Raw genomic sequence first — 57,671 nt, 5'->3', positions numbered from 1 at the left:
ATAATCGTCGGCGTAACCGCGCAACAGTGACATCGCCGCGTGGCCATGGCAGTTGACCAGCCCGGGGAGGAGCGCCTGCCCATCGAGCGCGACATGCTCCGTCGCGGGTAGCACCAGAGCCTCGGGGGTGGGCAGAATAGCGTCGACCCGACCATTACGCAGCACGACACTGTGTCCAGTCATTACCTCGCCGCGAGGAACAACGGGCACTATGAATTGCGGGTGAATGACAGTATCGGCGGCGGTCATGAAACCTCCTGAAAACGGCCGCGCAGTATAACGCGTTGCTCATCGAATTCGCCGAATTGAACTCCAAGTTGGTCCGGGATCTTCGCCGATCCGGGTTCCCCGGGCATGCTGGGCTGAACCCTGCGGAGTGGCGACGAATGACACGGCGGTACCGAGGCTTCACCCTGATCGAGCTCATGGTGGTTCTGGCTATAGTGAGTATTCTCTGCGCGGTCGCCTTGCCCGCTTATCAGCACTATCGGCTGCGCGGGATTGAGACTCAGGGGATGACGACGCTGCTCAGCCTGGCGACGGTCCAGGATCGCGCGAAGCTCTCCGGCGGCCGTTACCTGTCGGCCAGCGAACTGTCCCAATTGCGTCAGTTACCGGCGTCGATTGCCGATTATTATCGATTGTCGGTCTCGCTCAGCGATGGCGCGCATCGATTCCTGCTGATGCTGGAGCCCACGGACGCGGGTCAAGGTCTGCAGACCTTGAGTCTTGACAATATCGGACGTGCCGCTCCGGTGGGTGTCTGGTAACTGGAATGTTGCTCGATTTTGTATTTGCACTCGCGCTCAGTGTGATTGCCTTGCTGGGCTTGATTGAGCTGAATCGAGAGACCCTGCATCTCAATGCCGAATCGAGGTCGTTGAGCGTTGCCGGCATTACCCTCGACAGTGTCGTGGCCGAACATCGTCGCGGCAATCCCGAGGGGCGATTCGACGTCAATACGTTCCAGGCATTTCAATGCGAAGAGGGGGCTCCCGCCTCTTCGCCCGTTCGTGAGTGGTGCGACCACCTGATTACTCCGGTGCTTAGCCCACCGGTTCGGGTCTGCGCGGATACCTCAATCGCGCGCTCACGGGTGATTCTGGCGTGGAATGGTCAGCCATGCTCGGTAGACGGCCCCCACCGTGTTGTCAGGGACCTGCAGCCTTGGCTTTGACAGGCGGCCAGCAACCGCGCCGGCCTGCGACGGTGGCGAGAGCGGCGAGTGCGGCGGATGAGGCGAGAGCGCTGGGTGGCTTTACCCTGATCGAACTGCTTGTGGCGTCGGCGCTGACATTGGTATTGCTTGGATTTCTGGTCGAGATCGTCACCCAACTGATTGACGATGCGCAGGTATCATCGGACCATGCCGAAGTCATTGAGCGCGGTCAGTTTGTGGTTGCAGCGCTGCGCGGCGCGATGGCGCAGGTTCCGGTAGGCGGGCTGCGGGAGCCGGATGCCGGGGACCCACAGCAGGTTTCGGCGTTTGATGTGTGCCGTTCACCATTGGAGCGCTTGCCCGGCAGTGGTGAAGACTATGTGCGGGTGGGCAGTGCCGCCGATTTCCCTTGTCTGCCTCTTGGCAGTGTTCGGTCGCAATCCAGCGTTGTGGTGCTCGAAACCCGGATGGATTGTTTGCCATTGTGCGACACGCTGCCCAATCCGTCGTTTCTGGTTTTATCTCCGGGATGCGATCCGCTCTTTTCGGATGTGCCCCCGGAGATCAGGCTGGGCGACCCCTCGGCGCTCCCCGGTGACTGTGGCTCCGATACTCGAATACAGGTGCTGCAACGGGTGGTGTTCTATCTGCGTGACTACGCGTGGCGGCCCGGTGACGGCATTGGTGCACTGATGCAGAAGCGCCTCAAACCCACCGGGGGCATGGACTGGGCAGCAGCGGAGATGCTGGCTCCAGGTGTTGGAGCCTTTGTGGTCGAGCCCTTGTCGGGTGTTATTGCCGAGCCGTGCACCGAGGAGGATGACCCTTGTGACCCGGTGGAGGTCCCTGTGGGTTTGAGCGTTGATTTCCTGGTTCGGGGTTGGCGTCGCGATAGCACCATCAGTCCTGGCGGTGCCTATGCTGTGGGCGATGTGGTGCTGGGGCCATTTGATGATCAGCTTCCACGACAGCCATTAGCGGCGCTGATGTTAGGTGACTACCAAAGTGACCCTGACGGATAAAAGGTATTCGATGGAGATAAAGCGTCAATCCTCAAAACGCTTTCGGGCGGATAATCGGGATCTGCCCTCACGGACTATCAGGAGTGGTTGGCAGCACAAGCAATCCAAGGGGTTTATAGCCCTGGTTATGACCCTGATTCTCCTGCTACTGGCGGGTCTGACTCTTCTGCAGAGCCATACGATGGCGGCTGTGATGTGGAAGGCGCTGGTCGATTATGAGCGCCGGGAAGCGTCGCGCGATCAAGCTCAGGTAATTGAATAGACACTGAAAACCCGCAGACCTCGCGCGCGTCTAAGTTCAAGCCTCTGTCGGCGGCTCTGATCGCATTCTCCAGATCGCGCCGATCCATAGGCGTATTCGGGCCTCCCGCCACAATGTTGGGATGGCAGGTTTGAAGAATCCTCATCCGACAATGCTTGACGAAAAGCCGCCGGCTCTGGCACATTGCGCGCGTCACGCGAACGGCAACGGCTATCGGTGAGTACCCTCATCCACTGGCCTACCCCCATAACGGGATAGTTATGAGGGCTGTTTGCGGGTTCCGTCAGGTGCGCCGCTCAGGCGTTACTCGGGCTCGACACTGCGTTACCTCGCAGGGCGACCGATACACGGGTTTCGTGATCGATGTTCCGGTGTGGTTACCCCGGCGCGATCCGGCCAGTGTTTCGTGGGACGCAATGCGGTGGTCGTGCGGATCCAATCCCCACTTCTACTTGAATGATTGTTGACACCTAACGGTGGGAGTGAGCTATGGACATGTTGTCCGGCGGAGACATGCTGGTCAGGGCGCTTGAAGACGAGGGGGTCGAGTTTGTTTTCGGGTATCCCGGCGGTGCCGCCCTACATATTTACGATGCGATTTTTAAAGCGGAAAAAGTGCCGCATGTACTGGTGCGCCACGAACAGGCCGCCACCCATGCCGCGGACGGCTATGCCCGCGCGACGGGCAAAACCGGCGTCTGCCTGGTCACCTCTGGTCCGGGAGCAACCAATGCGATAACCGGTATTGCGACGGCGTATATGGATTCCATCCCGATGGTGATCCTGTCGGGCCAGGTGGCAAGCCACCTGATTGGTGAAGATGCGTTCCAGGAAACCGATATGGTCGGTATCTCGCGCCCGATTGTTAAGCACAGCTTCATGGTGCAGCGGCCCGAAGATATTCCCTCCATCGTTAAGAAGGCGTTTTACATCGCCCGGTCGGGGCGGCCGGGTCCGGTGGTGATTGATATCCCTAAAGATATGACCAACCCCGAGCACAAATTTGAATACCACTACCCGGAAACGGTGAGCATGCGCTCCTACCAACCCGCGCAGCGGGGCCATACGGGTCAGATTCGCAAGGCGGCCCGGCTATTGCTGAGCGCCAAACGCCCGGTGATTTATGCCGGTGGTGGCGTCATTCAGGGTAACGGCTCGGAGCTGTTAACCCGGCTTGCGCGGCGGTTGAATTACCCCGTGACCAACACCCTGATGGGGCTTGGTGGCTATCCGGGCACGGACCGTCAGTTCATCGGTATGCTGGGTATGCACGGCTTTTATGAAGCCAACATGTCGATGCACCACAGCGATGTGATCCTCGCGGTCGGTGCGCGCTTTGACGATCGCGTCACCAATACCGTCGATAAATTCTGTCCCGGCGCGAAGATTATTCACATCGACGTGGATCCGGCGTCTATCGCCAAGATTGTTCCCGTCGATGTACCTATCGTCGGCCCCGTCGATTCGGTACTGGCGGAGCTGGAGCAGCAGATCGAAGCACAGATCGAGGCGAGTTCGCGGCCGCTGCCCGATACGACCGCCCTCGATGCCTGGTGGGAGCAGATCGACCAGTGGCGACAGGCCCACGGCTTGTGGCACGGCAAGCGTTACCCGGACAGCGACCTGATCATGCCCCAGGAGGCGATACAGACCCTCTACGACGTCACTAACGGGGATGCCTACATTACCTCTGATGTTGGCCAGCATCAGATGTTCGCCGCCCAGTATTACCGTTACGATCTGCCGCGGCGCTGGATCAATTCGGGAGGCCTTGGCACCATGGGCTTCGGCCTGCCTTCGGCGATGGGTATCAAGCTCGCACTGCCCGACGCAGAGGTGGCCTGTGTCACAGGCGAGGGCAGTATCCAGATGAACATCCAGGAGCTCTCTACCTGCAGCCAGTACAATTTGCCGATCAAGATCATCAACCTGCGTAACAATTACCTGGGAATGGTCAAGCAGTGGCAAGACATGCAGTACGAGGGTCGCTACTCCGAGAGTCACTATGCCGCGTCCTTGCCGGACTTCGTCAAGTTGGCAGAGGCCTACGGCCATGTGGGCATTCAGGTTAAGGAGAAGAAAGATCTCGAGGGTGCCATGCGTGAGGCGTTTGCCCTGAAGGACCGCCTCGTCTTCCTCGATATTTTTATCGACCCTCACGAGCACGTGTATCCGATGTTGGTGGCGCCCAACGGTGCCATGAAGGATATGTGGCTCAGTAAGACGGAGCGAACCTGATATGCGACGTATACTTTCAGTACTGATGGAAAACGAGCCCGGTGCGCTCTCGAGGGTGGTGGGTTTGTTTTCCCAGCGTGGCTACAACATCGAGACCTTGAACGTTGCCCCGACCGATGATTATTCGCTGTCGCGGTTGACGGTCACCACCTTCAGCGACGACTTCAAGGTGGAGCAGATTACCAAGCACCTGAACAAGCTGGTCGATGTGGTCAAGGTTATCGATCTGACCGAAGGCGCACACATCGAGCGCGACCTGCTCCTGGTCAAGGTCAAGGCGGTGGGCGCCGCCCGCGATGAGGTCAAGCGAACCACTGATATTTATCGCGGATCCATTGTTGACGTGGGTCCTTCGACCTATGTCATCCAACTCACCGGTCCGACCGAGAAGCTCGATTCCTTTATGCGGGCGCTCGGTGATGCGGTCGTGATCGAAGTGGTTCGGTCCGGCGTGGCCGGCATGGCCCGGGGAGAAAAAGTGCTCTCGCCCTGAAAAAACTGCGATAAACCATAAAAAAAGGGAGCCACAGGCTCCCTTTTTTTATGGTTCTTGAAGGATGGCGCTGGCGCCGTCCTTGCTTCAGGCTTTGAGCCTGCGCATTAGTCGGCGCTGGTAATCGCCTGCATACCCGTCATGTAACCGCGCAGTGTGCGACCGACCACTTCAACGGGGTGATTGCGAATCGCGTCATTCACTTCGATCAGACGCTTGTTGTCGACACCATTGCCACCGTCGAGACCCTTGCCGATCACATCGCTACCCTGGCGCTGCATGAAGTCTTTCAGCATGGGACGTGCCGCCTGGTCAAAGAGGTAGCAGCCGTATTCCGCCGTGTCCGAGATCACGATATTCATCTCGTAAAGCTTTTTGCGTGCAATGGTATTGGCAATCAGTGGTGTCTCGTGCAGCGACTCATAATAGGCGGATTCATCAATGATGCCCGCCTCGACCATGACTTCGAACGCCAGTTCGACGCCAGCTTTGACCATGGCGACCATGAGTATGCCCTGGTCGTAGTAGGTCTGTTCGTCAATCGGCTGGTCCGTCAGTGGCTGCTTCTCGAACGGAGTTTCGTTGGTCTCGGCGCGCCACTTGAGCAGATTGGCATCGTCATTGGCCCAGTCTTCCATCATGGTGCGCGAAAAGTCGCCCGTCATGATGTCGTCCTGATGCTTCTCAAACAGCGGGCGAAGAATGGTCTTCATCTCATCGGCCAGATCGAAGGCGCGAATTTTGGCGGGGTTGCTGAGCCGGTCCATCATATTGGTCACGCCACCTTGCTTAAGACCTTCGGTGACGGTTTCCCAGCCGTACTGCACGAGCTTGGCGGCATAAGCAGGATCAATACCTTCCTCGACCATGCGGTCGAAACACAGCAGCGCACCGGACTGCAGCATGCCGCAGAGAATGGTCTGCTCGCCCATCAGGTCTGATTTCACTTCGGCGATAAAGGATGATTCCAGAACCCCGGCGCGATGTCCGCCGGTACCGGCGGCGTAGGCTTTGGCCAATTCCAGGCCATTACCATTCGGGTCGTTCTCCCGGTGCACAGCAATGAGCGTTGGTACACCAAAGCCGCGCAGGTACTCTTCCCGCACCTCGGTACCCGGACACTTTGGGGCCACCATGATCACGGTGAGGTCGTCGCGGACCTGGGTGCCTTCCTCAACAATGTTGAATCCGTGCGAATAAGACAGGCAAGCACCTTGCTTCATTAGGGGAACCACCGCCTTGACGACGCTGGTGTGCTGCTTGTCTGGCGTGAGATTAAGTACCATGTCCGCGACGGGGATGAGCTCCTCGTAAGTGCCTACCGTAAAGCCGTTCTCAGTGGCGCGCTTCCACGAGTCGCGCTGCTCGGAAATCGCTGCAGCACGCAGCGCAAACGAGACATCGAGTCCGCTATCGCGGAGGTTCAGTCCCTGGTTCAGTCCTTGAGCACCACAGCCGACGATGACAATCTTCTTGTCCTTGATCGGTTCTACACCTTCACTGAATTCTGACGGGGCCATAAAGCGACATTTGCCAAGTTCCTGAAGCTGAATGCGCAGTGGCAGAGAATTAAAATAGTTACTCACGGGAGCTCCTTGCGGTTGCAGGGGTGATAAAAATGGGTGCGTAGAGTAGTGGCAAATGGCTGCGGCGACAATCCCTGCTGGTACACTGGTGCCTAATTATTCACGGAGGCCGTCATGGCAACCACCCCGGACAACGATGATTTGGACGATGATTTCGAGCGCGCGGCGGGTCAGATAGAAGCCCCGCTGGCTTCGCTCGTGGGCGATTATGAGGAAGTAGATCCCTCAGATGCCTCGGCGCCCCGGGCGCGGGGCGTCTACCTGTTACCCAATCTGTTTACGACCGGCGCACTGTTTGCTGGCTTTTATGGTGTCGTTGCCAGCATGCAGGGGGATTTCTATTCGGGTGCGGTGGCGATTTTTGTGGCGATGGTATTCGACGGGCTAGATGGCCGGATTGCACGCATGACCAACACCACCAGTGCCTTCGGCGCCGAATACGACAGCATGGCCGATATGGTGTCTTTCGGTGTGGCGCCGGGGCTGCTGGTGTTCAACTGGGCGCTCTATGACCTGGGCAAGCTCGGCTGGGTGGCGGCCTTCATCTACACTGCCTGCGCTGCATTGAGGCTGGCACGCTTCAATACCGAGATCGGCACGAATGACGGCAGCTATTTCAGCGGCCTCGCCAGCCCGGCAGCGGCGGCACTCGCCGCGGGTAGCGTCTGGGTGGGGCAGAACGAGGGCTTGGATGCCGCGTCACAGCCACTGTCGGTGATCTACGCGGTACTGCTGATACTGCTGGGCTTTCTTATGATTGCCAACCTTCGGTATTACAGCTTCAAGAAGATGAATCTGGAGGGGCGGGTGCCCTTCGTGCGTATATTGCTGCTGCTGGCGCTGGTGGGCCTGGTGGCGCTGGATCCTCCAATCATGCTTTGGCTATTGTTCCTCGCCTATGCCTTGTCGGGGCCCGCGCAGCATTTTCGCTATCGTAGGGCTGAACGTCAGGCCAGGGAAGCGCAGGATAATGAGCAATAAAGTGAAGAAAAAGGTGCCGGCAATTGCCAGCTCCGAGATTACCCCGGAATCGGATTATCTGAACCGGCGCCAGCTAATACGCCGCGCCGGGATTGGCGCCGCCGGGCTGATGTTACCCGGCGCATCCTCAGTGATGGCCAACGATGGGCTTCGCACGCTGGATTTTGTTCCCGGTAGCCGCCAGTCGGCCCCCTTTACCACCGATGAGCCGATGACCCCTTTTGAGGCGGTCACCGGCTACAACAACTTTTATGAGTTTGGCACTGACAAGACCGATCCCGCCCGGTACGCCCGTGAAATGACGGTTGACCCCTGGTCGATAGAGGTCGGCGGGTTGGTGCAAAAGCCCGGGAAGTTAAATCTGGAAGACGTACTCGGCAGTTTCGATCTGGAAGAGCGCATCTATCGGCTCCGCTGTGTCGAAGCCTGGTCTATGGTGATCCCGTGGATAGGGTTCCCGCTGTCGGACCTGCTGGCGAGGTTTGAGCCCAAATCCGAAGGGCGATACGTGGAATTCAAGACGCTGCATCGGCGCGGTGAGATGCGTGGTACGCGCTCTTTCACGGCAGTAATCGACTGGCCCTATCGCGAGGGTCTGCGTATGGATGAGGCGATGCATCCGTTGACCCTGATGGCGGTGGGTTTGTACGGCAAGACCCTGCCGAACCAGAACGGTGCACCGCTGCGCCTGGTGGTGCCCTGGAAATACGATTCAAGAGTATTAAGTCGATTGTTTCCATCAAGGTGGTAGACCGGCAGCCGCGCACATCGTGGCAGACGCTGGCACCCGATGAGTATGGCTTTTACAGCAACGTTAATCCCGAGGTCGACCACCCGCGCTGGTCCCAGCGCTACGAGCGGCGGCTGCCTTCACCGCTACTCAGACCCAATCGGATCAAGACCCAGCCATTCAACGGTTACGCCGAGCAGGTGGCGTCGCTATACAAGGGGATGGACCTGAGTAAGTTCTACTGAGATGCCCGTTCTGCTGAATGCCGGCGCGCCGTGGGTTCGGGTCGGCGTGTTTGCCCTCTGCCTGGTGCCACTGGGCTTGCTGGTGAGCCGTGTGATAGCCGGGGATCTGGGTCCAGACCCCGCCCAGGTACTCAGTCACGCTACCGGGGAGTGGGGGCTCAACTTTCTGCTGCTGGCGCTCGCCGCTACCCCCGCCCAGCGTTTAGGCTTTCCCGTGCTGCTGCGCTTCAGGCGAATGATCGGATTGTTCGCTTTCTTTTATCTCTGCGTGCATTTGCTTGTCTTTGGCCAGGTCTACATCGGATGGTCGGGGGATATTCTCAGGGAGGAATTGCTGGAACGCCCTTACGTGGCCGTGGGCTTTGCCGCCTGGCTCTTGTTGCTGCCGTTGGCGCTGACCTCAACCAGCGGTTGGCGCCGCCGCCTGAAGCAGCGCTGGCGCCAGCTCCATCGCCTGGTTTATCCGGCGGTGATATTGGGTTGGCTGCACCTGATGTGGCTGCAACGATCCGATTATTCCGAGGCCCTGTTTTATGCACTGCCGCTGGTGGCTTTACTGGGCTGGCGAGTGCTGAGAGTGCGCCGCCGGCTATTGCGTTAAAAGCACTGCTTTGCTAGTGTTTACGGCCGGTTTTGAGAAGGGCCTCGAGGGCTATTTTGAAAGCTGGTAATCTTTCCGAAAATTCTTTTAGCGAAAAGTGTTGACGGCAAGGCAGGTCTGCGTAGAATGCGCGACCTCGCAGTGGCATTGCCCTGGCAATTCACCGCGAGTCGGCAAGAAAATCTTTCAAAAAAAGATTGACGCGCTGTAAGCGCCACGTATAATGCGCGGCCTTGGTTGGGGGAAGCCCCGGCCATCGAGTCGGCCCGAGCGGCCAGACTGCTGATTAACAATACAGATGAAGACAGATGTGTGGGCACTTGTTGGAGTAGTTGACATCAACTATTCAGACACAACAAGTGACTCATTGATTCAATGATTTCGAATTGTGTCTGAGCTGAGATTTGGATAGTAAAGCAAGCTTTGCGTAACTATCCCCTCTTACAGAGATGTAGAGGTTAAAGATTCTTCAACTGAAGAGTTTGATCATGGCTCAGATTGAACGCTGGCGGCAGGCCTAACACATGCAAGTCGAGCGAGAAAGATCTTCGGATCGAGTACAGCGGCGGACGGGTGAGTAACGCGTAGGAATCTACCTAGTAGTGGGGGACAACTCGGGGAAACTCGAGCTAATACCGCATACGCCCTACGGGGGAAAGCGGGGGACCTTCGGGCCTCGTGCTATTAGATGAGCCTGCGTTGGATTAGCTTGTTGGTGAGGTAAAGGCTCACCAAGGCGACGATCCATAGCTGGTCTGAGAGGATGATCAGCCACACCGGGACTGAGACACGGCCCGGACTCCTACGGGAGGCAGCAGTGGGGAATATTGCGCAATGGGCGAAAGCCTGACGCAGCCATGCCGCGTGTGTGAAGAAGGCCTTCGGGTTGTAAAGCACTTTCAATTGGGAGGAAAGGTTTGCAGTTAATAACTGTAAGCTGTGACGTTACCTTTAGAAGAAGCACCGGCTAACTCCGTGCCAGCAGCCGCGGTAATACGGAGGGTGCAAGCGTTAATCGGAATTACTGGGCGTAAAGCGCGCGTAGGCGGTTTGTTAAGTCGGATGTGAAAGCCCTGGGCTCAACCTGGGAACTGCACCCGATACTGGCTAACTAGAGTGCGAGAGAGGGAGGTAGAATTCCATGTGTAGCGGTGAAATGCGTAGATATATGGAGGAATACCAGTGGCGAAGGCGGCCTCCTGGCTCGACACTGACGCTGAGGTGCGAAAGCGTGGGGAGCAAACAGGATTAGATACCCTGGTAGTCCACGCCGTAAACGATGTCTACTAGCTGTTGGGGTACTTGAGACCTTGGTAGCGCAGCTAACGCACTAAGTAGACCGCCTGGGGAGTACGGCCGCAAGGTTAAAACTCAAATGAATTGACGGGGGCCCGCACAAGCGGTGGAGCATGTGGTTTAATTCGATGCAACGCGAAGAACCTTACCAGGCCTTGACATCCTAGAAACTTAGCAGAAATGCTTTGGTGCCTTCGGGAATCTAGTGACAGGTGCTGCATGGCTGTCGTCAGCTCGTGTCGTGAGATGTTGGGTTAAGTCCCGTAACGAGCGCAACCCTTGTCCTTAGTTGCCAGCACATAATGGTGGGAACTCTAAGGAGACTGCCGGTGACAAACCGGAGGAAGGTGGGGACGACGTCAAGTCATCATGGCCCTTACGGTCTGGGCTACACACGTGCTACAATGGCAGGTACAGACGGTCGCTAACCCGCGAGGGGGAGCCAATCCGAGAAAACTTGTCGTAGTCCGGATTGGAGTCTGCAACTCGACTCCATGAAGTCGGAATCGCTAGTAATCGCGAATCAGAATGTCGCGGTGAATACGTTCCCGGGCCTTGTACACACCGCCCGTCACACCATGGGAGTGGGTTGCTCCAGAAGTGGTTAGTCTAACCTTCGGGAGGACGATCACCACGGAGTGATTCATGACTGGGGTGAAGTCGTAACAAGGTAGCCCTAGGGGAACCTGGGGCTGGATCACCTCCTTAAACGATAGTGCAACTCTCCTTCAAGTGTTCACACATTTGTCTTCGTCTGATTGGTTGATGCGACGGTATCCATGGGGTTCGTACTCATAGGCCTGTAGCTCAGTTGGTTAGAGCGCACCCCTGATAAGGGTGAGGTCGGCAGTTCAAATCTGCCCAGGCCTACCACTAAAAGGGGCTATAGCTCAGCTGGGAGAGCGCCTGATTTGCATTCAGGAGGTCTGCGGTTCGATCCCGCATAGCTCCACCACCTTTTACACCATCGCATCGAACTCAGACGGCAGTGCATACCGTGCACTGCCGTCTGGTTTTGACAACCAGATTGTTCTTTAACAAGGTAAATTAAGCTGAGTCTTTGGATTGCAGCGTCGTACTTGAAATTTGAGTAGGGCGAGCGATCCATAGATATAGTTCCCATTGCGTCTTCAATTCGGCGCAATGGAACGAGTTGTACACACTGTGACTTAAGCGTCACAAACATCCGGCGGGCACCGCGGTTAAACGTGGTGTCTAAGTACCCGACCTAATGCTAAAGGGGGTCGGGGAATTGTCTTCTTGGACAGATAACTTCGGTTATATGGTCAAGCGACTAAGCGCATACGGTGGATGCCTTGGCAGTCAGAGGCGATGAAGGACGTTGTAGCCTGCGTTAAGCTTCGGGGAGTCGGCAAACAGACTTTGATCCGGAGATTTCCGAATGGGGAAACCCACCCGCAAGGGTATCCTTAACTGAATACATAGGTTAAGGAGGCGAACCCGGGGAACTGAAACATCTAAGTACCCGGAGGAAAAGAAATCAATTGAGATTCCCACAGTAGCGGCGAGCGACCTGGGATCAGCCCTAAAGTGTTTGGTGTGATAGTGGAACGGTCTGGAAAGTCCGGCGATACAGGGTGATAGCCCCGTACACGAAATCTATCCTTGCATTATTCGAGTAGGTCGGGACACGTGTTATCTTGACTGAACATGGGGGGACCATCCTCCAAGGCTAAATACTACTGACTGACCGATAGTGAACCAGTACCGTGAGGGAAAGGCGAAAAGAACCCCGGAGAGGGGAGTGAAATAGAACCTGAAACCGTATGCGTACAAGCAGTGGGAGCCCTTCGGGGTGACTGCGTACCTTTTGTATAATGGGTCAGCGACTTATTGTCTGTAGCAAGCTTAACCGTTTAGGGGAGGCGTAGGGAAACCGAGTCTTAATAGGGCGTTCAGTTGCAGGCAATAGACCCGAAACCGGGCGATCTATCCATGGCCAGGTTGAAGGTGCCGTAACAGGCACTGGAGGACCGAACCCACTAATGTTGAAAAATTAGGGGATGAGCTGTGGATCGGAGTGAAAGGCTAATCAAGCCCGGAGATAGCTGGTTCTCCTCGAAATCTATTTAGGTAGAGCGTCGTGTCTTACCCTGGGGGGTAGAGCACTGTTTGGGCTAGGGGGTCATCCCGACTTACCAAACCCATGCAAACTCCGAATACCCAGGAGTACAATCACGGCAGACACACAGCGGGTGCTAACGTCCGTTGTGGAAAGGGAAACAACCCAGACCGCCAGCTAAGGTCCCCAATACCAATTAAGTGGGAAACGATGTGGGAAGGCTTAGACAGCTAGGAGGTTGGCTTAGAAGCAGCCACCCTTTAAAGAAAGCGTAATAGCTCACTAGTCGAGTCGGCCTGCGCGGAAGATGTAACGGGGCTAAATTGGTAACCGAAGCTGCGGATGCGTGTACTTCACTTAAGTTCATTCAGCAAGCCTGTCGACGGCGGAAGCCGGCGACCAAGCGCTTCCGAACGTTGAGTCGTTGGGAAGGGGTAGCGAAAGCTATCTGAGTGAGTTTAAGGAAGTGCACGCATGGTAGAGGAGCGTTCTGTAAGCCGTTGAAGGTGAACCGGGAGGTTTGCTGGAGGTATCAGAAGTGCGAATGCTGACATGAGTAACGATAAGGGGGGTGAAAAACCTCCCCGCCGGAAGATCAAGGTTTCCTGCGCAACGCTAATCGGCGCAGGGTGAGTCGGCCCCTAAGGCGAGGGCGAAAGCCGTAGTCGATGGGAAGCAGGTTAATATTCCTGCACTTTATCTTACTGCGATGGAGGGACGGAGAAGGCTAAACCAGCAGGGCGATGGTTGTCCCTGTTTAAGGTTGTAGGCTGAATTCTTAGGTAAATCCGGGAGTTTAAGGCCGAGAACTGATGACGAGCACCCACGGGTGTGAAGTGGTTGATGCCATGCTTCCAAGAAAAGCTTCTAAGCTTCAGGTAAGAGAGAACCGTACTGTAAACCAACACAGGTGATCAGGTAGAGAATACCAAGGCGCTTGAGAGAACTCGGGTGAAGGAACTAGGCAAAATGGTACCGTAACTTCGGGAGAAGGTACGCCGGTTTTGGTGATGGGACTTGCTCCCTAAGCTGAGGCCGGCCGAAGTGACCAGGTGGCTGCGACTGTTTATTAAAAACATAGCACTCTGCAAACACGTAAGTGGACGTATAGGGTGTGACGCCTGCCCGGTGCCGGAAGGTTAATTGATGGGGTTATCTTCGGAGAAGCTCTTGATCGAAGCCCCGGTAAACGGCGGCCGTAACTATAACGGTCCTAAGGTAGCGAAATTCCTTGTCGGGTAAGTTCCGACCTGCACGAATGGCGTAACGATGGCCACACTGTCTCCACCCGAGACTCAGTGAAATTGAAATCGCTGTTAAGATGCAGTGTACCCGCGGCTAGACGGAAAGACCCCGTGAACCTTTACTATAGCTTCACACTGGACTTTGACTTTGTTTGTGTAGGATAGCTGGGAGGCTTTGAAGCAATGGCGCTAGCTGTTGTGGAGCCAACCTTGAAATACCAGCCTGGCAAAGTTGAGGTTCTAACCTAGGCCCGTGATCCGGGTCGGGGACAGTGTGTGGTGGGTAGTTTGACTGGGGCGGTCTCCTCCCAAAGAGTAACGGAGGAGCACGAAGGTGCGCTAATCACGGTCGGAAATCGTGAGGTTAGTGTAAAGGCACAAGCGCGCTTGACTGTGAGTCTGACAAGACGAGCAGGTACGAAAGTAGGTCTTAGTGATCCGGTGGTTCTGTATGGAAGGGCCATCGCTCAACGGATAAAAGGTACTCCGGGGATAACAGGCTGATACCGCCCAAGAGTTCACATCGACGGCGGTGTTTGGCACCTCGATGTCGGCTCATCACATCCTGGGGCTGAAGCCGGTCCCAAGGGTATGGCTGTTCGCCATTTAAAGTGGTACGCGAGCTGGGTTTAGAACGTCGTGAGACAGTTCGGTCCCTATCTGCCGTGGGCGTTGGAGAATTGAGGGAAGCTGCTCCTAGTACGAGAGGACCGGAGTGGACGAACCTCTGGTGTTCCGGTTGTGACGCCAGTCGCATTGCCGGGTAGCTACGTTCGGAAGGGATAACCGCTGAAAGCATCTAAGCGGGAAGCCCCTCCCAAGATTAGTTCTCCCTGACCTCTTGAAGGTCCTGAAGAGCCGTCCAAGACTAGGACGTTGATAGGCTGGGTGTGGAAGCGTTGTGAAGCGTTGAGCTAACCAGTACTAATTGCTCGTGCGGCTTGACCATATAATCCAAGTTATTTTGCGCGTAAGCGTGAAGAAGACAACGGATGTTGTGACCAAGTCATTGTGTGTCGCTAGTTTTATCGACTAGTGAAGATTCAGCTTGATTTACCACCCTATTTGATGGGTCTTGTATCGCTCTGCGGTACTCTGTCCGTCATACCAGTTTGCCTGGCGACATTAGAGCATTGGAACCACCTGATTCCATCCCGAACTCAGCAGTGAAACGATGCATCGCCGATGGTAGTGTGGGGTTTCCCCATGTGAGAGTAGGTCATCGCCAGGCTTCTAAACAAAAACACCCTCAGCCGCAAGGCTGAGGGTTTTTTGTTTAATACCTCGAATATCTCACACATGGGGTTCCTCATGAGAGAGTAGGGTGAGTTGGGGTTTCGAGCCGTATACGGCGAGCCAACGAACGACGCGAGCTCTGCGAGCGGCTGGCTCGAGGCCGTAGGCCGAGAGGCGCCAGGCTTCAAACAAAACAACCCGGTCCAAAGGACCGGGTTTTTTTTTGGATGCGATGATTCTCTGCTCGGTAAAGACTGGGCCTAGCCCAGTCATGTGAAACCCGATGCACCGAAGGTGCCAGGGTTAGGCGCCGAAGGCGTCCCGCAGGGAAAGCGAGCATTGCTCGCTTCCTACTGTAGGTCATACCCATAGACAGGGGCACGCTGTCGCCAGGCTTCTAAACAAAAACACCCTCAGCCGCAAGGTGGTGGCTTTTTATCGACTACCTTGCATGCTTCTCACAGGTGGTTGGGTCGTACACGGCAAGTCTGCGATCAACGTGGTGTTGGGTCTAAGGCCACTACCATGGAATCAGTCCCCCGATCCGCGTAGCATGGCCATTCCCATTCGACGAGCCAAAAGGTTTTGCATGCAAGTAGGATCCAACAAAGTAATCAGCCTCGACTACACACTACGAAACGATGCGGGCGACGTTATCGACCAATCGGCACCCGACGCACCTCTCAGTTACCTCCACGGCCACAACAATCTGATTCCCGGCCTGGAAGCCGCGCTCGAGGATAAGGCGCAAGGTGACCAGGTAGAGGCCATCATCCCACCCGAGGAGGCCTACGGCGCTTACAACGAGCAGCTCATCCAGGATGTGCCGCGAGAGATGTTCCAGGGTATTGAGCACATCGAACCCGGCATGCAGTTTCAAACGCAAACGGCGCAGGGACCACAGCTTGTCACCGTAAAAGAGGCGAACGATGACAGCGTGAAGATCGATGGCAACCACGTACTTGCCGGTGAAACGCTGCACTTCGACGTCACCATCAAGGACGTTCGCGAGGCCTCAGCCGAAGAGCTGGAGCACGGGCATGTACACGGTCCCGGAGGGCACGCACACTGATTATTCGGCGAGAATCTGCCCCACGCGTGTTGTGAGCATGCCGCCTCCCCCATTACCGCAGTTGTAATGAGCACATGGAAAACACCTTTGTTGGTCTTTTGTCGCGTTTTTTGAACTGGATTAAAAGGTTGGTTCCAATCCTATAATTGACGCGGTAGTATCCGCGAATCCACCATCGTGAGTGGCGGGGTGTTCCATTTCATGGGCGCCCACCCATAAAAAAAAATGAAATCTGGAGACGACACATGAGAAACAAAATCCTTAACGCCTCTTTGGCGTTCGCGACCTGTTCGCTGGCAGCTGCCGTTTCACAAGTGGCCATGGCGCAGGTCGACGAAGCGAGCAACGCGAGCGCCGGCCTTGAAGAAGTCGTGGTTACCGCGCGAAAGCGAACTGAGAACCTGCAGGATGTTGGCCTCTCGGTTAGTGCGATGACTGGATCAGAGATCGAAGCGACGTTTGCTCGCGATATCAAGGATCTAGCCTTTATCTCCCCCAACTTGATTATTGACGACACGTCCCAGGGGCCCGGCGGTAACGCCGCGATGTATATCCGCGGTATCGGGGTTGCTGATGTTGAGAAAAACTTCGAGCCGGCGGTGGGTGTTCAGATCGATGGCCTGTTTATCGGTGCCAACAGCGGGGCATTGCTGCGCAGCATTGACCTCGCGTCGGTGGAAGTACTCCGCGGCCCTCAGGGTACGCTCTTCGGTCGCAACACCATTGGCGGCACGATCAATATCGACCGCACTCGTCCAACGGGCGAGCTTGGCGGTAAGGTCCGCGCCGGTTACGGCAACTTTGGTCACTACTGGCTCGATGGCGTCGTAAATTTTGGTATTACGGATAATCTGGCGCTCAAGCTTAGTGGCGCCAAGAACGATCTTAGTGACGGCTACTTCGACAATGTCAGTACTGGCGAAGACGAGGGCATGATCGATTATGAGTCCTATGGCATCAATCTGCTGTGGAATGCCACCGAAAACCTCGAGATCGAATATACCTATACCGATGAGGAAACGGTGCAGGACACACCTCCCTTGGTGAATATGGCACAACCCGATACGTTGTTCTGTGGTGCTTTTGACCTCTGTGCTGAGTCGGTATCCGTGCCCAGTTCGGGCGACCGTTACAACACCAACCGCAAAATTTTCGAGCCGCTCGGTGTTGATCGCGACCCAGGTTCACTGGCGTTATATTCGACCGACACCCTGGAGGAAGTCGACCCGCCGGCTACATTTAATGCCGAGACCCACATCTTTGACGTCCGGTGGTCTATTACGGACGCACTGCAAATGGATTACATCTACGGCACATTCGAAACCGAAGAGACTATCGTTAGCAACTGGACCGCTGAGCCTGTAGTCTTGTTCGGCACCGATCGCCCCGCCGAGTACAAGCAGGAGAGCCACGAACTGCGGTTTACGTACGATGATGGTGGTCGCCTGAAATTGGTTGCCGGAGGCTACCACTGGGATTCTAGCTATGATATCCGCCTGCGCAGTTGGGTGACGTTTATCGTACCGGGCACGATTTTCTATACGCCACAAGACACGCGGCAAACCACCGACTCACAGGCATTGTTTTTCGAAGGCGATTACGCGCTTAGCGATCGCCTGACTTTGACGTTGGGTGGCCGCTATACCAAGGACGAGAAGGTATCGCGCCAGCGCGGTAACCTGTCTACCGGGCCCGACGACCCCAGCGCGGACTGGAGCGAATTCACGCCTAAAGTCGGCGCGCGTTATCAGATCGACGATGACAAGATGCTCTACGCCACCTGGGCACAGGGCTATCGAAGTGGAGGCTTCAACGGTCGCGTGGACTCGCAGGATTCTGCGAGAATTCCCTACGACCCAGAGTTCGTGGATAACTACGAGCTGGGTTTCAAAACCGAGTGGATGGACGGCACCCTTCGTTTGAACGGCGCACTGTTCTATATGGATTACGAGGACAAGCAGGAGGAAATTGGCCTGCCGTCCGAAGGTTCAACCGGACAGAGGATTTCCGTATTCAACGCAGCGACGGCGACCATGCAGGGTGTTGAGTTGGAGATGCAGGCGCTGATTAATGAAAACCTCACGCTGCGCGGTAATATTGGCTACCTCGATTCCGAGTACGACGATTTCACGTTCTTCAACGGTTTCGAGGAGGTCGACAACAGCGGCTTTGATTTCCGCCGCGCGCCCGATTTCACTGGCAGCATGAGCGCGACCTATGCTTGGGAAATTGGTGATGGTGAAGCGTCAATCCGTGGTTCATACCGTTACCTCGGTGAACACTTCATTGAGCAGAGTAACCGTCTCGAGCTGAAGAATGACGATCAGCATTTCGTCGATCTGTCGGCGAACTACTCAATTAATGGGCTGGTCTTGAGTGTCTTCGGCCGCAACTTGACCGAGGAAGACGGTTGGGCCCACGGTTTGAACGTATCGGGTCTGTGGGCCTACGCGTCAGCGCGCGCACCGCGAACCTATGGTGCGGAGGTGACCTACAACTTCGGCGCCAATTAATCGCCTAGCCGTTAGGCTTACGAGGTAAACGCTAAGCAGCGCGCGGCCACCCTTTAGGTGCCGCGCGCTTTTTGTTTCTGATTACCAATAACAGGAACGGCGAACATCAATGAGGGAACAAGCCCGATACTGTGGGTGCAAGGTTGTGGTCATTATCGGGGCCGCCACGGTGATTCGAGTGCAAGCCGCTAACGCCTCAATGCGATAAGTCGAGTCTGTAAGCTTTTTAGAGGACTGAGCAATGAATAAGGAAGAGACCGCAATACTCGCGCTGATGCGAGAATATTGTGACAGTATCGATCGAGGTGATCTGGCGGGTTGCGCGGCGCTATTCAGTGACGGTAGCTGGGGCATCGAAGGGTCGATGGCTCAAGGAGCCGATGAGGTAAAGGCGCAACTGGATAATGTCACGCTGTACGAGGGCAAGCCGCTAACCCGGCATCTGATGTCCAATGTGCAGATTTTTGCGGAGGAGGGGAGCACGACAGCCGAGGCCCGCAGTTGCATTACGGTGATGCAGTGCGTTCCCCCGGACTTTCCCATGCAGGCGATTTTTATCGGTACTTACTACGATACCTATGCCCTGAGGGAGAGCGAATGGTGCTTTGTAGAACGGCGTATTGTCCCAGACCTGGTTGGCAATATGGCCTTTCATCGCGCCGATATGGCGTGAAGATTACGGTCGAAACGTCATCGGTCGATATCGATTATTGTGCACGCCATTTCCTTCTAGGCTTACGGGGTTTCTTTGGCGAGTAGCGGCGACGTCACTTGGCACTGGAGTCCGGTTATCCACCGTAAGTTACCACTGGTTGTGGTAAACCTTGATCAGCGACGGGCAGTTAAGAATAGGTTGAGGCGCTAGAGTGACGACACAGGCAGTGACGACACAGGAACAGGAGCTTGAATTACCCCTCGCAGGCCTCCGCATACTGGAGATTGCCGATGGGCGCACGGATATGTGCGGTCGGTTTCTGGCCGACCTCGGGGCTACCGTCATTATGGCGGAGCCCGACGGCGGTAGCCCATCCCGACGTGTCGGCCCCATGGTTTGCGGGGAAAGCCTGTATTTTTTGACCCATGGCGCGAATAAAGAAAGCCGGGTTATCGACCCCGCCACCGACCATGGCCGTACGCAGTTACTCGATCTGCTTTCCGGGTTCGACCTGCTGATTAATGCCACCAACCCCGGATTCCTCGCTTCATGCGACCTGGATATCTCGCTACTGCGACAACGGTTTCCAGCGCTTGTCATTTTATCGATCTCGGACTTTGGCCACACGGGCCCTTACAGGGATTGGGTCGGCGACAATGCGGTACACCTTGCCCTGGCAGGGGTATTGGCCCGATCAGGGATCGGCGACAAGCCCCCCCTATTGCCGCCGGGCAAGCTGGCCTACGAAACAGCGGCCATTCAGGCGGCATGGGTGGCACTTCTGGCATTGCGGCAGCGTGCAGCGACCGGTCGTGGCCAGCACCTGGACTTCTCCATTCTTGAGGCGACAGCGCAGATTCTGGATCCGGCCCTGGGGGTTACCGGCAGCGCGTCCGGTGGCAGAAGTGCGGCCGAGATGGCACCGAGAGCGCGACCAGAAAAATTTCCCCTGTACCCCACCTTCCCCTGTCGAGACGGGATTGTCCGGGTCTGTGTGTTGAATCCTCGGCAATGGCAGGCGATGAGTCACTGGCTGGGGGACGATCATCCTTTCACCGATGAAAAATACGGCGGACTCAAGGCTCGCTATGGGGTGATTCATGAGGTCAATGCGCTTATTGCTGAACTACTAAAGCCGAAAACCAAAGCGGACATTATCCGCGAAGGTCTAGAGCGCGGTATTCCCATTGCGGTGGTGGCGTCGCCCTCGGACGTCTTGTCCGACGAGCACTTCATCGCCCGGGGTGTGTTCGCACCCGTCTGCAATACCGAGGGTGAGGCGTTTGCCGTCGGTCCCACCGGGTTTTTGGAGTTGAATGGCCGCCGCATGGGTATCCGGCGGAAAGCACCCGAGCTGGGTGAAGAGTTTCAATCGCAAAACCACAGTGCGCAGCATAAGCCTGCGCCTTCGGGTACCGAGGAGGCCATCAGACCGCTGGCGGGCATTCGGGTGCTTGATCTGGGTGTGATCGTCGCCGGCGCTGAACTGGGTCGGCTCTTTGCCGATCAGGGCGCTGACGTGGTGAAGGTGGAAAACAGCCAATATCCCGATGGCCTCAGGCAATCTCTGACCGGTGAAGTCATGTCGGTGTCGTTTGCCCAGGGGAGTCGTAACAAGCGTTCTCTCGGATTGAATCTGCGTTGCGAAAAGGGACGCGAGCTGTTTTTGGCACTGGTGGAGCAGTCTGATGTTGTACTCTCCAACTTTAAGCCCGGCACCATGGAATCGCTGGGTCTCGGCTATGACGTCCTGAAAGCAGCCAACCCGGGCGTTGTGGTTTTCGATAGCAGCGCATTGGGTAATACAGGACCCCAGGCCAAGGCGATGGGGTACGGGCCATTGGTGAGGTCCGCTACCGGCCTTACCGGTTTGTGGCGATATCCCGACGAAGAGCAAAGCTTCAGCGATGGTGTGACGATCTTCCCGGATCATTTTTCAGCACGGATCTCGGCGACGGCGATTCTTGCCCTGCTGTTGCGTCGCCAGGACACCGGTCTGGGCGGCGTCGTGAGTCAGTCCCAGGCCGAAGCGATCCTGACCGGGATGTCCGAGTATTTTCTGCACGAATCACTGGTTCCCGGTTCTGTGATCGCCGGAAACACGGTCTGCGAATACGCCGCGCCCGCCGGGGTGTTTCAGTGTGCAGGGGACGATGAGTGGTGCGCCCTGGGAGTTCACAGTGATGAGCAGTGGCAGCAGTTCTGTGGTCTTCTGGAGCATAATCATTCCTTGAGCCAGCGCACCGATCTTGAAGGCATTGAGGCCCGCTGGCGGTGTCGGGATGAACTCCATCAGCTGACAGCGGCGTGGACCCGGAATCAATCTCCGGAAGCGGTGATGCAGCGGTTACAGGCGATCGGGGTACCGGCGGCAAAAATGCTGCGCGTCGATGAGTTGCCCGCGGATCCTCATCTACAGGCGCGATCGTTTTTCCGCGAACTGCACCAACCCCAGATACCCGAACCTTTACTCACCGAAAACGGGCCGGTGGGTAATAGCGATCTACCGGAACCGGATATTCGACCTGCACCGGAGCCGTTTCAGCACACTCGTGAGATCGCTCGTGAATTGCTGGCCCTTTCGGATTCGGATATCGATCGCTTGGTGGAGTCGGGGACACTGGAAGTGCCGGCCTAGTCTTTAATTCGAGAGCCCCGTCAATACAGCACCGGTAATACCGGTCAAAGGAGAAAAAGGGTGTCTGAAGCGTCCCCAGAGGTAGTGTTTGCGATAAAGGATCACGGTATTGCACTGGTCACGATCAACCGAACCAAGGCGGGTAACAGCGTCAGTCCGGAAGTCACCGCAACGCTTTATGAGGCGGTACAGCGCGTCGATGAGGATGAATCACTTCGGGTTGCGATTCTCACGGGAGCGGGGGACACCGTTTTCTGTGCCGGGGCGGACCTACGCACGGTCTCCGAAGGTCGTGGACAAGAGTTGGTTCATCCCAGCGCGGGCTTTGCCGGCTTTGTTAATGCGAAGCCCCAAAAACCCTGGATTGTGGCGGTGAATGGCGCCGCCATGGGCGGGGGGCTGGAGCTTGCCTTGACTGCGGATATGGTGGTTGCTGCTGAGCACGCGACCTTTGGTCTGCCCGAGGTGAAAGTCGGAGTGGCGGCGCTGGCGGGAGGCATTTACCGGCTACCCCGTGCGATCCCCCGCGCGATCGCCATGGAAATGATTGCAACCGGAGCACCGATCAGCGCACGGCGCGGCTATGAGCTCGGCCTGATAAACCGCGTGGTGCCCGCCGATCAACTCATTGAGGAAGCCATGGGTCTGGCCAGGCAGATCGCGGCCAATGCACCGATTTCGGTGTTGGAGAGTTTGCAGCTGGCGCGGCAGACTTATGACAAGACCGAGGCGGAGCTTCTCGACATGAACGCCGCTGTCCAGCAGCGTGTCATGTCCACCGAAGACGCAAAAGAGGGTTCCACTGCGTTTGTGGAAAAGCGAAAACCGGTATGGAAAGGCCGATAAATGGAGCCCGATAACACCCCGGTTCTGGTGGGCGTGGGCCAGTTCACCGAGCATCAGTCCAATCCGGATCACTTGCTCTCTGCCCTGGATCTGGCCGAACGTGCGGCCACCCTCGCGGTAAGGGATACGCAATCGGGTGATGCCGTTATCAACGCCATTGATACGGTGGCCTGGGTGCGGACCTTCTCGGATTCGGCGCCGCAGTTTGCCAGCCAGTTCGGCTTTTCCAGCAACCCGCCCCGAAGTCTGGCGAAGCGGCTCGCCGCGAACCCGCGCACGGTGATTCATAGCACCGCGGGTGGGAATGTGCCCCAGGCGCTGGTGAACGAGATGGCCGGCAAAATACGCTCGGGTGAGACCGGCGTGGTGCTGCTTGCGGGCGCCGAGGCCATCGCCAATGAGGTGTTCGCCCTCAAAAATGGCCTGAGCCCCGACTGGTCGGAGGCGGTAGACGATGATGTCGAGGACCGTGGCCTGGGTATCGCGGAAATGGCCACGCCACATGAGATTAAACATGGTGTGCTGGATTTTGCGCCGCTGACCTACACCTTGTTTGAAAACGTCGCCCGGCAACAGCGTGGGCACACACTCCTCGAGCACCAGCAGGCCATGGCCCAGCTGATGGCGGATTTTGTTGAAACCGCCCGCGCCAACCCCTTCAGCATGTTTACCCATATCGCCGATCCGGAGGCTTTGGCCGGTGATGATAGCCCGGTCACCTCGCTGTACAGCAAGCAGTTCTGTGCAAGAGAGAAAGTTAATCAAAGTGCTGCCGCTATCATGACCTCGGTAGATAGGGCCAAGGCGCTGGGTATACCCGAGTCCCAGTGGGTCTATCTGCTGGGCGGGGCTGAGGCGACCGAAAAAACCCTGCTCCGCCGGCGCGATCTTGCCGCCTCCGAAGCGCTCAAGGCCATTTTTGATTGTTTGCTGCCGCTGCTCGAGGTGACCGCGAAAGACTTCAAGTACATCGATATCTACAGCTGTTTTCCCTCTGCCGTCGGGGCGGCGATGAAGGCACTGGACATGGAGGCGGGTGAACACCCGCGTCTCACCTTGACCGGGGGCCTGCCGTATTTTGGTGGCCCGGGTAATGACTACAGCTTGCACGCCATTGCCGAGGTGGTAGACAGGCTTCGCTCCGATCGCAAGGCGCTGGGTCTGATTACCGCTAACGGAGGCATCCTCAGTAAGCAGGCGGTAGGCGTTTACTCGGGACTGCCATCAACAGCCCCCTGTCAGCTGCCCGAAAAGGCGGTGATACAGGCGACAATCGACGGGATTCCCGACGAGCCCGTTGCCGAAAAGCCGAGGGGCCCTGCGACTATCGAGACCTATTCGGTCCGCTATTCTCGAGGCAAGGCAACGGGCGCGGTGGTCATCGCCAGGCTCAGGGACAGTGGCGAGCGGTGCATTGCGGTTGTGGAGGCGGGTGATGCTGCAACCCTTGAAAAACTCGAAGTCGAGGATGCAATGGGTCTGCTCGGCAGGGTTGCCGGCGATGAAAAGACCACCTTTACCTTTGGTTGATAGTGCCTCCGAGGGCCGATACGGCGTCGGAGAAGCCGTGACCGTGGAGCGATAAGCCTGCCGGACCAAGGGGCAGGGTCCAGACATTGATCAATGAATTAGGACGTAGCATGATGAAAGCGATAGGTGCAGTGATTGAAGAGCCGGGTGGTGTTTTTCAGTGCAGGGACTTTCAGCTCGCTGATCCCAGGGCTGACGAGGTACTGGTTGAAATAGCGGGTTGTGGTGTCTGTCACACGGACCTGGTGTGTCGTGACCAGGGCATACCGGTGCCGACGCCCTGCATATTGGGCCATGAGGGCTCCGGGGTGGTGAAGGCGGTTGGCTCGGCGGTGTCCAGGGTCAGTCCTGGCGATCATGTGGTACTGAGCTACCAGAACTGCGGCGAATGCCAGAATTGTTTGAAAGGGGCACCGGCCTATTGCCTCGACTTTTTTGCTCGCAATTTTTCAGGATGTCGCCCCGACGGTTCGATTGCGGTGTCGGCGTTGGACCCGCAAGCGCCGCTGTACGGCCACTTTTTCTGCCAAAGTAGTTTCGCCACCCACGCCATCGCCCACGAACGCAACACGGTCAAGGTGCCCTCCGATGCACCCCTGGAGCTGCTGGGTCCGCTAGGATGTGGCATTCAGACCGGAGCCGGCGCTGTGCTCAACAGTTTGAAGCCCCGAGCGGGCTCCAGCATCGTGATCTTTGGCGCGGGCTCCGTCGGTCTCAGTGCCGTTATGGCGGCGAATCTCGTCGGGTGCGGCACGATTATCGCGGTGGATCCGGTGGCGAGTCGGCGTTCTCTGGCACTAGAGCTGGGTGCAACCGCGGTTATCGATCCACAACCGGAAGACCCACTGGCCCGGGTCAGTCAGTTGACAACGACCGGCGCTGATTTCAGTCTCGAATGCACGGGCAAGCCCGATGTGTTGCGGGCCGCCGTTGAGTGTTTAATACCCTCCGGTGTGTGCGGCATTATCGGCGCCGCTCCCCTGGGCACCGAGGTGAGTTTGAACATGACCACCATGGCCACGCGCACCATAAAAGGGATTGTCGAGGGCGAGAGCGATCGCAACCTCTTTATACCGACATTGGTGGACCTGTATCAGCAGGGTCGTTTTCCCTTCGATCGGCTGATCACGTTTTACCCGCTGGCCGATATTCAGCGCGCGGTGGCAGACACCGAGTCCGGCAGGGTGCTCAAAGCGGTCTTGCGACCTGCTTGAGGTCACCTGCTTTGGACGCCATTCGCCGACGACCACACGAGGTCTTGAGATCGGTGAGACAGTGCCATATTAGGGATGGTTTCGACCGTACTTGCAGCGACCACTGAGGTGGCTAGTCAGCGGTTTGCCCGAGCGTCGGCGAGCGAGTTGTTTTATACGCTCTTGCCGATGGAGCTACGCGAGCAGCCCGAGTAATCCAGGGCTGAGCCGCCCGAGCCTGGTACGACGTCAGACGCGAAGCCTTCCCGGGAGAGTGACGATCCCTTTAATGCTCGATGAAACAAAAAAAGCCGCACCCCCAAGGAAGCGCAGCTCCGCCGATGGCTAACTGATTACTGCAGCATCAGTTGCCAGGATTGGTCTGGGCTACAGTTTCGTCGGCTCCTCGTAATTTGAAAGCCAGTAGCACGTTACCGGCCATATGTTGGTAGAGGCCATAGCCCGAGGTGATGTACATCATATCGTCCACGAACACGGGGCCGGAAGCGCCGCTGACCGAGCCGCCGTCACCGGTATGTCCGCCAAGCGCTTCGAAATCCCGGTCGGTATCGAAGCTCCAGATGACCTCGCCCGTTTCCGCATCGTATGCCCTGAGCAGGCCGTCCATGGCGCCCGCGACCACCGCGCCGGGAATCGCCGTAGCGGGTGCGGAGATTCCGGGCTCACAATACTTGCGGCCTTCACAGTTGTTTTCATGTTTGGTAAACCACTCGGTTTCACCAGTCAGTGTATTGACCCGGAACATGCCGGGTTGCGCCTCACCGGGCCAGCGCGGCCCACCGTAGAAGTCCGACATGGGTACGTATAAAGCGTCATTGTCGACGGCCATGCCAAAATGCACACCACCCTGAATGCCACCACGTCCGAGCTTATTCTCCCAGAGGATATCGCCACCGTTGTCGGGATCCAGCGCGTATACCTGTCCTGACTTCTGGCCCGCCAGCACCACGTCTTTTCCATCGGAGCGGGTGTGCACGATTGTGGCCGCGCCAAAATCATAATCGGGTCCGTCTTCTTCAGGGCAGTTAACGTCTATTTCCAGTTCGCAGGAGACGTTCCAGGCATCTTTTTCGGTCATTTGCTGTACCCAGGCGACCTCGCCTGTGGTCAGGTCCATGGCAATGATGGCATCGCTGTGACCTTCAGCAGGAGACGAGTAATTTTCTCCGGTACCGACATAGAGACGATTACGCTTGGCATCGATGCTGGGTGTGTTCCAAATCGGCGCACCGGATGGGGCGAGAATGCGCTTGCCCGCGATCACGTCGCCCACCGGCTGCGGTTCCTCCGGGATGGTATGGGTCTGCCAGAGTCGGGTTCCGGTGCTGGCTTCGTAGGCGGTTACGCCACCCCGGAAGTCACAGCACTCATAGCTCGGATCTGCTGCCGCGCCGACCTCAATTGATGATACCGATACGTACAGCTTGCCATCGTGTAATGCAGGTGCCGCCGTGACGAGGGTCAATGGGTGCGCGTTGGGCTGGTCTCTCCAGACCAGCTTACCGGACAGCGCATCGATCGCGTAAATGTTGCCACCGATATCACCGAAGTAAAGGTAGGGCGTTTCCGGATCGGGGTCCGCGACGATGGCGGTACGCACCTCGGCGACGGTATCGAACTCCCAGCGGACACAGCCTGTTTTTTCATCGACTGCCACAACACCATTGTTCTGCGTGCCAAAGAAAAGATTACCGTGGGCCACCGCCGGCTGCGATCGCGCGCGGAAGGCGTCGGGTACCCGAATCGCCCAGGCCAGCTCGAGCTGCGCTACATTGTCTGCGTTGATAGAGGTGGTGCTGGCGCTGAAAGCGCGCTCATTGCGGGCATTAATACCCCAGGCGGCAACAGCAATCGCTCCGACGCTGACGGTGGTGTCGGAACACGTGGGCGAGACTTCCGGGGGCGGTGTCGCTATCGAACCTCCCGAGAGGTATTCCGCTACTGTCTGGCGTTCGTCCGCCGTCATGGCATCACCCTGACGACGCATGGCACCTTCGGTTAATGTCGCATGAATAAAGTGCGCTGGCAGACCCTGAAGAAACTCCTTCGGATAAGCAAAGTCCGGCGTCCAGCCGCCGTGGCACTTGGCGCAGTGCATATCGAAAAGGAGTTTGCCATCCGCGGCGGGCGTCTCGTTATCCGCCCACGCGGCGGTACCGGTTATCGATACCGCTAGTGTCATCGTCAGGGTTTGCAATGAGCGACCAAGGCGGAAGCGCAATGGGACATGACCTGTTGTTTTAGAACCCTGTGTGAACCGACTCTTTGGCATGATCCCTCCGATATTGGATCTTTGGTTCGCGCGGCAGCGTTTTGCTGACGGCGGTTTTTATTATTTGACGGTCGCGGTATTACGCGCTGTCACCAGTGTACTCGATTACCCGATAACCAAACCGTGGGAAATGCACCACCACTTCATTGCCTGTCTCGAGGTGTCGGGTTACTGCGATTTCCTCGTCGTTGAGCACCCGAAGTGTACCAATACACGGGTCCATACCGTAGTCATCCGGCGCAACGCTGACGCGGGTACCCACATTCAGTTTTGGCCAGCGGGTATCTGAAACATTTGGCTCGGTCTCGCTAGTGCTGTTGTGGGCGATTTCGAGGGCTTGCTTGGCATCCAGGCCGGTTCGGGTACCGTGCCCGATTGTCCCGACCCGCGCTTCCCAATCCACGACCCGAGGCAGTGATGCCAGTATGTCTTCCCCACCCTTGATGTTGCCGCGACACATCCACACCGGGCTGAAGCAGGCGAAGTCGGCCCACCCCGGCTCATCCCCCAGTAGCCACTGCCTACCGTCGGCGAGCATATCTTCCAGTTGTCTCAGGCCGCTGCAGAACTGACTGTAAAAATGGTCGGGTGCCGCGTTTAAATCGCTCTCGGACATGAAGTCAAAAAACGCCAGGCGGTCCTTGAGTACCACCTCCGGGATTGCATCGTTGGTTCCCATCGACAGCGTCGCACCACTATGGAACAGCGCGGTGTCGGCCCAGAAGCCCAGCGCGAGTGCCGCACCTTTAGCACCGTGGGGGAAAAGACTGGGGTTTGGGAAACGTCGCTCCAGCTCCAATGCAATACGGCGTGTATCGCAGTAGATGTCGGCGCCGATCTGCATGACGGGCGCTTTTCGATAACCGCCTGTAAGTGCGGTGAGCTCTGGTTTGGGCATAACCATGGGCACTTCAACCGAGTACCAGCCGAGGGCCTTTAAGCCAAAGATTAACCGCGCCTTTTCGGCGAAGGGCGAAGGATCGTGGTGGTGAAGAATGGGTTGGGTCATGATCTATTCCACTGCTGCCTGCGGTCGTGTTGCGGCGACATCCCGGGGCAGGGTGGTCTGTCCCGCAAAAGCGATCATCGTTCTACTCGGCCAACCGCCGCTCGAGTTCGATGTGGAAGTGACGCAGTCGCTGTTCCTGCTCGCCCCAGAGTTGGCCGTCGAAACCGCGTGAGCGCATACCCTGCTGCACGACGGGCATGAGGGTCGCGTCCTGGCTGAGAACCAGGCCGAGGTTGGGGTCTTCATCCTTTGTGTAATGCTCGGTGTCAGGGCGCACTGCACCGGTGCAATCGGTTCCTTCGGGGAGCCCCATCCACCCGGGAGGGCAGTAGTCGGGGTCGTCTGCCGGGAACAGCAGTGTCATCGTGTCGTAGTAAAAACGTTCAGGGTCGGTTTCGTGGGGCAGGAAGCGCATCAGGAATGCGGCCTCGGGGTGACAGCCGATCTGTACATTGGGGAAAATTCCCGTGGCCCAGCTGTCAGAGAGTTGGCCGTCAACGAATCGGTCGTAGTCGAAACCAAGACGCTCGGCACGCTCGCGTTTGCCCATCTGGATTGCGCGGCGAACATCGGCCGCGTTGCCATCGAAATGTTCCGGGTCAACACCGGCATCCTTAAGCATGGCTTTCAGGCCTTCGTTGACGTTCTCCTGGTCCTGAAAGCGCGGGCTGGGTTGGCCGAGCGGCACAATCATGCGGCTCGCCCCATTCGGATAGAGGTCGTACTGGACATTGAGATCACCCATCACACCGCGGGTTTCGGGATGAACCGCGTGCAGGTGGTAACTCTCATAAAAGGCTTCAACACCCACCTTCCAGTTGGACTCCCATTCGCTGCGGACGTGGCGTACGACTTTCATGTCCTCGATTTTGTAGGCTTCCAGGTACCCTTCGGGCAGACCCAGGCTTTCGATCAGTGGTGGTGCTTCACCCTCGCACATATTGATGAAAATCAGCCCTGCGTGAATCTCACAATGGACCGATTTGAGGCCGGGTCGATGGGCAATGACCTCGGGCTTGAATGTCTTCTCATCGGTGATGGTGCGCAATGAGCCGTCGTTTTTAAAACTCCAGCTGTGGAAAGGGCAGACAAAGACGCGCTTGTTGCCGCGCTCTTCGCTGAGCAGCCGCGACCCGCGGTGGGTACACACATTGTAGAACGCGCGAACGCCGTCTTCGGTCAGGGTAACAATGATCGACTCACCACAAATTTCGAACAGGAAGTAGTCACCAATCTGCACGAGATCGCTGGTTACCCCGGCGATGAGCCAGCTTTGCGTCCATACGCGCTGCCATTCCCTGTTCATGTAGTCCCGACTGAAATAGCCCTCTTTGCCATAGCGCTCGACGCCATTGTCGATAGCGGGCTGCTTGGCTTCCAGTGACTCCGCCGGTGCGTCGGGGTTGATGATCGCAACGGGAATGGTATCTGCATTCATAGTGTGCCTCCTTCGGTGCTAAGCCGGAAAACGGGTAGCGTAATCGCTTCTGACCACGACGCAAAGGCCACCTCGACGGCAGCTCCCACCGTGATGTTTTCGGGATCACAGTCAATGATATTCGACATGAGTCGCGGCCCTTCGGCGAGATCGATAAGGGCCACCGCGTAGGGCGCTTCGTAGGCCTTGGTGAGTCCTCGCCGGACAATGGAAAAGCTGGCGACGGTTCCGCGCCCACGGGTTACTTCCCAGGCCGGATCGTCCGCGCCGCAGGCGGTGCAGAACGGCCTGGGGTAGAACTGCCAGTGCCCACAGTCGGCGCAGTGCTGTATTTTGAGTACTCCATCGCTGGCGCCCTCGAAAAAGGGAGCGGACACGCCATCGACTCGCTGGGGTAAAACCTTTTCCATTCAGCACTCCCTGCCCAGTACCAGGGTGGCATGGCTGGACATGATTCCACCCTGGGCATGAAACAATCCCAGATTCGCGTTTTCAACCTGGCGCTCGCCGCAATCACCGCGCAGTTGTCGTATGGCTTCGGTCAAACCAAACATGGCGCCCGGATTCCCCGGGTGACAATGGGACAGCATGCCGCCATGGGTATTCACCGGTAGTCGGGCGCCAGGGCCCATACCTTCGCTTTCCAGGTAGGCGCCACCCTCACCTTTGGCGCAGAAGCCAAGGTCCTCAAGCTCTACCAATACGGTGGGCGTGAAGCAATCATAAAGCTGTGCGAAGGCGAAATCCGAAGGCGAAACCCCTGCCATCGCATAGGCAGCCGCACCCGATACCGCGGCGGCCGATGTGGTGAGATCGCGCGCCTGACTGATGTGTTCATGGCTGTGGCCTTCACCGAAGCCCAGACAATAGACGGGAGCTTGTTTTAGATCTCGAGCGCGTTCGGCTGAAGTCAGAACCACCGCAGCGCCACCATCCGAGACCAGCGAGCATTCGAGAAGCCGCAGCGGGTCGGCGATAGGTCGCGAGTTGAGTACGTCATCGACGGTGATCAGATCGCGCATCTGGGCGGTCTCATTGCGCGCCGCATGTGCACGCGTGTCCACCGCCACCCTGGCCAGTTGTTCGGGGGTTGTGCCAAAGGTCGCCATATGGGCCTGGGCAATCAGTGCGTAATAAGCGGGTACGGTAGGTCCGTAGGGTTGCTCAAAATCAGGATGTCCGGTGGATGACTGCAGCCGCATGGCCTGATCGCGCGTTAATCCACTGCGGAGGCTGTCCGCCATTACCATGACCACGGTCCCAGCGGTGCCGGCCTGTATGGCAGCGGCGGCATGGGCCAGCGCGGACACTGTGGTTCCCCCACCGGTGGGCAGGGTCATACACAGGTGCGGGTACATCTGCAGGTATTCCGCCATGGCTTCAGCGTGGTAGAGAATCGGCTGAGCCATCGAATTACAGGTAATTAATCCATCGACATCCTCTAAGTCCAGCCCGGCATCGGCAACCGCGCCACGAATCGCCTCGGCGCACAGTTCGGTTGCCGTACGATCGGGAACTACACCGACCGCTGTGTCGTAAGCCCCTACCAGGGCCGTGGCACCGCGAAGGCTCATATCAGCGGCGCTCCCCGAGGACGATGTCTACTTCGGCGGGCACCAGCGTATCGCCGGCATCATTTTTTACCCATAAAGTCAGGGTGGCGGTGGCATGATCGGGGTCGACGGCGGTAACTTCTCCACCGACGTGCAGCTGATCACCGGTGTAGGCCGCACCCCGATTCGAGTACTGGATCCGCACCAGGCGACCCTCGTCTCCCAGCCACAGTTCGACGCACTGGTGAAGCCAGTCACCCAGCAAAGGGCCTGCGACCACGAGGCCAGGATAACCCTCGACTTCGGTGGCATACGGCGTATCGAAGTGAATCCGATGGGCGTTATACAGAACGGCGTTATAGAGAAATTGCTGGATGATATCGCTGGTGCGGGAAAACCCGGGGATTGCTGTACCAACAGTTAATGGATTGCCGGCTACCTGAAGATCGCTCATCGCAATATCCTCGTGGTTTTTTCAGTGACTACCAGCTCGCCGGCATCATCGCGCACTTCCATGACCACCTCATAGAAGATCAGCGGCCCTGAGCGCCCGCGCTTCTCGTAAATATCCGTTAAGGTCCGTGTCGCTGTCAGCCAATCTCCGGGCAGTATGGGTTTGTGATAGGTGATATCCAGACCACCCGCCATCGCTTTTTCGAGGGGGAATTTCGGCAGCAGTTTGTCGATCGATACACCATCGGCAGAAAGCTCATCCATACCTACCACGTCCCAGAACAGCGGTACGTGAAACATGGGCGGCGCCTCATCACCGGAGAGGTAACGCGGGATCGTGGTGCCGGTTGAGATGGCATACTTTTTAATGTCGCGCCGGGTGACCACCTCCCGTCGAGGTTGATCCTGCCTGCCAATATTGGCCAACAGTTCGGGCGTGACCAAGGGCGTATCAACCGCCGTATCTTCGCTCTCAGACATTTTTATCACTTTTCTGCCAGTAGGGTTCGCGCAAATCGCGCTTGAGTATCTTGCCGGTAGGCGCCTTGGGCAGACTGTCGACAAAATCTACCGAGCGCGGTTTCTGATAGGACGCGAGATGCTGACTGGCGGCCTGAATAATCTCCTGCTCGGTGGCCTGCATGCCGGGCTTGAGCACTACCACTGCTTTCACTGCTTCGCCCCACTGGTCGTCGGGCACGCCAAACACCGCCGATTCGAGGACCGCAGGGTGCTGGTGTATCGCGGCCTCAACCTGGGTGCTGAAGATGTTTTCGCCACCGGAGATAATCATGTCTTTGGCACGGTCGACGATGAAAATGTATCCCTCTTCGTCCCAGGTGGCGATGTCTCCCGTGTAAAGCCAGCCATCCTTGAGTGTCTCGGCGGTCTGATCCGGCTGCCGCCAATACTCGACCATGTTGCCTTCAGACTGGACAATGATTTCCCCGGGCGTGCTGTTGTCGCGGGGTACATCGTTGCCGTTGGCATCAATAACGCGAAGCGTGGTCATGAAGGACTCTCGGCCACAGGACGCCAGACGCTCGGGATGGGTGCCATTTACCGCCGCAAGATGATCCTCCTGGGCGAGGAAGCTCATGGTCATGCCCTCGGTCTGCCCATAGCCCTGGATTATGGTGCAGGGGAAGGCTTCCAGCGCGGCTTCGACCACCTTGCGCGGCATCGGGCCACCTCCGTACTGAATATTGCGCAGGCTCGAGAGATCGAAATCCGCAAAGTCATCCACTGCCATCATCCAGTTCAGCATGGTGGTTACACCCAGGAATGCGGATACCCGTTCACGCTCAATCACTTCAAGAGCAAGACGGGCTTCGAAGTTGATGAGGACCACCGGACAGCCGTGCGCCATGTAGTTCATTGCGAGGACCACGGGGATATGAAACATCTGTCCGGTCAGCATGTACACATCATCGCGTTGCACGCGTTCGGCCACCGTTTGATTGATCATGCCGGCAAATACTGAGCGGTGCGTGTGCAGGGCGCCTTTGGATCGCCCCGTGGTGCCGCCGGTATAGAGGATCATCATCGGGTCGTCATCACCCACCGGCTTATCGACCGCGGGCTCTTCATCGGATGCCGCCGCAATTAACGCTTCATAGCGCCCATCATCGCCGAGGGAGAGCCAGTGGGGCAGGTCGAGCTCATCCCGCAGCGTGTCAGCGACCTCCTTGAATTCCTGCGAGAACACCAGGGCACCGGGCTCCGCGTCTTCAACGATACGTGCCATCTCGCCGGCGCTGAGGCGCCAGTTCAGCGGTTGTACGATGAGTCCGACACGCGCTGCCGCGTAATAGAGCTCCATAAACTCGATGCAATTGCGCGACAGCATGGCCACGCGATCGCCGCGCTTGAGGCCCAATTCACGGGTCAGGCCATTGGCGAGTTTTCGAACACGGAAGTCGAGCTCCCCAAAACTCATTCGACGGTTGTTGGGGACGTCGATCAGTGCAGGACGATCCGGTGCGAAACGAGCCGCTTTTGCGGGTATGTGACCAATGTTCATGGCAAGCCTCAGTAGGGCAGATCCAAATCGAGGTGACGCTCGAGCAACTGCCAGCCGTCTTCGGTCTCGATAACACGATCGCGGTAAACGCCGGCTGAAATAACGTTGATAACACCATTTTCGGTGGTTATCAGGGTCAAATAGGAGATGACCACCGTCCCTTCCCCATCCTGCGCATCCTCCGGGAAGAAGATGTTGGATACCGCGTGTTTTCGGACGTCGGTTTGTTCGTCCCAGGCGCCGCGCATCAATCCCATGATGCCGTCTCGGGTTTTGAAGGGTCCGATGAGATCACCGCCGGCTATGCGAAGGGTGAACTTTGCGTTTTCAGCGAAACAGGACGCCAGCATCGCGTCCTCGCGCAAATCCAGCGCGTAGCCGGCCCTGGCCAGCAGCTCGTGAATGGCAAGTTTCGTGTCGGCATCGATAGCAGGGCGTGTCGTGGACATAATAAATCACACCAGTGTTATAGGTTATTGGACTGAGGATGCTAGGACGATTTTGAAAATCTTTCAAATCGTGTTTTTCTATCGTTTAATGCAGATTCAAAGAGCACGCATTCCAACCGCAAAGGATAGCCTTATCGATGGTGAGTCAAGCGAGCATCGCGCGAAGTAGCCGAAATGCCCAGCGTCGCAGACGGGTGTTTGAGGCACTCCACGATTGCGTGGTTGCCAAAGGTTACAACCGTACCACCCTGTCGGATATCGCGGCGAAAGCGGGCATGACGTCCAGCCACCTGCACTATTACTTCGACAACAAGGACGACATTCTCGAGCAGTATTTCGATAACGTTTCCAGACGACTTTTACGGGAGATCGAGCGTCTGCACGAGGCACCGGCCGCCTTGCAGATCGACCGCCTCGCGGACCTCTGGTTTTCAGCCGAAACCAGTGCCCCCAGCGAAATCGGGTTCATGCTCGAATGTTTTGGCGCCGCGGTTCACGATGAAAAGATGCGCACTGCGAAGGCGCACTTCGATCGAGAGGCCAAGCGCCATCTTGCCACGTTGATCGCGAGCTCTGCAGGCAGGGGGGCGGCGCTGGGTAAAGATGGTGCCGAGGCGGCCTATGCCATGATGATTGGCTTGCGCTCCAGCGTCTATTTCGATGAGTCGATGAGTCTTGCGCAGAGCCAGCAGATTTTTATCCAGTCTTTGCGTTTGATCGGAAGACTCGATAGCCGTCTGTCTGTGGACGCTTCCGAACCGCGCCAAGCCTAGGGCCCGATCCGGAAGTCGTGTCAGAGGCAGTAGGGGATGTTTTTGCGCATGATCGTACTCCCCCGGCCAGACTGATGATTACAGGCCGGCGAGGAACTGCTTTAGGGCATCCATGTAAGCCTCGGGCTCCTCGATAAAGGGCGCATGACCGCTGTCAGGCAATTCAACGCCCTCGGCCCGGGGGTGATTTTCCACAACCCAACGCGCGATTCCTGGCGCGACAAACCCGTCTTGACCGCACACATACGAGAGAATGGGTACATTGAGATCCAATAGGATTTCTCTTTGATCGATATCGGCCAATTCACCTAGGGTGCTCGATGAACGCGCCGAAGAGGCGATAAAGATGTCTGACATCCAGTCGGTCATCTCGGAGCTGACCGGTTTTGCACAGACCGCGTGGGATAACTGCGACAGGAAGTTCACGCGGTCGGCGTTCATCGCGGCAACAATGCCGCGTACATCATCGGCAGCGCCGCCGAGGTCGAGGTCGGGCTTCTGGGTATAAACCGGCGTTGCGCCTGCCGTCAGGACCATGCCGGCGCAGCGATCACCCAGCAGATGGGCGGCCTGCGTGGCGACCGCGCCACCGAGCGACCATCCGTTGAGTACCACCTTGTTTAGGCCCCGATCTTCCACAAGCTTGGCGACATCGCTGGCTATTGCACTAATGCTGAGATCCGCAAAATCGTGGTCCGAGCGTCCACAGCCGCGGTGGTCAATGGTGATTACGCGGTGACCGGCATCGAGCAGCGGCAGTAACACGCTATCCCAGGTTCGACTGCTCATGCCCCAGGCGTGAATCAGTACGATAGCGGTATCGCCGGAACCATAATCTTCAAAGTAGACCTGCTTGTTATCTTCTACGGTGAGGTAGGCCATTATTGTTGTCTCCCTTCGGTAAGGTTGAAAATGATCGCACGCTCAAAATCGTCGAGCAGTGAGGCGACATCGATTTGCTGGGGTGCAACCACCCACTGGTAAATGATGCCGAACATATGCGAGCAGTAACTGGCAGCAAACATTTCGGGATCAATCTCCTGCCGAATCTCATCGGCAGCCTGGGCTTCTTTGATCCAGTTGGCCACGTCGCGTCGGTAAATGCGATGGTGGCTCGCCAATTCGGCGCGGATATCCGACTCCCTGCCCAGCGACTCGTACCAGAGAATGTACATGGCGCGCAAATAGCTGGGCTCTTTGAGGAAGAAGTCCTTTTGGCAATGAATCGCAGCCCGGATCGCTGCAAGGCCGTTCTTGTCTTTCAAATAACCCCGAAGGTGATCTCGCCACAGGGCATCAAAGCGCGCAAACAGCTCGCTCCACAGTCCGTCCTTTGATCCAAAGCGATAGCTGGCAAGGCCGCGGCTGTAGCCGGCAGCTTCACCAATTTCCTTTAATGTGGTTTTTGCGGTGCCGCGCTCATTGACCAGCTCGACGGCGGCTTCGAGCATTTTTCGATCAGAAAGCGCACTGCGTTCCGCCTGTTTGTTTCTTTCCTGGCGCGGTAACTTGTCACCGGCCTTCACCTTCACTGCCGGCCTCCGGAGGTGGCCGCCGCGTCGAGGTCGTAGCAGGTTTCCACGTCGAAAGCGGCGCTCCCGCGCTGGTCTCGCAGTGTCTTTTTGTCGATCTTGCCAATGCTGGTTTTGGCGATTTCATCAACGAAGGCCCAGTACTCGGGTATCCAGAATTTGGCGACCTTCTCAAGCAGGAAACCGCGCAGCTCGCCGGCGGCCAATGGTTTGTCAGACTTTGGCACGACAACCGCCAACGGGCGCTCCTGCCAGCGTTCGTCGGGCGTTGCAATCACCGCGACCTCCAAAACGTCGGGATGCTTGAGCAGCGCATCTTCGAGATCCACGGAAGAGATCCATTCCCCCCCCGACTTAATCACGTCCTTGGTGCGGTCGGTGAGTTGCACATAGCCACGGGCGTCGATATGGCCGACATCCCCTGTTTTTAGCCAGCCGTCATCGGTGAAAGCATCGGTTTCGGTTTTCAGGTAGCTTCCGGTTACCCAGGTACCCCTGAGTTGTAACTCGCCCACTGACTGTCCGTCGTTGGGTAACTCGCGGTCGGCGGCATCCACCACGCGGACCTCGATGCCCGGCACAGGGCGACCGCTTTTCATGCGCCATCGGGTATCCGACGTGTCGCCAAGGTCTTTGGGCGGGTGTGACAGCACGCACATCGGGCTCGTCTCAGTCATGCCCCAGCCCTGCACGACGGGTACCTTCCAGCGCTCCCATGCCGCCTCAATCATCGAAGAGGGGACCGCTGAGCCACCGCAAATAATGGATCGGAAGCAACTGAGATCGAGGCCTTTATCCTCATCTGCGCGAATCAGGTCGCTGAGTACCGTCGGTACCATCGCGGTGAGCGTGGGGCGCGCCTGCTCAATCATCGCTTCGAGATGCCTGACCTGCATATGTGGCCCCGGCATGACCATATCGGCCCCGGAAAGCCATCCGCTATAGGGGAACCCCCAGGCATTGGCGTGGAACATCGACGGCAGCATCAAGATGGTATCCCGCTCATTCACGCCAAAGGTGTCGACCGCGCGAGAGGCCAGCGCATGCAAATAAGTAGTCTTCTGGCTGTAGACGACCCCTTTGGGGTTGCCCGTCGTACCGCTGGTGTAACAAATACCCGCGGCCCGGTTTTCATCGGGTTCCGGCCAGGAAAAGCTCGGTTCACAGGCGGCCGTTACGTCGGCAAAGTCGATGACGCGGGGATCGCCGGCCAACTCCCCGGTAGGGTTGACCACCAGAATTTTTTCCAAGGCTGGCGTGTCCGCCAGCGCCGGTGCGAGCACGGATTCAAGCCGGCCATCGACGATCAGAAATCGATCCTCGGCGTGATTGATGATGTAGGCAATGTGCTCCGGCGAGAGGCGACAATTGATGGTGTGCATGACGCCACCCATGCTGGGGATCGCCAGGTAGGCCTGCAAATGCTCGCTGCAATTCCACATAAAAGTGCCAACGCGGTCACTGTCGCGAAAGCCCAGATCGGTCAGGGCATTGGCGAGTCGAGCGGCGCTGTCGGCGATGTCGGTATAAGACTGCCAGTGAATAGAGCCATCTTCCTGATAGTCGCCGACCCGGCTGCTGGCAAAGTGCCTCGCCCCGAATTCGGTGAGAGTCCTGACGCCCAACGGCAGATGCATCATAGTGCTTAACATTGCGAAGTCCTACCAGTTGCCCTGGGCTGCCTGCTCGGCTTCTTTCAGCAATGCAGGTACGTTGTATTCGAGTTTTCGTGCGTATTCCGTGTCGACCTTGCCGTCCACATAAAGGCAGTAGGCGCCCTCGACAATGGCGGCCAGCCGCCAGAACGCGAAGGCCATGTAATAGTCGAGGTGATCAATGCTGCGCCCCGTCTTTGCCGACCACCGCTGCGCCAGGTCGCGCCGGGAAATGGTGCCCGGTACCCGCGAAATGGATTGCAAATGCTCAAATGCCGGCGGAGAGGCGGCGCGGGAATCACCCCAGAGCATCAGCGCGAGTCCCAGGTCGGTATAGGGGTCGCCGACAGTGGAAAGCTCCCAGTCAATCACCGCCAGAATTTCGGGCTTGTGCCGACTCGCAAGGGTGTTATCGAGGTGATAGTCCCCATGTATTAGGCTCGCGGGAGCTTCCGGTGGGATATTGCTGTGGAGCCAGTCGCCCAGTTCAAACAGGGCAGGCAGCTCTCGGACGCCGGTGTCTCTTCGCACCTTGAGCCAGCGGTCGAGCTGTCGCTGAAGAAAGTTTTCGGGTCGTCCGAGACCCTCAAGCGCGGGTTCTGTCGCCTCGATGCCGTGTATGGCAGCCAGCTGATCAACCATTTCCATACCGAGTTTGTCGGCGGCGCCGGGGAGATCTGCGTAGGCGTCAGGCAAGGTGTCAGTAATCGCGACGCCGTCGATGCATTCCAGGCAAAGAAAAGGTCGACCGAGCCCGCTTTCCGCGCCGCCCCAGCCGAGGACTCGGGGCGCCCGTACTCGCCCCTCGACCGCTTTGAGCACCTTGAATTCCCGTTCGATGCCGCGGTGTGCGGTCGGGGAAATGGTCTCGGCAGGGAAGGTTCTGACCACGCAGGCCTGATCGTCGGAGTCAAAGCGCCACGTAATATTTGAATTACCACCGGCGAGTGCTGCGGTGAATTGCGGCGCCTCCCAGCCCAGATTTTCCCTGAGCCAGGGGAGTATGTTTTCGGCGTCAGTATCCATGGTCGCAGATGTCATTGTCAGTGCACGCCAAAGGTGGACATCAGGCCGCCCTCGACCGGGATAATGGCGCCGGTCATGTAGCGGCTCTGCGCGACCCAGTGAACCACTTCGGCAACCTCTTCCGGCTGGGCAAATCGTCCCATGGGTATTTGCTGGCGCATATTTTCCAGCGCGCTCTCGCTGACGCCGGCAGTCATTTCGGTGAGCACCAGGCCGGGGATTACGAGATTGACAGTGATGCCCTTCGGCGCCAGCTCAATCGCCAGTGCCCGGGTCATGCCCGCGATACCGGCCTTTGACGACGCGTAGGCCATATCTCCAGGGAAGCCTCTAAAACCCACTACCGCGCCAATGTTGATCAGGCTGTCTCCTTCTTCGAGGTAGGGGGCGGCCGCCTGATTAACGTTAAAAGCTCCGGTCAGGTTGACATTGAGTACGGCCTGCCAGTCTTCCGGTTTCAGGCGCTTCAGTTTGCCTCCGCGGTGGAGACCGGCGTTATTGACAACCACATTAACCGTACCGAAGGCTTCTTCGACTTTTTGGAAGGCGGCAGCTACCGAAGAGGCATCGGCAACGTCAGTGCGAATGCCCAGGGCGCCGTCGCCCAGCGAGTCGGCGACGGATTCGATCGCGTCGCCCCGCGCCAGCAAGGCCACTTTATTACCCGCTGCGTGCGCAATTCTGGCGATTGCTTCGCCAATTCCGCGCGAGGCCCCCGTGATAACCCAAACCCTTGACCCACTCATGTCCTACTCCACGCAGAAATGTTTTGAGTTTATGTTGCTTGTTTGTGTTCAGCAAGTCTAAACTGAAACAAATGTCAGGGCTATCGGTTGCCGGGCCCGGATGCGATTATTTTTTGTGTTTCGCGCTCGACGTCACGAGCAATAACGCCTATTGTTTGGGCCAATAAAAAACCCGCGGCGCGCAGGGTCGTTGAATTGGTCCCTGCGATACAAGCCTTTAAAAAGGAGTACTGAAGTGGCCTGGTCATTTGAATCCGATCCCGAATTTGAAAAAACACTCGAGTGGATCGACGAGTTTACCCGCGAGGAAATCGAACCCCTGGATCTGGTTTTTCGCGGCCCCGGCGATCCGTGGGACCCCAACTCACCGGCTTTCAAGGCCATGGCGCCGCTGAAGAAGATTGTAAAGGAGAAGGGGTTGTGGGCCTGTCACCTCGAGCACGAGCTCGGTGGTCAGGGTTACGGTCAGGTCAATCTGGGCCTTATGAACGAGATACTGGGTCGCAGTCGCTTTGGTCCGAGTGTTTTTGGCTGTCAGGCGCCGGATTCCGGCAACGCCGAGATCCTGGCCAAGTTTGGTACCGACGACCAGAAAGCTCGCTTTTTGCAGCCCTTGCTCGACGGTGAAATTGCGTCTTGCTATTCAATGACCGAGCCCCAGGCCGGATCGGATCCCGGAGAATTTACCTGCGTGGCCCATCGTGATGGTGACGAGTGGGTCATCAATGGTGAGAAATGGTTTGCCTCCCATGCCCGATTCTCGGAGTTTCTGCTGGTCATGGTAGTCACCGGCCCCGACAAGCCGATTCACGAAGGTGCGTCTATTATTCTGGTAGAAAAAGATACCCCCGGAATGGAGATTCTTCGAAACTCTGCAGTCGGCCCCTATGTCGAGCAGGGTGATGGTGTTCACGGTTACATTCGTTTCACCGACTGCCGTGTTCCGATCGACAACCTGCTTGGGGACGAAGGCCAGGGTTTCGTGGTCGCCCAGACTCGATTGGGTGGCGGTCGCGTCCACCACGCCATGCGCAGCGTCGGTAAGTTGAAAAAAGCCATGGATATGATGTGCGAACGCGCGCTGAGCCGCACCACCAAGGGCGAGTTGCTCTCTGCCAAGCAGTTTACTCAGGACAAGATTTCCGATTCCTACATTATGATTCAGCAGTATCGGCTGCATGTGTTGTACACGGCATGGCTGATCGACAAGCACAAGGAATACAACCGCGAAGTGCGCAAGGAAATAGCGGCCATCAAAGCGGCTACGCCGAAGGTGTTGCAGGAAGTGGTGTATCGCGCCATGCATCTTCACGGTAGTTGGGGCGTATCCGACGAGACGCCCCTCATGTATATGTGGGCTGACATTCCCGAGCTCGGCGTCGTCGATGGTCCCACCGAGGTGCACAAAGTGACAGTGGCTCGCTCGGTACTGCGGGACTACGAGCCTTCTCCAGACCTGTTTCCGACGTATCACACGCACACGCAGCGGGAAAAGGCGATGGCCAAGTACGGACACTTTCTTGAGTCCTGAGGGGCTCGGGGGAAGGTAAATCACCCAATAAGTTAAAAATAGATGGAGTTAAGTGATGACCTCAACTGAAAAACCTGACTTTGATGTTATCTCCGTGGGGGCGGGGTTCGCCGGACTGGCCTTGATTCACTACCTGCGTGAAGTGGGTATGTCGATCAAGGTCTTGGACCGCGCTTCGGACATTGGCGGAACGTGGACCTGGAACCGCTATCCGGGGGCCATGACCGACAGCGAAAGCTACTACTACTGCCTGATGTTCTCTAAAGAGTTACTTCAGGAGTGGTCCTGGTCGGCGCGTTACCCTACCTGGAAGGAAACCCAGGACTACATGAAATTTGTCGCCGACAAATGCGATATGTGGCCGCATATCCAGCTGGAAACCGAAGTGGTCGCTGCGGATTATCAAAAGGACTCTGGCCTCTGGAAGGTGACTACTGAGTCAGGCGAGACCTTAACCTGTAAGTACTTTATCAGTGGCATGGGCATGATTTCCCAGCAGATCATCCCCGACATCAAAGGTATGGATACGTTCAAGGGCCCGATTTTCCACTCGTCACGCTGGCCCGAGGATTTGGAGTGGGAGGGCAAGCGCATAGCGATGATCGGCGCCGGCGCAACCACCGTGCAGATGGTTCCCGCGATGTCAGAGAAGGCCAAAAGCATTCATGTATTCCAGCGCACCAATAATTTCATTCTCCCGGGCATGCAGCGTGAGATGACCCCCGAGTGGGAAAAGGAGATCAAAGAGAACTACGACGAGATCGTGGCCAAGTGTCGTAACCATGTCTTTGGTATGGCGTTTGACGACGCCGAAGGCCGTCTGGCGGTCGAGACACCGCCCGAAGAGGTGGAGCGCATTTTTGAGGAAAAATGGACCGGTAGTTTCCGTTGGGTATTCGAAACCTTCGACGATCTGTTGAGCGATCAGCGCGCAAACGATATGGCGTCCGAGTTTATTGCCCGCAAGATGCGCGAGCGCGTCGAAGATCCGGAGCTGGCCGATTTGCTGGTGCCCAAAGTCGGCGATTACCCCTTGTTTGCCAAGCGGCCGCCGATGGATCATCACTACCTGGAGCAGTTCAATCGTGACGATGTATTCCTGGTGGATATCAAGGATAAAGAGCCTATTGTCGAGATTACCGAGACCGGGATTCGCACCACCGAAAATCACTTTGAATTCGACATCATCATTTTGGCGACAGGGTTCCAGGCGTATACGGGCGCCCTTGAAGCGTTCCCGATCCGCGGTGAAAGTGGTCAGACACTTGCCGAGAAGTGGCAGGACAAATCGGCATCCATTATGGGTGTGTGCGTGGCTGACTTCCCCAATCTTTTCGTGATCACGGGCCCGCAGGCTCCATTTGCTAACCTGCCGACATCGATCGAGCAGAATGCCATCTGGATAGCCAAGTGTATCGACAAGATGGAGAAAGAAGGCTACGACGTTTGCAAGCCCCGCAAGGACGTAGAGGACGAGTGGACCGCGCACGTTGCCGATATCCACTCACAAACGTTGATGTCCACGGGCGACAAGGTGCACTCCTGGATGATGGGCGCGAATATTGAAAACAAGCAGCCGCGCGTGTTGATCTACTTCGGTGGCGCCAACAACTACTACGACTGCCTCGACAAGTCGGTCGAGGAGGGCTTCCCCGAGCTCGAGTTCGAAAAGCTCGCCAGCTAAGACGGTTCGTAGTGAAACCCGGTTTTGCGTTTGCCCTGTTGGGCGGTCGCGGGGCCGGGTTTTTTATTATGCCAGGGGCGAGGTTACGTCAACTGTTGGGCAATGACGCTTCCTTAGTAAAGGGTTAGGTCGTCCCCGATACTTTAGCTGCACGCTAAATTTCGACCCGGATCACGAAGTCGGGCTTTATCCATCTCGTACGGATCCATGGTGTTCCCCAAGAAAGCCTGCGGGCCTGTGTTCGAACAACCAAAGGAGTAGTGACTATGCGCTGCTATCCATTTGCCGCTGTGATCGCCGGGGCTACTGCCCTGGTCAGTGTTTCGAGTTTCGCTGCGGATATCGACGTCGAGTCCTTATACGGGGGGCAGTGCTCAGGGTGTCATAGCGTGACACTGCGGGGGTCGGCTCACGGAGCCCCGCTATCGGGCCTCGCGTTTGTGGAAAAGTGGGGTCCCCAATCCGCCCAGGCACTCTTTACTTACCTGAAACAGAACATGCCCCCGGGCCAGAGCGGTAAACTGAGCGATGACCAGCATCGGGCCCTCGCGCAATTCATCATTGCCGAAAATGGCGTCAAACTTGAGGGGTCGAACCTGGCCTCTTCGTCTATCGACATCAACACCGATTCCGCCGCTGAGCCATTGGAGACCGTGGAGTTTCGCAGCGCCGACGCGATTGATCAGATAGCGCGCTCAGCGGGTCGCTTCCAGAATCAGGTGTTGCCTGACTTTCGGCCGGTCAGCCAGGCCATGCTCAATAATCCGCCGCCTGGAGATTGGTTGACCTGGCGTCGTACGTCGGACGGACACGCGCACAGCCCGCTGGATGAAATCAACCGGGAGAATGTAGCCCAACTGCAGCTCGCGTGGTCACTAACCATGAGTGCGGGCAGTAATCAGGGTACCCCCTTGATTCACGACGGCGTGATGTTTCTGACACACCCCAACAATCGAATTCAGGCGGTTGAAGCCGCGACGGGGACCCTGCTCTGGGATTATCAGTATGATTTCCCTCCCGGCGCGCGGATGTTGGGTGGCCCGACCCGCAATATCGCCATCTACGGCGATAAGGTGTTTCTCGCCACCTATGACGCGGCGCTGGTAGCGATTGACGCCACTTCCGGAGAGGAAGTCTGGCGCACGGTAAAAGCGGACTACACCCAGGCGTACACTCACTCCGCGGGCCCCATTATTGCTGACGGCATTGTGATTAGTGGTATCAATGGCTGTGAGCTGTTTACTGAAGACGGCTGCTTTATCACAGGGCACGACCCGGACACGGGTGAAGAGCTGTGGCGCACCCAGACGCTGGCAGAACCTGGAACCGAAGCCTACGAAAGCTGGGGCGATATTGCTCCCGATCGGCGGGGCGGTGGTGATAGCTGGATTGCCGGCTCCTATGATCCCGACCTGAATCTGTTTTTTATCGGCGTATCCCAGGCGAAACCCTGGGTGGCGGTGAGCCGTGGCATGAGTGTCGATGACGCCGCGCTCTATACCAATTCAACGTTGGCGATTGACCCTAAAAGCGGAGAAATTGTCTGGTATTTCCAGCACATCCCGGGCGAAACCATTGATATGGAAGTGGGTTTCGAGCGAGTGTTGGTCGACATTGATGGGCAGAAAATGCTGCTCACGGTGGGTAAGGATGGCATCCTCTGGAAGCTCGACCGAAAAACCGGTGAGTTCAGGGCACTACTGGAGACCGCAGAGCAAACGATTTTCGAGTCTGTAAACCCCGAAACAGGGGCGCTGACCTATCGTGCCGATATTGCCAACGCCAAGATTGACGAGACCTTTTCGGCGTGTCCGGGCATCTACGGTGGCCAGAACTGGCAGGCCTCCGCTTTCGATCAGGGTAGTCATCTTTTATTTCTTCCCTCGCACCAGCTGTGTTCCGACATGACACCGAGGCGTGTGGATCTGGGTGCTGGCGGGGGTGGATACGGGGCCGACTCGGTGACCTACCCGATGCCCGGGAAAGAGGATGCGATGGGGGCCTTGATAGCGGTCGATGTCTCGACCATGGACATTAAATGGAAGGCTGAGCAGCCGGCGCTGTTTCTGACGGGCGCGCTCTCGACCGAGGGCGGCCTGGTGTTCGTTGGCGATCTTGATCGGGGCTTTAAAGCCTACGATGCGGCGAGTGGTGAGCCAATCTGGTCCACGCGACTCGGCGCGCCGGCACATGGATATCCGGTGTCATATGCAGTCGATGGCAAGCAATATATCGCGGTCTTGTCGGGTATTGGTGTGTTTCGTGCGATGACCGCACAGCTCTACCCCGAGATGTACCAGCCGTCAGGCGGTGAAGCGATTTATGTTTTTGAGCTACCTGGAAAGTGAAGCGGTCAGCGCACAGGCTAAATAACACGGCTTACGGTTGGGCTGCGGTGAACTCGATATAACCATCATTGACCGGGCCTTTTTTTTCTTCTAACGTCCCCGCTGCAGTGAAGAAACATACCGAAGACACCTCATTAATAAAATGAAAAAGAGGTTTGATTGATGCTTGATTCCGATGACGTTCTGCGCCGCCTTGATGCGGTCGAAAGCCGCGCCGCCATTGCTGAGCTGGCGTTCAATTATTGCCACGGGTTTGACAAGCGGGATTTTGATCGATTTCTCGGGATCTGGTGGGAGGATTGTATCTGGCATATCGGCCCGCGTTTCGGCAGCTTTTCCAACCATGAAGGCATTCGCGAAGCCGTGCTCGATGTACTTTGGCCTGCCTGGGACCAGTCCCAGCATCTGACTTCCAATCTGGTGATTGAGTTCGATGGTGCCGACCGTGCCAATGTACTCTGCGATGTGGATTGTATGGGGTTACTCGCGGGCAGTACCGAAGCCACTTTTGTCGGCGCTACTTATGCCGACAAGGTCGAGCGCCGCGAGGGAATCTGGAAGATCGCGGAACGTACGGTTTCAATGCATTTTTTCAACACGTTTCCGGGGACGGAGCTTTCCCGTCCGACCGCGTGAAGCTACCGCGGTGTATAAAAAAAGCGCCACTTATGGCACCACCCAAAACGTATCCGGAGTATGAAACCGATGGATAAAGTTCTGCAGGAATACATTGCCAAGCAACAAATTATCGAAGTAACCGCGTTGTACACGCGGGCTATCGATCGGATGGATGAAACGCTTTTGAGAAGTGTCTTTCATCCGGGTTCGCAACATAATCATTTTTACCAGGGGCCGTCATCCGAGCCTGATCGTCCGGCACAGGGTGATGATCCCGGCGATTTTGTGCGCTTTGCACAGGATGTGCTCTCTACCTACAGTCGCACCCACCATCAGCTGGGCAATCATCTGGTGGAATTTGAATCTGACACTCGGGCGCGCTGTGAATGCTACTTCACCGCTTTTCACCGCATGCGACCTATTGGCGATCCCCTGGCAGCGGATAATGCCTTTGAAACCGAGATGGATTTTTTCGTCGCCGGTCGTTATCTCGATCGGTTTGAACTCAGGGACGGTCAATGGAAGATTGTTGAGCGCTATGGCATGACCGATTGGATGCGCATTGAGCCTCCCGCCTCCCATGGCTTCGCAGGTATCGACCCGAAAACCCTCAGCAAGCAGATGCCGGACGATCTACTCTACACACTGGCATCGGTCTGATTCACGCCGGGTATGATTGATACCCGGCTTTTGTTACATCAACAGGAGAAAGTAGCATGGGACAACGACTGGCCAACAAGGTCGCTGTAATCACCGGAGGCGCCAGCGGGATTGGTGCGGAATCGGTAAGACTATTTGTGTCAGAGGGTGCGAAGGTCGTTATCGCCGACTTGCAGGACGAGGCGGGTGCCGAGCTTGCAGAGAGCCTGGGCGACGCGGCGTTTTATCAGCATTGCGATGTCACTAGTGAAGACCAGGTGGCAGCGATCATGGAGGCGGCGCAAAGCCGTTTTGGCCGCCTCGATGCGGTCTTCCACAGTGCGGGTATCGTCGGTGCTGTCGGGCCTATCGCCACGACACCCGCGAATGAGTGGCAGTTCAGTATTGACGTGCTTCTCACGGGAACGTTTTACGCTATGAAGCACGCTTCAAAAATTATGGCGGAGCAGGGCAGTGGCTCGATTATCTCCATGGCAAGTACCGCCGGGATTCTGGGCGGGCTTGGCCCCCATGCTTACACGGCCGCGAAACACGGTGTGGTGGGTTTGACCAAGAGTGTTGCGACGGAGGTTGCCGGTAAGGGGGTTCGTGTGAACTGTATTGCCGCTGCGGCCATGGCGACACCGATGGTGGCCAATGTGCTGACCGGTGATCCCAATGATATTGCCGGTGCTGAGCGTCTGCTGGCGGAAGGTTCGCCACTGCGCGGTCGACCGGGTCTGGCACGGGATGTCGCGAACGCGGCATTGTGGCTGGCCAGTGATGATTCCGGGTATACCACCGGCCATACGCTGACCACCGATGCGGGTATTACCGTTGGCGCTACCACCGATGGCCCCGAGTTTGCCGAGCGTCAGCCGATCATGCGTGAAGCGGGGAAGAGCGGCCTCGATTAAGTCGTATTGAGGGGACTCCCGCGGGCAGGGTTGCGGGGCAAAAAAAACCGGGGATATCCCCGGTTTTTTTGTCGTTGCGGTTACGCGTTTTCTTTGGTTTCGGCGGGTTGAGGGAGGTGAACCTCCATCTGTGGAAACGGTATGGTGATTCCCGCCTCGTCAAATCGAAGCTTGACGGTTTCCGTGGTATCCCACAGCACTCCCCAGTAGTCCGCTGCATTCGCCCACGGGCGCACCAGGAAGTTAACGCTGGAGTCGCCCAGTGAGCCCACCGTAATCACTGGCGCGGGCTCGCTGAGAACTCGCTCATCAGCGGCAATTATTTCTTCGAGGATCGTCTTCGCCTCGCGTAAATCATCACCGTAGGAAATACCGAATACCATATCGACACGGCGCGTAGGTCGTGCCGAGAAATTCGTGATGTTGCCACCGATGACGGCGCCGTTGGGAATAATGATTTCCTTGTTATCCGGGGTGGTCATGACCGTCGTGAAAATGCCAATGCTATCGACGGTTCCCATGGCACCACCCGCATCGATAAAGTTACCTTTGACAAACGGCTTGAAGATAATGAGCATCACCCCAGCTGCGAAGTTGCCCAGGGAATTCTGCAGCGAAAGACCGATAGCAAGACCGGCGGCACCTAACAGCGCTACCAGTGATGTGGTGTTTATCCCCACCTGGCTCAGGGCCGCTATGACTACAAACAGTAATCCGACCCAATTGAGAATCGAGCACAGGAACTTGACCAGCGTTTCGTCCATTTGGCGTGCCAGCATCACCCGCTGAACGACTGCGACCAGACGCGCCACCACAAATCGGCCGACGTAAAAGATGACAAGGGCGAGAAACAGCTTGGTGCCATAGTCAATAATCAGGGGTAAGTACTGCTCCAATGCGTTCAAATCCGGCATGCGACCCTCCAGTGGGTGAGCGTTGTTTGGCGTGTTGATGATGTTCGGTAGTGGAGCTAAGCCCACGTCGCTATTAAATGATGCCACGGTATTTATTTCCAGCCCTCAATCGCACGAAGCCCGACGCGGTGCTATTAAAATAATGGCGCTAATCGTGTTACAACAGGGAGGTTAAGCGCTGTCTTGATGCTGTCGGTAACGGCCTTCATGGCGAGTCGTAGCGCAGTAGCCGGCGTTGTTGGTTCGGGCATGCAGTTGTGGTGTGCACCGCCCGCGAGGGCTGCCTACTGTCCCGCCGGTAAGACTCTGGCGAACATGGGCATTGCCAGTCCACTACGTCCGGTTGGGCCCGATAGCCCCATTGCGGTAGTTAAGAGAGTTTTAATATGGGCGTATTAGCCCTGAACAGAATCGATTTCAACCATTTCTCAGGGGACTTACGCGGTGGCGTGGTGGCCGCCATCGTCGCGCTTCCCCTGGCACTTGCGTTTGGTGTGGCATCGGGAATGGGTCCTGAGGCGGGTCTGTACGGTGCGATCTGCGTCGGGCTGATGGCTTCTCTATTTGGTGGCACGCCCACCCAGATATCAGGTCCAACCGGACCGATGACGATTGTTGCGGCGGCATTGTTTACCCAGTTTGGTGATCAACCCGCGATTGCCTTCAGCGTCGTCATGATGGCCGGCCTGTTTCAAATGCTTTTTGGCGTGCTGCGTATGGGTCGGTATATCAACCTCATGCCCTACCCGGTGATCTCCGGGTTTTTGACGGGTATTGGGGTGGTGTTGATCTTCATGCAGCTTGATCCCCTGCTGGGGTTTCCCAGTGCCGGCACCGTGCAAAACGCAATGGGCCGTATTGGCGAACACCTCGAGTCGCCCAACTTTGCAACGCTGGGGATTGGAGCGCTTGCCGTTGCTATTTGTTTTTTTACGCCCGCTCGGATCAGTCGGCGACTTCCACCGTCATTGATTGCGCTGGTGGTGTGTTCACTGGTGGCGATGCGGGTCGCCGACATCCCCTCGCTGGGACCAATCAGCGTTACGTTGCCGGACCTGGTGCCACCCACCATCAAGATCGGCCTACTGGGGCAAATGTTGTCCACCGCGCTCGTGCTGGCGGCGCTGGGCGCCATTGATTCCTTACTGACAGCACAGGCGGCGGATAGCGCAACGGCAACGCTGCATGACCCTGACAAGGAACTGGTGGGCCAGGGGATTGGCAATTTATTCGCTGGCGTGATGGGTGGAATTCCCGGTGCGGGAGCGACTATCCGGACGCTGGCCAATATCGAAGCAGGCGGGCGGGGCGTATTGTCGGGCGTTGTTCATTCACTGGTGCTTATTGCGGCACTTTTAATGGCGGCACCCCTGATTGCGACGATACCGAATGCTGCTCTCGCGGGTATTTTGCTCCGCGTCGGCTTTAACGTCATTGACTGGCGCTCCCTAAAGCGTATCGCCAGACTGCCGCGCGCCGATCAGGTGCTGATGTCTACCAGCTTTTTGCTCACCATTACCGTCGACGTGGTGACGGCTGCGGGTATGGGCATCATCCTGGCGAGTCTGACCTTTGTGAAGCAGGCGGCGGATATTCAGGCAGAGTCCATTGAAGCCATCTCAGATCCGGAGCAGTTGGGAATCTTTGATACGGAAAGTCGCGAGCTATTCAGGGAGATTTCCCCCTGCACACGGTTTTTGTACCTCTCGGGATTGATGAGCTTCGGTGTTGCCAATGAGATGTCCAAGCGCTTCGCGCGCCTGGGGGACTACGATATTCTGATGATGGACCTCACTGACGTCCCGCATATTGATGGCAGTGCCGGCTTGGCGCTTGAGTCTGCTATTCAACGCGCACTGGACGCAAACCGGGAGGTTTTTCTGATTGGTATGCGCTATCGCGTAGCCCGTGTGCTGGGCCAGTTGGGTAGTCTCGATCGGGTAAAGGAAACACAGCGATTTCTTTCTCGCCGGGAGGCGCTGGAAGCCGCGGCAGTAATGATACGCGCGCGCGAAAAATCCTGATCCCACCACGCTTTCAAAGGTGGTGAGATCGTGGGATGCACTTAAACGATGGCGTTAATGGCGTCGGTATCGTAATAAAATGGCGTAATCTGTTTCACTTTGTCACCCTCGAAGCTGAACACTTCGATCATGGGTACATTGATGGTTTTGCCAGACTCACGTCCGGTGAGTTTCATATCGATCCACACCATCACTGTGTCGTCACCGGCTGCCATAGCCTTAACATTCGGTTCGAACTCGCTGAACATCTCGAATACCTTGGTGACCAATTGCGTGAAGCCTTCCATACCACTAAAGGTGCCTGCAAATGGCAAACTGTCCGCCTCGACAACGGCGAAGTCCGGATGGGTGTGTTTTGCGAAGGTTTCGAAATCCTGTTTCGGTAGCGCTACGTACATTGCATTGACGATATCGATGTGGTTGCTCACGGTGCCTCCAAAGTGGTCAAAGAAAAAGGCGCACAGGACGTGAGCCAGCCGGTCAATTATGCGCGCCCTGGTGGCATCGATACAGTCTGCGCCCAGAAATGCGGTAGCACTTATGTGAAACACGGCACCTCTGGTCTGACGGACTTTAGCCGGCGGCTTGCAGAGCTCATTTTCCAGATTTAGGTTCACCCAGAAGAGGATAGGTTCCATGCTCAATATCGGCATCATTGCAGGTAGTCATCGGCCCAAGTCGGAAAGCGGGAAGGTGGGCCGGTTTCTCGCCGGAAAGCTTGAACGGTCGGGCCAGGCCTCAACCTGGATTAAAGACCTGGGGCGCGAACCCTTACCGATATGGGATGAATCCGTGTTCAGTAAAAGTGGTCACTGGGCCGGTTTAAATGGTCTTTCCGATCAGCTCAGGGCGAGCGATGCGTTTATTATCGTTACTCCTGAGTGGCATGGCATGGTGCCCTCAGGACTGAAAAACTTTCTCTTGTTATGGGCCGCCGACGGCGAACTCGCGCATAAACCGGCTTTGCTGTGTTCGGTCTCAGCCTCGGGCGGTGGAGCGAATCCCATCGCCGAGCTTCGCATGAGCAGCTACAAGAACAACCGGCTCTGCTACCTGCCAGAGCACCTGATAGTGCGCAATGTGCAAAGCGTTTTCAACGAGGACGCCGCGGATAATGATGAGAAAGCACACCGGTATATCGAAGCACGATCAGACTACTGTATCGACTTGTTACTCGAATACGCGAATGCCTTTCGAGGTATCCGAAGCAGCGGTAAAACATCGCTTGAAGCCTATCCCCATGGCATGTGAGTGCCGTGGCTAGGATGTCGATTTACCAGATCTGGTAGAGCACGGTGCCAATAAACGTACCCAGGGCGTAGCCGAGTACGCCCACCAAGATTCCCGGAGTGACCTGGTCGCGCCAGCCTTTGGTCGCGGCCAGCGCCGGCGCCGTCGTCGCGCCCAATATGGCAGCGTTGGAAGCGGTAATCAGTTCGGGAAGCGTGAGATGAAAAACCCGGCCAAGGGCGAACAGTACGATCGCGTGCACAAGCAGAAGAATGCCGACGAGCAGTATCAGAAGCGGTGCCACCTCAATCATTGCGACGATATTGGCGCCGGCGGCGATCGCCGCAAAAAAAGCAAAAGAAAGCGCTACGCCCAATTCAAAGGCACCGGCAAACCATCGCCGTGATCCGGGTAGTGCCGTCGCCACAAACAGGGTGAATGCGCTCAGGATGACGTAGCGCCAGTTTTCAGCATTCAGGACGCCGACCAGGGTGTCGGTTATTGCGACGAGGACCGCTGCCGCGGCAATGGCCAGGCAGAGCGACATAGCGGTGATTGCGGGGGCTTCGGTCTCGGCTTCAGCGGCCTGGGCGGGGTGGGGAGAGTAGCGTCGACTCAGCCAGGTCCAGCCTGGAATTAATGCCAGCAGACTGAGGTATAGCGCGCTGAATAAATTATCGGCGGCGGTTGCCGCTGAAAAGAAAGAAGCATCCGCGCTCAGCCCGGTTATCTCACCCAGTGCGGCATAGTTGACCGACCCACCAATATACGTTGATGCGAACAAGCCAACGATGGCGGCCTCACGGTTGCCGGGGGGTAGTTCCGAGGCGCTGCCGAGTACCGACAAATCCAGTAGTGATGCGGCGACAACAACGCCGCAAACCGTCCCCGTTGCCGCGATGATAAAGGCCATGCTGGTGCGTGATGCTTCGCGTGCCAGCCGCTTCAGGTCCGCCTGAAACAGAAACAGCGGAATGAGCAAGGGCACCATGTTGTTGAAAATGAAATCGTAGGTCGGTGCGGCGTGGGGGATAATGCCGAGATTCGCAGCGGCGATAGCTAACAAGATAACAATGACCGCGCCAGTCAGGTGGCCGCCCAGGCGTGTTCGCTCCAGTAAAAAAGCAGCGCCAGCTATCGCCATGATCGCCGCAAAAACGGCCAAATGATTGTCTGTTGCAATCCAACTCATGGTTGTTTTCCGTTTACACTAATGTCGTAGCCATTCAGCAGTTGGGATGGGCCACTCTTAATCGCCGATATCTTTTGCGACGGCCATACCTTCAGAATTACTGCATCAAGAAGAGCGAGAGTATGAACGAAAATTTCTTCGCGATCATCGAGGCACGAGCACCGACTGACCGTGATCAAATATTACTGCGCACCGCCGAAGGCGTCACGCACAGCTATCAGGACATGCTGGATTCTACGGCACGGGTGGCCAACGCGCTTGCGGATCTCGGTCTGAATGTGGGTGATCGAGTGAGTGCGCAGCTGGAAAAATCTGTTGAGGGGCTTTGGCTTTATCTCGGAGTACTCCGGGCTGGCCTCGTGTTCCATCCGCTGAACCCCGCCTATGCACTCGATGAGATGCGCTACTTTCTGGAGAACGCAGCGCCGGCGCTGTTTGTCTGCGATCCGTCGCGGGCGGACGATTACGCGCCGCTCTGCCGGGAACTCGGCGTCGAGAAACTACTCACTCTCGACGCCAATGGCAGGGGTACCTGGTTTGACACTGCTGCGGCCGCGAGTAGCCAATGTGCGATCGCGCCCCGAGCGGCCGATGATCTCGCCGCGCTGTTGTATTCATCCGGTACCACGGGACGACCCAAGGGGATTATGCTTACCCACCGAAATCTTGCCTCAAATGCCGGGGTGCTGGTGGATACCTGGGGCTTTAAAACTGATGACGTACTGCTCCATGCGTTACCCATTTACCATGTTCATGGGCTTTTCGTAGCCATCCATTGTGTTCTGATGAGCGGCTCATCGATGTTGTGGCTCGACGGTCTGGATGTGGCATTGATTCGACGGTTGCTGCCCGAGGCATCAGTCATGATGGGCGTACCCACTTATTACACCCGGTTGTTGAGTGATCCTGATTTTGGTGCGAGCGACTGCCCTTCGATGCGCTTATTTATTTCGGGCAGTGCACCGCTACTTAAGGAAACCTTCATCGAGTTTCGTGATCGGGTCGGTCATGACATTCTCGAGCGCTATGGTATGAGTGAAACGGGCATGAATACCTCCAACCCGCTTGATGGAGAACGCAAGCCCGGCACCGTTGGCTTTCCCCTGCGCGGTACCGAGGTTCGTATAACGGATAGCCAGGGAGCAGCGCTGCCAGTGGGCGAGATCGGCGAGCTACAGGTGCGCGGTGACAATGTTTTCAAGGGCTATTGGGGCATGCCCGAAAAAACCGCGGCGGACTTTACTGACGATGGCTGGTTTATCACCGGTGATCAGGGAATGATCGATGGGGAGGGCTACGTCAGCATCGTCGGTCGCTCCAAGGACATGGTGATTACCGGTGGTCTCAACGTCTATCCGAAGGAAGTCGAGCTGCTGATCAACGACATACCGGGTGTGTTGGAGTCCGCAGTGTTTGGTGTGCCCCACCCGGATTTTGGTGAGGCCGTGGTGGCCGCGGTAGTGACGGAAGCCGGGGCTACAGTGTCGGTCTCCCAGATCAATGACACCTTGTACGACAAGCTCGCCCGCTTCAAACAGCCCAAGAAAATCGAGTTTCTCGATGCATTGCCGCGCAACGCGATGGGCAAGGTACAGAAGAAGCAGTTACGCGAGGAGTGGAATGAGCCCTTCGAGTGAGCCGGTCTACGATTGGCGGATCTGCCTAAAGTGTGCGATGGAGGCCAATCAGGGCGCCGATCATAACCGTTATTTTCCATTGGCAAGCAGCGGCGAGGATGGCACTCCGCGAGTTCGTTGGGTGGTGTTCCGCGGCTTCGTCGGGGATAGCGACGATGTGTGCATTGTGACCGATGCGCGCTCTGAAAAAGTTACCGAGTTTCAGCGGCAACCGAGATGTGAGTTCAGCTGGTACTTTACCGAGACCCGGGAGCAATTCCGGGTTCGTGCGCACGTCATAACGGTTGACTCGCGATGCCCCGATCAGACGCAGCGACTATCCGCCTGGCAGGCGTTGAGTCAGGCGGCGAGGGAGTCGTTTTATGGTCCCCATCCGGGCTTTCCTCTGGTTACAGGTACCGATGTGCCCCTGACAACAGAGCAGATTCCCGCCGCCTTTGTTGTCCTGATACTTCGTCCCGATCATGTCGATCATCTTCTCCTACCGCTGCCACAGCGGCGTTGGCTTTCGACACTCGAATCGGGGAACTGGTGCAGTACCCCGGTTAATCCATGATCCAAAGCGATAGGAAGCATCCAGAGGCGTCGAAGTGGCAAACGCTGGCGGATGAGGATCTGGAGGCGGCAGAGGCTCGTTATGCCGCATTGCTGGCGTCAGATCCACAATCGGCGGAGGCAAAACTGGGTCTGGGCCGGGTGTTACAGCAGCAGGGTTTTCAGCGGCCGGCGATGGGCCTGTTCCAATCGGTGCTCGATGACGATGCGAAACACGTGGGTGCCCTGGTTGGGCTCGGGCTGTCGCTCAAAGCCATGGGCTGGAATGATGCGGCAGCGGATACGCTTGTCGAGGCCGTTCGCGCGCAACCCGATGACGGTAAAGTTTGGGGGCATCTGGCCAGCGCTTACTCGGCTTCAGGCCGCGAGGATGAGGCCGTTGCTGCCTATCAGGAGGCGTTATTGCTGGCGCCAGACGACCTTGAATTACATGCCTGGTTCAATCGCTATCTCGGTGTGTTGGGCCATGACGATTTTTTGAAGTCCTACCGCGACCGACTCGTCATTCAGCCGGATGATCAGGCGTGCGCCTCCGAACTGGCGCGTCTACTGATTGCAGGCGGGTGCCCGGATGAAGCGCTCGCCGTACTTACGGAACACGTCGATGCGGAATCCGCCAGTCCTGCCACTGGGGTGTTACGGGTGGAGGCGCTTCGGGAACTGGGTCAATTCGACAGTAGTCTTGAGGCCGCTCGCACAGGGCTTCGACACTTCCCACAACACCGGGATGTGAAGCTGGCGTTCGCCATTGCACTGATGGCGTCGGGTGCCGATTACGGGGAAGCAGAGGCACTGCTGGGGTCAATGGCCAAAGCCGCACCCGACGATCAGGAAGTCATCGCCCATTACCTCACGGCGCTGCGCTATACCGGCAGCGACCGTTACCGCGGGTGGGTGGACTATGCACGGATTGTGCATCCGTCCACGCTAATCGCCAGTGAGGGGTGTGCCGATCTGGATACGCTGGTCACACGGCTGCGTGCTTTGCATACCACGACTCAGCATCCGGTTGAGCAATCTGTGGTCAACGGCACACAAACCCTCGACGCTTTGTTTCAACGCCAGGACGACGACATTATCGCGTTTGTTGAGGTCTTAGGGGCATCGATTGCGGAGCAACTCGGTCGATTAGCCGCGACTATTGCCAGTCGAAGGCTCAGCCACGAATCTTCGGCATTCCGCTTTACCGACAGTTGGTCGGTACGACTCGCTAACGGCGGATTTCACAAAAATCACTACCACCCCAGCGGCTGGGTCAGCGGGGTCTGTTACCTCACTGTCCCTGAAGAGGTCGTTCGGCAGGGGCGCGGATGGCTCAAGTTCGGCGAGCCCGGCTTTCGCGCCCGGGAGCCGCTAGAGGCCGATTTTTGGATCAAGCCGAAGCCGGGAATGATGGTGCTCTTTCCCTCCTATTTGTGGCACGGCACCGCGCCATTGTGCGAGCCATCGGAGCGAATTACGGTGGGGTTTGATCTGGTCCCTGCGACTCATTGACGGGCTGGGCACGCGAGACCGAGACCTGGCGTACCCTCGCGTTAACCCTTTGCCTAAAAACGACAAAAGAAGTTCGTCGCGGGTTTGAGGGATCGTTACTTTCCCCACAAAGGCTTCGCGCATGACCTTGTACCTGGGCCCGGGCGGCTCAACCCCGGATTACTCGAGCTGCTCGCGTAGCTCCATCGGCGAGGTCGTACTAGACGGCCCGCTCGTCGACGCTCGAGCAAACCGGCGCCGAGCCACCCTCAGTGGTCGCTGCAAGTACGGTTGAAACACTCTTGAACGCGGCGCTGGCGCGAGGTGAGGTGGGCG

The 57,671-nt window shown here is 57.1% G+C and carries 46 protein-coding genes, 2 tRNA genes, 3 rRNA genes and 1 pseudogene (1 of these 52 running past the window's edge); 33 read left to right on the top strand and 19 right to left on the bottom strand.

Annotated features, from left to right (window positions below; all coding sequences use genetic code 11):
- On the bottom strand, positions 1 to 249 hold the beginning of the coding sequence (locus tag NOR51B_RS01130) for a TRZ/ATZ family hydrolase (protein WP_009018921.1). The gene continues 1,077 nt to the left of window position 1, outside the view; only the first 249 of its 1,326 coding nucleotides appear in the window; the start codon lies at positions 247 to 249; its stop codon lies beyond the left edge, outside the window.
- 137 nt (positions 250 to 386) lie between these two features.
- On the opposite strand from NOR51B_RS01130, the gene NOR51B_RS15825 reads away from it, so the two are divergent.
- The 6 genes from NOR51B_RS15825 (at position 387) to ilvN (ending at position 5,174) form a co-directional block, all read left to right on the top strand.
- A complete protein-coding gene (locus NOR51B_RS15825; protein WP_040481506.1) occupies positions 387 to 770 on the top strand; it encodes a type IV pilin protein in 384 nt (127 codons plus the stop codon).
- Positions 771 to 775: 5 nt separating this feature from the next.
- Positions 776 to 1,177: a hypothetical protein gene (locus NOR51B_RS01120; RefSeq protein ID WP_009019703.1), complete on the top strand. Its 402-nt coding sequence runs from the start codon at positions 776 to 778 to the stop codon at positions 1,175 to 1,177.
- Positions 1,168 to 2,181, top strand: coding sequence for a PulJ/GspJ family protein (locus NOR51B_RS01115; RefSeq protein ID WP_154647570.1), 1,014 nt, complete (start codon positions 1,168 to 1,170; stop codon positions 2,179 to 2,181). The genes NOR51B_RS01120 and NOR51B_RS01115 overlap by 10 nt, the downstream gene beginning before the upstream one ends.
- Positions 2,165 to 2,443, top strand: coding sequence for a hypothetical protein (locus NOR51B_RS01110; RefSeq protein ID WP_154647569.1), 279 nt, complete (start codon positions 2,165 to 2,167; stop codon positions 2,441 to 2,443). Before NOR51B_RS01115 ends, NOR51B_RS01110 begins: the two co-directional genes overlap by 17 nt.
- 489 nt (positions 2,444 to 2,932) lie before the next feature.
- A complete protein-coding gene (locus NOR51B_RS01105; RefSeq protein ID WP_009020344.1) occupies positions 2,933 to 4,681 on the top strand; it encodes an acetolactate synthase 3 large subunit in 1,749 nt (582 codons plus the stop codon).
- Between the two features lies 1 nt (position 4,682).
- On the top strand, positions 4,683 to 5,174 hold the full coding sequence (gene ilvN, locus NOR51B_RS01100) for an acetolactate synthase small subunit (protein WP_040481505.1): 492 nt from the start codon (positions 4,683 to 4,685) through the stop codon (positions 5,172 to 5,174).
- A gap of 107 nt (positions 5,175 to 5,281) precedes the next feature.
- Here the strand turns inward: ilvN and ilvC are convergent, their stop codons facing one another.
- Positions 5,282 to 6,760, bottom strand: coding sequence for a ketol-acid reductoisomerase (ilvC, locus tag NOR51B_RS01095; RefSeq protein WP_009020240.1), 1,479 nt, complete (start codon positions 6,758 to 6,760; stop codon positions 5,282 to 5,284).
- Positions 6,761 to 6,874: 114 nt separating this feature from the next.
- Between ilvC and pssA the strand changes: the two genes are divergently transcribed.
- From pssA to NOR51B_RS01020, 15 genes and pseudogenes are all read left to right on the top strand, one after another.
- On the top strand, positions 6,875 to 7,741 hold the full coding sequence (gene pssA / locus NOR51B_RS01090; RefSeq protein ID WP_009020095.1) for a CDP-diacylglycerol--serine O-phosphatidyltransferase: 867 nt from the start codon (positions 6,875 to 6,877) through the stop codon (positions 7,739 to 7,741).
- Positions 7,731 to 8,716 (top strand): annotated as a pseudogene (msrP, locus tag NOR51B_RS01085) (protein-methionine-sulfoxide reductase catalytic subunit MsrP). Before pssA ends, msrP begins: the two are co-directional and overlap by 11 nt.
- Position 8,717: 1 nt before the next feature.
- Entirely contained in the window at positions 8,718 to 9,317 is a 600-nt protein-coding gene (locus NOR51B_RS01080; protein ID WP_009020944.1) for a protein-methionine-sulfoxide reductase heme-binding subunit MsrQ, read from the top strand.
- A gap of 470 nt (positions 9,318 to 9,787) precedes the next feature.
- A 16S ribosomal RNA gene (locus NOR51B_RS01075) occupies positions 9,788 to 11,321 on the top strand.
- 88 nt (positions 11,322 to 11,409) lie between these two features.
- Positions 11,410 to 11,486: transfer RNA gene (locus NOR51B_RS01070), tRNA-Ile, on the top strand.
- 6 nt (positions 11,487 to 11,492) lie between these two features.
- Positions 11,493 to 11,568: transfer RNA gene (locus NOR51B_RS01065), tRNA-Ala, on the top strand.
- A 329-nt stretch (positions 11,569 to 11,897) separates the two neighbouring features.
- Positions 11,898 to 14,889: ribosomal RNA gene (locus tag NOR51B_RS01060) — 23S ribosomal RNA — on the top strand.
- Positions 14,890 to 15,055: 166 nt separating this feature from the next.
- Positions 15,056 to 15,171 (top strand): 5S ribosomal RNA (rrf, locus tag NOR51B_RS01055).
- The 16S, 23S and 5S rRNA genes sit together here with 2 tRNA genes alongside, the layout of an rRNA operon.
- 594 nt (positions 15,172 to 15,765) lie before the next feature.
- The gene (locus tag NOR51B_RS01050; protein WP_009020201.1) at positions 15,766 to 16,248 is read left to right on the top strand and encodes an FKBP-type peptidyl-prolyl cis-trans isomerase; all 483 of its coding nucleotides are present in this window, start codon (positions 15,766 to 15,768) and stop codon (positions 16,246 to 16,248) included.
- A gap of 245 nt (positions 16,249 to 16,493) precedes the next feature.
- Positions 16,494 to 18,761 (top strand): TonB-dependent receptor, encoded by a 2,268-nt coding sequence (locus NOR51B_RS01045; protein ID WP_009019532.1) that lies wholly within the window; start codon positions 16,494 to 16,496, stop codon positions 18,759 to 18,761.
- Between the two features lie 241 nt (positions 18,762 to 19,002).
- On the top strand, positions 19,003 to 19,434 hold the full coding sequence (locus NOR51B_RS01040) for a nuclear transport factor 2 family protein (protein ID WP_009019885.1): 432 nt from the start codon (positions 19,003 to 19,005) through the stop codon (positions 19,432 to 19,434).
- A 193-nt stretch (positions 19,435 to 19,627) separates the two neighbouring features.
- The gene (locus tag NOR51B_RS01035; protein WP_009021655.1) at positions 19,628 to 22,054 is read left to right on the top strand and encodes a CaiB/BaiF CoA transferase family protein; all 2,427 of its coding nucleotides are present in this window, start codon (positions 19,628 to 19,630) and stop codon (positions 22,052 to 22,054) included.
- A gap of 60 nt (positions 22,055 to 22,114) precedes the next feature.
- Complete coding sequence (locus NOR51B_RS01030; protein WP_050759386.1) at positions 22,115 to 22,900, top strand: enoyl-CoA hydratase-related protein; 786 nt, start codon at positions 22,115 to 22,117, stop codon at positions 22,898 to 22,900.
- A complete protein-coding gene (locus tag NOR51B_RS01025) occupies positions 22,901 to 24,430 on the top strand; it encodes an acetyl-CoA acetyltransferase (RefSeq protein WP_009019714.1) in 1,530 nt (509 codons plus the stop codon). It abuts the gene before it with no gap.
- A 110-nt stretch (positions 24,431 to 24,540) separates the two neighbouring features.
- Positions 24,541 to 25,644 carry an NAD(P)-dependent alcohol dehydrogenase gene (locus tag NOR51B_RS01020; protein ID WP_009021452.1) on the top strand — a complete coding sequence of 368 codons (1,104 nt, stop codon included), beginning with the start codon at positions 24,541 to 24,543 and terminating at the stop codon, positions 25,642 to 25,644.
- A 343-nt stretch (positions 25,645 to 25,987) separates the two neighbouring features.
- Here NOR51B_RS01020 and NOR51B_RS01015 read toward each other — a convergent pair whose 3' ends face one another.
- From NOR51B_RS01015 to NOR51B_RS00975, 9 genes are all read right to left on the bottom strand, one after another.
- Complete coding sequence (locus tag NOR51B_RS01015) at positions 25,988 to 27,916, bottom strand: outer membrane protein assembly factor BamB family protein (RefSeq protein WP_154647568.1); 1,929 nt, start codon at positions 27,914 to 27,916, stop codon at positions 25,988 to 25,990.
- 79 nt (positions 27,917 to 27,995) lie between these two features.
- Complete coding sequence (locus NOR51B_RS01010; RefSeq protein WP_009020988.1) at positions 27,996 to 28,925, bottom strand: glutathione S-transferase family protein; 930 nt, start codon at positions 28,923 to 28,925, stop codon at positions 27,996 to 27,998.
- An 82-nt stretch (positions 28,926 to 29,007) separates the two neighbouring features.
- Entirely contained in the window at positions 29,008 to 30,363 is a 1,356-nt protein-coding gene (locus NOR51B_RS01005) for an aromatic ring-hydroxylating oxygenase subunit alpha (protein ID WP_009018994.1), read from the bottom strand.
- Positions 30,360 to 30,773, bottom strand: coding sequence for a Zn-ribbon domain-containing OB-fold protein (locus NOR51B_RS01000; RefSeq protein ID WP_040481503.1), 414 nt, complete (start codon positions 30,771 to 30,773; stop codon positions 30,360 to 30,362). Before NOR51B_RS01000 ends, NOR51B_RS01005 begins: the two co-directional genes overlap by 4 nt.
- Positions 30,774 to 31,937, bottom strand: coding sequence for a thiolase C-terminal domain-containing protein (locus tag NOR51B_RS00995; RefSeq protein ID WP_009021485.1), 1,164 nt, complete (start codon positions 31,935 to 31,937; stop codon positions 30,774 to 30,776). It lies immediately after the preceding gene.
- A gap of 1 nt (position 31,938) precedes the next feature.
- Positions 31,939 to 32,370, bottom strand: a complete 432-nt coding sequence (locus NOR51B_RS00990) for a hotdog family protein (protein WP_009019226.1) — start codon at positions 32,368 to 32,370, stop codon at positions 31,939 to 31,941.
- The gene (locus NOR51B_RS00985; RefSeq protein ID WP_009019301.1) at positions 32,367 to 32,849 is read right to left on the bottom strand and encodes an FAS1-like dehydratase domain-containing protein; all 483 of its coding nucleotides are present in this window, start codon (positions 32,847 to 32,849) and stop codon (positions 32,367 to 32,369) included. Before NOR51B_RS00985 ends, NOR51B_RS00990 begins: the two co-directional genes overlap by 4 nt.
- On the bottom strand, positions 32,842 to 34,392 hold the full coding sequence (locus NOR51B_RS00980; protein WP_009018902.1) for an AMP-binding protein: 1,551 nt from the start codon (positions 34,390 to 34,392) through the stop codon (positions 32,842 to 32,844). The genes NOR51B_RS00985 and NOR51B_RS00980 overlap by 8 nt, the downstream gene beginning before the upstream one ends.
- 8 nt (positions 34,393 to 34,400) lie before the next feature.
- Positions 34,401 to 34,841, bottom strand: coding sequence for a nuclear transport factor 2 family protein (locus NOR51B_RS00975; protein WP_009021084.1), 441 nt, complete (start codon positions 34,839 to 34,841; stop codon positions 34,401 to 34,403).
- A 137-nt stretch (positions 34,842 to 34,978) separates the two neighbouring features.
- On the opposite strand from NOR51B_RS00975, the gene NOR51B_RS00970 reads away from it, so the two are divergent.
- Positions 34,979 to 35,614 (top strand): TetR/AcrR family transcriptional regulator, encoded by a 636-nt coding sequence (locus tag NOR51B_RS00970; protein WP_050759385.1) that lies wholly within the window; start codon positions 34,979 to 34,981, stop codon positions 35,612 to 35,614.
- A gap of 78 nt (positions 35,615 to 35,692) precedes the next feature.
- On the opposite strand, the gene NOR51B_RS00965 is transcribed toward NOR51B_RS00970, so the two are convergent.
- From NOR51B_RS00965 to NOR51B_RS00945, 5 genes are read right to left on the bottom strand one after another with little or no spacing between them, the layout of a single operon-like run.
- Positions 35,693 to 36,496, bottom strand: coding sequence for an alpha/beta fold hydrolase (locus tag NOR51B_RS00965; protein ID WP_009019645.1), 804 nt, complete (start codon positions 36,494 to 36,496; stop codon positions 35,693 to 35,695).
- Positions 36,496 to 37,146 (bottom strand): TetR/AcrR family transcriptional regulator, encoded by a 651-nt coding sequence (locus NOR51B_RS00960; protein WP_009021450.1) that lies wholly within the window; start codon positions 37,144 to 37,146, stop codon positions 36,496 to 36,498. The genes NOR51B_RS00965 and NOR51B_RS00960 overlap by 1 nt, the downstream gene beginning before the upstream one ends.
- Complete coding sequence (locus NOR51B_RS00955) at positions 37,143 to 38,798, bottom strand: long-chain fatty acid--CoA ligase (RefSeq protein ID WP_050759384.1); 1,656 nt, start codon at positions 38,796 to 38,798, stop codon at positions 37,143 to 37,145. The genes NOR51B_RS00960 and NOR51B_RS00955 overlap by 4 nt, the downstream gene beginning before the upstream one ends.
- Before the next feature lie 9 nt (positions 38,799 to 38,807).
- Positions 38,808 to 39,842, bottom strand: a complete 1,035-nt coding sequence (locus NOR51B_RS00950; protein WP_230198374.1) for a phosphotransferase family protein — start codon at positions 39,840 to 39,842, stop codon at positions 38,808 to 38,810.
- A gap of 2 nt (positions 39,843 to 39,844) precedes the next feature.
- A complete protein-coding gene (locus NOR51B_RS00945; protein ID WP_040481500.1) occupies positions 39,845 to 40,573 on the bottom strand; it encodes an SDR family oxidoreductase in 729 nt (242 codons plus the stop codon).
- Between the two features lie 235 nt (positions 40,574 to 40,808).
- Between NOR51B_RS00945 and NOR51B_RS00940 the strand changes: the two genes are divergently transcribed.
- The 6 genes from NOR51B_RS00940 (at position 40,809) to NOR51B_RS00915 (ending at position 48,310) form a co-directional block, all read left to right on the top strand.
- A complete protein-coding gene (locus tag NOR51B_RS00940; protein WP_009021394.1) occupies positions 40,809 to 42,104 on the top strand; it encodes an acyl-CoA dehydrogenase family protein in 1,296 nt (431 codons plus the stop codon).
- Between the two features lie 55 nt (positions 42,105 to 42,159).
- Positions 42,160 to 43,788, top strand: a complete 1,629-nt coding sequence (locus NOR51B_RS00935) for a flavin-containing monooxygenase (protein WP_009019112.1) — start codon at positions 42,160 to 42,162, stop codon at positions 43,786 to 43,788.
- A gap of 266 nt (positions 43,789 to 44,054) precedes the next feature.
- Complete coding sequence (locus tag NOR51B_RS00930) at positions 44,055 to 46,136, top strand: outer membrane protein assembly factor BamB family protein (protein ID WP_009019220.1); 2,082 nt, start codon at positions 44,055 to 44,057, stop codon at positions 46,134 to 46,136.
- 162 nt (positions 46,137 to 46,298) lie between these two features.
- A complete protein-coding gene (locus tag NOR51B_RS00925; protein WP_009020293.1) occupies positions 46,299 to 46,772 on the top strand; it encodes a nuclear transport factor 2 family protein in 474 nt (157 codons plus the stop codon).
- 69 nt (positions 46,773 to 46,841) lie between these two features.
- Positions 46,842 to 47,414 (top strand): nuclear transport factor 2 family protein, encoded by a 573-nt coding sequence (locus NOR51B_RS00920; protein WP_154647567.1) that lies wholly within the window; start codon positions 46,842 to 46,844, stop codon positions 47,412 to 47,414.
- Between the two features lie 56 nt (positions 47,415 to 47,470).
- Positions 47,471 to 48,310: an SDR family oxidoreductase gene (locus tag NOR51B_RS00915; protein ID WP_009021002.1), complete on the top strand. Its 840-nt coding sequence runs from the start codon at positions 47,471 to 47,473 to the stop codon at positions 48,308 to 48,310.
- 80 nt (positions 48,311 to 48,390) lie between these two features.
- On the opposite strand, the gene NOR51B_RS00910 is transcribed toward NOR51B_RS00915, so the two are convergent.
- Positions 48,391 to 49,224 carry a mechanosensitive ion channel family protein gene (locus tag NOR51B_RS00910; RefSeq protein WP_009019769.1) on the bottom strand — a complete coding sequence of 278 codons (834 nt, stop codon included), beginning with the start codon at positions 49,222 to 49,224 and terminating at the stop codon, positions 48,391 to 48,393.
- Positions 49,225 to 49,610: 386 nt separating this feature from the next.
- On the opposite strand from NOR51B_RS00910, the gene NOR51B_RS00905 reads away from it, so the two are divergent.
- Positions 49,611 to 51,248 carry a SulP family inorganic anion transporter gene (locus NOR51B_RS00905; RefSeq protein ID WP_009020704.1) on the top strand — a complete coding sequence of 546 codons (1,638 nt, stop codon included), beginning with the start codon at positions 49,611 to 49,613 and terminating at the stop codon, positions 51,246 to 51,248.
- A gap of 41 nt (positions 51,249 to 51,289) precedes the next feature.
- Here the strand turns inward: NOR51B_RS00905 and NOR51B_RS00900 are convergent, their stop codons facing one another.
- The gene (locus NOR51B_RS00900) at positions 51,290 to 51,886 is read right to left on the bottom strand and encodes a nuclear transport factor 2 family protein (RefSeq protein WP_040481496.1); all 597 of its coding nucleotides are present in this window, start codon (positions 51,884 to 51,886) and stop codon (positions 51,290 to 51,292) included.
- Between NOR51B_RS00900 and NOR51B_RS00895 the strand changes: the two genes are divergently transcribed.
- Positions 51,885 to 52,499: an NADPH-dependent FMN reductase gene (locus NOR51B_RS00895; protein ID WP_009020685.1), complete on the top strand. Its 615-nt coding sequence runs from the start codon at positions 51,885 to 51,887 to the stop codon at positions 52,497 to 52,499. The genes NOR51B_RS00900 and NOR51B_RS00895 overlap by 2 nt on opposite strands.
- A 22-nt stretch (positions 52,500 to 52,521) precedes the next feature.
- On the opposite strand, the gene NOR51B_RS00890 is transcribed toward NOR51B_RS00895, so the two are convergent.
- Positions 52,522 to 53,670, bottom strand: a complete 1,149-nt coding sequence (locus NOR51B_RS00890) for a DUF819 family protein (protein ID WP_009019332.1) — start codon at positions 53,668 to 53,670, stop codon at positions 52,522 to 52,524.
- A gap of 122 nt (positions 53,671 to 53,792) precedes the next feature.
- Between NOR51B_RS00890 and NOR51B_RS00885 the strand changes: the two genes are divergently transcribed.
- The 3 genes from NOR51B_RS00885 to NOR51B_RS00875 are packed head-to-tail and all read left to right on the top strand — an operon-like array spanning position 53,793 to position 57,356.
- Positions 53,793 to 55,307, top strand: coding sequence for an AMP-binding protein (locus NOR51B_RS00885; protein ID WP_009020489.1), 1,515 nt, complete (start codon positions 53,793 to 53,795; stop codon positions 55,305 to 55,307).
- A complete protein-coding gene (locus NOR51B_RS00880) occupies positions 55,291 to 55,863 on the top strand; it encodes a pyridoxamine 5'-phosphate oxidase family protein (RefSeq protein WP_040481492.1) in 573 nt (190 codons plus the stop codon). Before NOR51B_RS00885 ends, NOR51B_RS00880 begins: the two co-directional genes overlap by 17 nt.
- Positions 55,860 to 57,356 carry a 2OG-Fe(II) oxygenase family protein gene (locus NOR51B_RS00875; protein ID WP_009019783.1) on the top strand — a complete coding sequence of 499 codons (1,497 nt, stop codon included), beginning with the start codon at positions 55,860 to 55,862 and terminating at the stop codon, positions 57,354 to 57,356. Before NOR51B_RS00880 ends, NOR51B_RS00875 begins: the two co-directional genes overlap by 4 nt.
- Positions 57,357 to 57,671: the final 315 nt, after the last annotated feature.

The organism is Luminiphilus syltensis NOR5-1B (assembly GCF_000158175.1).
Classification (GTDB): domain Bacteria; phylum Pseudomonadota; class Gammaproteobacteria; order Pseudomonadales; family Halieaceae; genus Luminiphilus; species Luminiphilus syltensis.
Note: the sequence above shows the minus strand (reverse complement) of the source record. Positions and strands in the feature narration are given on the sequence as shown.

What these genes read in the sequence shown, in the direction of transcription:
- NOR51B_RS15825 (WP_040481506.1), top strand. Translation starts at nt 387, where the DNA reads ATGACACGGCGGTACCGAGGCTTCACCCTGATCGAGCTCATGGTGGTT.
- NOR51B_RS01120 (WP_009019703.1), top strand. Translation starts at nt 776, where the DNA reads ATGTTGCTCGATTTTGTATTTGCACTCGCGCTCAGTGTGATTGCCTTG.
- NOR51B_RS01105 (WP_009020344.1), top strand. Translation starts at nt 2,933, where the DNA reads ATGGACATGTTGTCCGGCGGAGACATGCTGGTCAGGGCGCTTGAAGAC.
- ilvN (WP_040481505.1), top strand. Translation starts at nt 4,683, where the DNA reads ATGCGACGTATACTTTCAGTACTGATGGAAAACGAGCCCGGTGCGCTC.
- pssA (WP_009020095.1), top strand. Translation starts at nt 6,875, where the DNA reads ATGGCAACCACCCCGGACAACGATGATTTGGACGATGATTTCGAGCGC.
- NOR51B_RS01080 (WP_009020944.1), top strand. Translation starts at nt 8,718, where the DNA reads ATGCCCGTTCTGCTGAATGCCGGCGCGCCGTGGGTTCGGGTCGGCGTG.
- NOR51B_RS01050 (WP_009020201.1), top strand. Translation starts at nt 15,766, where the DNA reads ATGCAAGTAGGATCCAACAAAGTAATCAGCCTCGACTACACACTACGA.
- NOR51B_RS01045 (WP_009019532.1), top strand. Translation starts at nt 16,494, where the DNA reads ATGAGAAACAAAATCCTTAACGCCTCTTTGGCGTTCGCGACCTGTTCG.
- NOR51B_RS01040 (WP_009019885.1), top strand. Translation starts at nt 19,003, where the DNA reads ATGAATAAGGAAGAGACCGCAATACTCGCGCTGATGCGAGAATATTGT.
- NOR51B_RS01025 (WP_009019714.1), top strand. Translation starts at nt 22,901, where the DNA reads ATGGAGCCCGATAACACCCCGGTTCTGGTGGGCGTGGGCCAGTTCACC.
- NOR51B_RS01020 (WP_009021452.1), top strand. Translation starts at nt 24,541, where the DNA reads ATGATGAAAGCGATAGGTGCAGTGATTGAAGAGCCGGGTGGTGTTTTT.
- NOR51B_RS01015 (WP_154647568.1), bottom strand. Translation starts at nt 27,916, where the DNA reads ATGCCAAAGAGTCGGTTCACACAGGGTTCTAAAACAACAGGTCATGTC.
- NOR51B_RS01010 (WP_009020988.1), bottom strand. Translation starts at nt 28,925, where the DNA reads ATGACCCAACCCATTCTTCACCACCACGATCCTTCGCCCTTCGCCGAA.
- NOR51B_RS01005 (WP_009018994.1), bottom strand. Translation starts at nt 30,363, where the DNA reads ATGAATGCAGATACCATTCCCGTTGCGATCATCAACCCCGACGCACCG.
- NOR51B_RS01000 (WP_040481503.1), bottom strand. Translation starts at nt 30,773, where the DNA reads ATGGAAAAGGTTTTACCCCAGCGAGTCGATGGCGTGTCCGCTCCCTTT.
- NOR51B_RS00995 (WP_009021485.1), bottom strand. Translation starts at nt 31,937, where the DNA reads ATGAGCCTTCGCGGTGCCACGGCCCTGGTAGGGGCTTACGACACAGCG.
- NOR51B_RS00990 (WP_009019226.1), bottom strand. Translation starts at nt 32,370, where the DNA reads ATGAGCGATCTTCAGGTAGCCGGCAATCCATTAACTGTTGGTACAGCA.
- NOR51B_RS00985 (WP_009019301.1), bottom strand. Translation starts at nt 32,849, where the DNA reads ATGTCTGAGAGCGAAGATACGGCGGTTGATACGCCCTTGGTCACGCCC.
- NOR51B_RS00980 (WP_009018902.1), bottom strand. Translation starts at nt 34,392, where the DNA reads ATGAACATTGGTCACATACCCGCAAAAGCGGCTCGTTTCGCACCGGAT.
- NOR51B_RS00975 (WP_009021084.1), bottom strand. Translation starts at nt 34,841, where the DNA reads ATGTCCACGACACGCCCTGCTATCGATGCCGACACGAAACTTGCCATT.
- NOR51B_RS00970 (WP_050759385.1), top strand. Translation starts at nt 34,979, where the DNA reads ATGGTGAGTCAAGCGAGCATCGCGCGAAGTAGCCGAAATGCCCAGCGT.
- NOR51B_RS00965 (WP_009019645.1), bottom strand. Translation starts at nt 36,496, where the DNA reads ATGGCCTACCTCACCGTAGAAGATAACAAGCAGGTCTACTTTGAAGAT.
- NOR51B_RS00955 (WP_050759384.1), bottom strand. Translation starts at nt 38,798, where the DNA reads ATGTTAAGCACTATGATGCATCTGCCGTTGGGCGTCAGGACTCTCACC.
- NOR51B_RS00950 (WP_230198374.1), bottom strand. Translation starts at nt 39,842, where the DNA reads ATGACATCTGCGACCATGGATACTGACGCCGAAAACATACTCCCCTGG.
- NOR51B_RS00945 (WP_040481500.1), bottom strand. Translation starts at nt 40,573, where the DNA reads ATGAGTGGGTCAAGGGTTTGGGTTATCACGGGGGCCTCGCGCGGAATT.
- NOR51B_RS00935 (WP_009019112.1), top strand. Translation starts at nt 42,160, where the DNA reads ATGACCTCAACTGAAAAACCTGACTTTGATGTTATCTCCGTGGGGGCG.
- NOR51B_RS00930 (WP_009019220.1), top strand. Translation starts at nt 44,055, where the DNA reads ATGCGCTGCTATCCATTTGCCGCTGTGATCGCCGGGGCTACTGCCCTG.
- NOR51B_RS00925 (WP_009020293.1), top strand. Translation starts at nt 46,299, where the DNA reads ATGCTTGATTCCGATGACGTTCTGCGCCGCCTTGATGCGGTCGAAAGC.
- NOR51B_RS00920 (WP_154647567.1), top strand. Translation starts at nt 46,842, where the DNA reads ATGGATAAAGTTCTGCAGGAATACATTGCCAAGCAACAAATTATCGAA.
- NOR51B_RS00915 (WP_009021002.1), top strand. Translation starts at nt 47,471, where the DNA reads ATGGGACAACGACTGGCCAACAAGGTCGCTGTAATCACCGGAGGCGCC.
- NOR51B_RS00910 (WP_009019769.1), bottom strand. Translation starts at nt 49,224, where the DNA reads ATGCCGGATTTGAACGCATTGGAGCAGTACTTACCCCTGATTATTGAC.
- NOR51B_RS00905 (WP_009020704.1), top strand. Translation starts at nt 49,611, where the DNA reads ATGGGCGTATTAGCCCTGAACAGAATCGATTTCAACCATTTCTCAGGG.
- NOR51B_RS00895 (WP_009020685.1), top strand. Translation starts at nt 51,885, where the DNA reads ATGCTCAATATCGGCATCATTGCAGGTAGTCATCGGCCCAAGTCGGAA.
- NOR51B_RS00900 (WP_040481496.1), bottom strand. Translation starts at nt 51,886, where the DNA reads ATGGAACCTATCCTCTTCTGGGTGAACCTAAATCTGGAAAATGAGCTC.
- NOR51B_RS00890 (WP_009019332.1), bottom strand. Translation starts at nt 53,670, where the DNA reads ATGAGTTGGATTGCAACAGACAATCATTTGGCCGTTTTTGCGGCGATC.
- NOR51B_RS00885 (WP_009020489.1), top strand. Translation starts at nt 53,793, where the DNA reads ATGAACGAAAATTTCTTCGCGATCATCGAGGCACGAGCACCGACTGAC.
- NOR51B_RS00880 (WP_040481492.1), top strand. Translation starts at nt 55,291, where the DNA reads ATGAGCCCTTCGAGTGAGCCGGTCTACGATTGGCGGATCTGCCTAAAG.
- NOR51B_RS00875 (WP_009019783.1), top strand. Translation starts at nt 55,860, where the DNA reads ATGATCCAAAGCGATAGGAAGCATCCAGAGGCGTCGAAGTGGCAAACG.